This is a genomic window from Cupriavidus sp. FW305-26, from assembly GCF_058787975.1.
The window spans coordinates 47,455-103,605 of record NZ_JBYTAH010000006.1 but is presented as its reverse complement, the minus strand read 5'-3'; the positions used below and the strand labels follow the sequence as shown (position 1 = coordinate 103,605).

47 protein-coding genes and 1 tRNA gene (1 of these 48 only partly in view) are annotated in these 56,151 nt (G+C 67.3%); 26 read left to right on the top strand and 22 right to left on the bottom strand.

Translation table 11 applies throughout. From position 1 onward, the window contains the following. Positions 1–80, bottom strand: the start of a protein-coding gene (locus tag AC3WQZ_RS06140; RefSeq protein WP_058696653.1) for a pirin family protein. Its footprint begins 619 nt before the window's first position; 80 of the gene's 699 nt are visible here — the first part of the coding sequence; it begins with the start codon at positions 78–80; its stop codon lies off the left edge, out of view. 152 nt (positions 81–232) lie between these two features. On the opposite strand from AC3WQZ_RS06140, the gene AC3WQZ_RS06135 reads away from it, so the two are divergent. Further along, positions 233–1,153: a LysR family transcriptional regulator gene (locus AC3WQZ_RS06135; RefSeq protein ID WP_010813621.1), complete on the top strand. Its 921-nt coding sequence runs from the start codon at positions 233–235 to the stop codon at positions 1,151–1,153. Positions 1,154–1,164: 11 nt separating this feature from the next. Next, complete coding sequence (gene gluQRS, locus AC3WQZ_RS06130; RefSeq protein ID WP_492300169.1) at positions 1,165–2,097, top strand: tRNA glutamyl-Q(34) synthetase GluQRS; 933 nt, start codon at positions 1,165–1,167, stop codon at positions 2,095–2,097. A 62-nt stretch (positions 2,098–2,159) separates the two neighbouring features. On the opposite strand, the gene AC3WQZ_RS06125 is transcribed toward gluQRS, so the two are convergent. Beyond that, positions 2,160–3,662, bottom strand: a complete 1,503-nt coding sequence (locus tag AC3WQZ_RS06125) for a DEAD/DEAH box helicase (protein ID WP_176844223.1) — start codon at positions 3,660–3,662, stop codon at positions 2,160–2,162. 318 nt (positions 3,663–3,980) lie between these two features. On the opposite strand from AC3WQZ_RS06125, the gene AC3WQZ_RS06120 reads away from it, so the two are divergent. Then, on the top strand, positions 3,981–4,154 hold the full coding sequence (locus tag AC3WQZ_RS06120; RefSeq protein WP_492300167.1) for a hypothetical protein: 174 nt from the start codon (positions 3,981–3,983) through the stop codon (positions 4,152–4,154). A gap of 125 nt (positions 4,155–4,279) precedes the next feature. Here AC3WQZ_RS06120 and AC3WQZ_RS06115 read toward each other — a convergent pair whose 3' ends face one another. Beyond that, positions 4,280–5,908, bottom strand: coding sequence for an acyl CoA:acetate/3-ketoacid CoA transferase (locus AC3WQZ_RS06115; RefSeq protein WP_010813625.1), 1,629 nt, complete (start codon positions 5,906–5,908; stop codon positions 4,280–4,282). 180 nt (positions 5,909–6,088) lie between these two features. Here AC3WQZ_RS06115 and AC3WQZ_RS06110 point away from each other — a divergent pair, with 180 nt between their 5' ends. Continuing rightward, complete coding sequence (locus AC3WQZ_RS06110; protein ID WP_454751402.1) at positions 6,089–6,868, top strand: IclR family transcriptional regulator domain-containing protein; 780 nt, start codon at positions 6,089–6,091, stop codon at positions 6,866–6,868. Positions 6,869–7,396: 528 nt separating this feature from the next. Here AC3WQZ_RS06110 and AC3WQZ_RS06105 read toward each other — a convergent pair. Together AC3WQZ_RS06105 and AC3WQZ_RS06100 are read right to left on the bottom strand one after the other, a co-directional pair. After that, the gene (locus AC3WQZ_RS06105) at positions 7,397–7,750 is read right to left on the bottom strand and encodes a DUF1428 domain-containing protein (protein ID WP_010813628.1); all 354 of its coding nucleotides are present in this window, start codon (positions 7,748–7,750) and stop codon (positions 7,397–7,399) included. Between the two features lie 78 nt (positions 7,751–7,828). After that, entirely contained in the window at positions 7,829–8,746 is a 918-nt protein-coding gene (locus AC3WQZ_RS06100) for a LysR family transcriptional regulator (protein WP_439670825.1), read from the bottom strand. Positions 8,747–9,038: 292 nt separating this feature from the next. Here AC3WQZ_RS06100 and AC3WQZ_RS06095 point away from each other — a divergent pair, with 292 nt between their 5' ends. From AC3WQZ_RS06095 to AC3WQZ_RS06085, 3 genes are all read left to right on the top strand, one after another. Beyond that, positions 9,039–9,548: a nucleoside deaminase gene (locus AC3WQZ_RS06095; protein ID WP_011615797.1), complete on the top strand. Its 510-nt coding sequence runs from the start codon at positions 9,039–9,041 to the stop codon at positions 9,546–9,548. A 139-nt stretch (positions 9,549–9,687) separates the two neighbouring features. Beyond that, entirely contained in the window at positions 9,688–9,879 is a 192-nt protein-coding gene (locus AC3WQZ_RS06090; protein ID WP_492300166.1) for a hypothetical protein, read from the top strand. A 32-nt stretch (positions 9,880–9,911) separates the two neighbouring features. Next, a complete protein-coding gene (locus tag AC3WQZ_RS06085) occupies positions 9,912–12,158 on the top strand; it encodes a phosphocholine-specific phospholipase C (RefSeq protein WP_492300165.1) in 2,247 nt (748 codons plus the stop codon). 59 nt (positions 12,159–12,217) lie between these two features. On the opposite strand, the gene AC3WQZ_RS06080 is transcribed toward AC3WQZ_RS06085, so the two are convergent. Both AC3WQZ_RS06080 and rpoD read right to left on the bottom strand, forming a co-directional pair. Then, a tRNA-Ile gene (locus AC3WQZ_RS06080) sits at positions 12,218–12,296 on the bottom strand. 10 nt (positions 12,297–12,306) lie between these two features. Beyond that, positions 12,307–14,583 (bottom strand): RNA polymerase sigma factor RpoD, encoded by a 2,277-nt coding sequence (gene rpoD / locus AC3WQZ_RS06075; protein ID WP_037023603.1) that lies wholly within the window; start codon positions 14,581–14,583, stop codon positions 12,307–12,309. On the opposite strand from rpoD, the gene AC3WQZ_RS06070 reads away from it, so the two are divergent. Beyond that, on the top strand, positions 14,573–14,968 hold the full coding sequence (locus AC3WQZ_RS06070) for a hypothetical protein (RefSeq protein ID WP_231881360.1): 396 nt from the start codon (positions 14,573–14,575) through the stop codon (positions 14,966–14,968). The two genes, rpoD and AC3WQZ_RS06070, sit on opposite strands and share 11 nt — an antisense overlap. A 95-nt stretch (positions 14,969–15,063) precedes the next feature. On the opposite strand, the gene dnaG is transcribed toward AC3WQZ_RS06070, so the two are convergent. From dnaG to AC3WQZ_RS06050, 4 genes are all read right to left on the bottom strand, one after another. Continuing rightward, positions 15,064–16,875: a DNA primase gene (gene dnaG, locus AC3WQZ_RS06065; protein WP_011615801.1), complete on the bottom strand. Its 1,812-nt coding sequence runs from the start codon at positions 16,873–16,875 to the stop codon at positions 15,064–15,066. 201 nt (positions 16,876–17,076) lie between these two features. Continuing rightward, the gene (locus AC3WQZ_RS06060) at positions 17,077–17,526 is read right to left on the bottom strand and encodes a GatB/YqeY domain-containing protein (RefSeq protein WP_010813636.1); all 450 of its coding nucleotides are present in this window, start codon (positions 17,524–17,526) and stop codon (positions 17,077–17,079) included. A gap of 128 nt (positions 17,527–17,654) precedes the next feature. After that, entirely contained in the window at positions 17,655–17,867 is a 213-nt protein-coding gene (gene rpsU, locus AC3WQZ_RS06055) for a 30S ribosomal protein S21 (RefSeq protein WP_010813637.1), read from the bottom strand. Between the two features lie 136 nt (positions 17,868–18,003). Further along, positions 18,004–19,269 (bottom strand): BaiN/RdsA family NAD(P)/FAD-dependent oxidoreductase, encoded by a 1,266-nt coding sequence (locus tag AC3WQZ_RS06050; protein ID WP_010813638.1) that lies wholly within the window; start codon positions 19,267–19,269, stop codon positions 18,004–18,006. Between the two features lie 157 nt (positions 19,270–19,426). On the opposite strand from AC3WQZ_RS06050, the gene tsaD reads away from it, so the two are divergent. Continuing rightward, positions 19,427–20,461, top strand: coding sequence for a tRNA (adenosine(37)-N6)-threonylcarbamoyltransferase complex transferase subunit TsaD (gene tsaD, locus AC3WQZ_RS06045; protein ID WP_010813639.1), 1,035 nt, complete (start codon positions 19,427–19,429; stop codon positions 20,459–20,461). A gap of 59 nt (positions 20,462–20,520) precedes the next feature. Here the strand turns inward: tsaD and folE2 are convergent, their stop codons facing one another. The 4 genes from folE2 to AC3WQZ_RS06025 all read right to left on the bottom strand — a co-directional run bounded on the left by folE2 (position 20,521) and on the right by AC3WQZ_RS06025 (position 24,673). Then, positions 20,521–21,324, bottom strand: a complete 804-nt coding sequence (folE2, locus tag AC3WQZ_RS06040; RefSeq protein WP_010813640.1) for a GTP cyclohydrolase FolE2 — start codon at positions 21,322–21,324, stop codon at positions 20,521–20,523. Between the two features lie 217 nt (positions 21,325–21,541). After that, the gene (dxs, locus tag AC3WQZ_RS06035; RefSeq protein WP_492300163.1) at positions 21,542–23,458 is read right to left on the bottom strand and encodes a 1-deoxy-D-xylulose-5-phosphate synthase; all 1,917 of its coding nucleotides are present in this window, start codon (positions 23,456–23,458) and stop codon (positions 21,542–21,544) included. A gap of 25 nt (positions 23,459–23,483) precedes the next feature. Beyond that, entirely contained in the window at positions 23,484–24,368 is an 885-nt protein-coding gene (locus AC3WQZ_RS06030) for a polyprenyl synthetase family protein (protein ID WP_010813642.1), read from the bottom strand. Then, positions 24,365–24,673, bottom strand: a complete 309-nt coding sequence (locus AC3WQZ_RS06025; protein WP_010813643.1) for an exodeoxyribonuclease VII small subunit — start codon at positions 24,671–24,673, stop codon at positions 24,365–24,367. The genes AC3WQZ_RS06030 and AC3WQZ_RS06025 overlap by 4 nt, the downstream gene beginning before the upstream one ends. Before the next feature lie 380 nt (positions 24,674–25,053). Here AC3WQZ_RS06025 and AC3WQZ_RS06020 point away from each other — a divergent pair, with 380 nt between their 5' ends. The 3 genes from AC3WQZ_RS06020 (at position 25,054) to AC3WQZ_RS06010 (ending at position 28,200) form a co-directional block, all read left to right on the top strand. After that, entirely contained in the window at positions 25,054–26,157 is a 1,104-nt protein-coding gene (locus AC3WQZ_RS06020; RefSeq protein ID WP_035815796.1) for an aromatic ring-hydroxylating oxygenase subunit alpha, read from the top strand. A 212-nt stretch (positions 26,158–26,369) separates the two neighbouring features. Further along, the gene (locus AC3WQZ_RS06015; RefSeq protein ID WP_010813645.1) at positions 26,370–27,293 is read left to right on the top strand and encodes a DMT family transporter; all 924 of its coding nucleotides are present in this window, start codon (positions 26,370–26,372) and stop codon (positions 27,291–27,293) included. Positions 27,294–27,342: 49 nt separating this feature from the next. Then, on the top strand, positions 27,343–28,200 hold the full coding sequence (locus AC3WQZ_RS06010; RefSeq protein WP_010813646.1) for a sulfurtransferase: 858 nt from the start codon (positions 27,343–27,345) through the stop codon (positions 28,198–28,200). Positions 28,201–28,202: 2 nt separating this feature from the next. On the opposite strand, the gene AC3WQZ_RS06005 is transcribed toward AC3WQZ_RS06010, so the two are convergent. The 4 genes from AC3WQZ_RS06005 to polA all read right to left on the bottom strand — a co-directional run bounded on the left by AC3WQZ_RS06005 (position 28,203) and on the right by polA (position 34,551). Further along, positions 28,203–29,093 carry a ZIP family metal transporter gene (locus AC3WQZ_RS06005; RefSeq protein WP_011615804.1) on the bottom strand — a complete coding sequence of 297 codons (891 nt, stop codon included), beginning with the start codon at positions 29,091–29,093 and terminating at the stop codon, positions 28,203–28,205. Between the two features lie 121 nt (positions 29,094–29,214). Further along, complete coding sequence (locus tag AC3WQZ_RS06000; protein ID WP_010813648.1) at positions 29,215–30,093, bottom strand: dienelactone hydrolase family protein; 879 nt, start codon at positions 30,091–30,093, stop codon at positions 29,215–29,217. Between the two features lie 158 nt (positions 30,094–30,251). Further along, positions 30,252–31,577, bottom strand: a complete 1,326-nt coding sequence (locus AC3WQZ_RS05995) for an NAD(P)/FAD-dependent oxidoreductase (protein WP_058696656.1) — start codon at positions 31,575–31,577, stop codon at positions 30,252–30,254. Positions 31,578–31,734: 157 nt separating this feature from the next. Continuing rightward, the gene (gene polA, locus AC3WQZ_RS05990; RefSeq protein WP_492300162.1) at positions 31,735–34,551 is read right to left on the bottom strand and encodes a DNA polymerase I; all 2,817 of its coding nucleotides are present in this window, start codon (positions 34,549–34,551) and stop codon (positions 31,735–31,737) included. Between the two features lie 4 nt (positions 34,552–34,555). On the opposite strand from polA, the gene AC3WQZ_RS05985 reads away from it, so the two are divergent. The 4 genes from AC3WQZ_RS05985 (at position 34,556) to AC3WQZ_RS05970 (ending at position 38,097) form a co-directional block, all read left to right on the top strand. Continuing rightward, on the top strand, positions 34,556–35,503 hold the full coding sequence (locus tag AC3WQZ_RS05985; protein ID WP_011615808.1) for an LOG family protein: 948 nt from the start codon (positions 34,556–34,558) through the stop codon (positions 35,501–35,503). A gap of 220 nt (positions 35,504–35,723) precedes the next feature. Continuing rightward, positions 35,724–36,158, top strand: coding sequence for a membrane protein (locus AC3WQZ_RS05980; protein ID WP_010813652.1), 435 nt, complete (start codon positions 35,724–35,726; stop codon positions 36,156–36,158). 131 nt (positions 36,159–36,289) lie between these two features. Then, the gene (locus tag AC3WQZ_RS05975; RefSeq protein WP_058696658.1) at positions 36,290–37,285 is read left to right on the top strand and encodes a homoserine kinase; all 996 of its coding nucleotides are present in this window, start codon (positions 36,290–36,292) and stop codon (positions 37,283–37,285) included. A gap of 5 nt (positions 37,286–37,290) precedes the next feature. Beyond that, entirely contained in the window at positions 37,291–38,097 is an 807-nt protein-coding gene (locus AC3WQZ_RS05970; RefSeq protein WP_010813654.1) for a BPSS1780 family membrane protein, read from the top strand. 74 nt (positions 38,098–38,171) lie between these two features. Here the strand turns inward: AC3WQZ_RS05970 and AC3WQZ_RS05965 are convergent, their stop codons facing one another. Continuing rightward, a complete protein-coding gene (locus AC3WQZ_RS05965) occupies positions 38,172–38,930 on the bottom strand; it encodes an IclR family transcriptional regulator (RefSeq protein WP_010813655.1) in 759 nt (252 codons plus the stop codon). A 207-nt stretch (positions 38,931–39,137) separates the two neighbouring features. Here AC3WQZ_RS05965 and sauS point away from each other — a divergent pair, with 207 nt between their 5' ends. From sauS to AC3WQZ_RS05950, 3 genes are all read left to right on the top strand, one after another. After that, on the top strand, positions 39,138–40,619 hold the full coding sequence (gene sauS / locus AC3WQZ_RS05960) for an acylating sulfoacetaldehyde dehydrogenase (protein ID WP_058696659.1): 1,482 nt from the start codon (positions 39,138–39,140) through the stop codon (positions 40,617–40,619). Continuing rightward, complete coding sequence (locus tag AC3WQZ_RS05955) at positions 40,616–42,145, top strand: acyl--CoA ligase (protein ID WP_010813657.1); 1,530 nt, start codon at positions 40,616–40,618, stop codon at positions 42,143–42,145. Before sauS ends, AC3WQZ_RS05955 begins: the two co-directional genes overlap by 4 nt. Before the next feature lie 212 nt (positions 42,146–42,357). Further along, entirely contained in the window at positions 42,358–43,650 is a 1,293-nt protein-coding gene (locus AC3WQZ_RS05950) for an MFS transporter (RefSeq protein WP_010813658.1), read from the top strand. Positions 43,651–43,695: 45 nt separating this feature from the next. Here the strand turns inward: AC3WQZ_RS05950 and AC3WQZ_RS05945 are convergent, their stop codons facing one another. Continuing rightward, positions 43,696–46,044 carry a UvrD-helicase domain-containing protein gene (locus tag AC3WQZ_RS05945; RefSeq protein ID WP_010813659.1) on the bottom strand — a complete coding sequence of 783 codons (2,349 nt, stop codon included), beginning with the start codon at positions 46,042–46,044 and terminating at the stop codon, positions 43,696–43,698. Between the two features lie 219 nt (positions 46,045–46,263). Between AC3WQZ_RS05945 and AC3WQZ_RS05940 the strand changes: the two genes are divergently transcribed. Together AC3WQZ_RS05940 and galU are read left to right on the top strand one after the other, a co-directional pair. Further along, positions 46,264–49,131 (top strand): valine--tRNA ligase, encoded by a 2,868-nt coding sequence (locus tag AC3WQZ_RS05940; RefSeq protein WP_058696660.1) that lies wholly within the window; start codon positions 46,264–46,266, stop codon positions 49,129–49,131. A 129-nt stretch (positions 49,132–49,260) separates the two neighbouring features. Continuing rightward, entirely contained in the window at positions 49,261–50,151 is an 891-nt protein-coding gene (gene galU, locus AC3WQZ_RS05935; protein WP_454751398.1) for a UTP--glucose-1-phosphate uridylyltransferase GalU, read from the top strand. A gap of 111 nt (positions 50,152–50,262) precedes the next feature. Here galU and AC3WQZ_RS05930 read toward each other — a convergent pair whose 3' ends face one another. Then, positions 50,263–51,294: a GntR family transcriptional regulator gene (locus AC3WQZ_RS05930; protein WP_010813662.1), complete on the bottom strand. Its 1,032-nt coding sequence runs from the start codon at positions 51,292–51,294 to the stop codon at positions 50,263–50,265. Positions 51,295–51,542: 248 nt separating this feature from the next. Between AC3WQZ_RS05930 and AC3WQZ_RS05925 the strand changes: the two genes are divergently transcribed. The 5 genes from AC3WQZ_RS05925 to AC3WQZ_RS05905 all read left to right on the top strand — a co-directional run bounded on the left by AC3WQZ_RS05925 (position 51,543) and on the right by AC3WQZ_RS05905 (position 56,115). Continuing rightward, positions 51,543–52,226: an amino acid ABC transporter permease gene (locus AC3WQZ_RS05925; RefSeq protein ID WP_010813663.1), complete on the top strand. Its 684-nt coding sequence runs from the start codon at positions 51,543–51,545 to the stop codon at positions 52,224–52,226. Between the two features lie 15 nt (positions 52,227–52,241). After that, the gene (locus AC3WQZ_RS05920; RefSeq protein WP_010813664.1) at positions 52,242–52,892 is read left to right on the top strand and encodes an amino acid ABC transporter permease; all 651 of its coding nucleotides are present in this window, start codon (positions 52,242–52,244) and stop codon (positions 52,890–52,892) included. Between the two features lie 49 nt (positions 52,893–52,941). Next, positions 52,942–53,670 (top strand): amino acid ABC transporter ATP-binding protein, encoded by a 729-nt coding sequence (locus AC3WQZ_RS05915; RefSeq protein WP_269446640.1) that lies wholly within the window; start codon positions 52,942–52,944, stop codon positions 53,668–53,670. A gap of 61 nt (positions 53,671–53,731) precedes the next feature. Further along, complete coding sequence (locus AC3WQZ_RS05910) at positions 53,732–54,526, top strand: transporter substrate-binding domain-containing protein (RefSeq protein ID WP_011615816.1); 795 nt, start codon at positions 53,732–53,734, stop codon at positions 54,524–54,526. 20 nt (positions 54,527–54,546) lie between these two features. Continuing rightward, a complete protein-coding gene (locus tag AC3WQZ_RS05905) occupies positions 54,547–56,115 on the top strand; it encodes a UxaA family hydrolase (protein ID WP_011615817.1) in 1,569 nt (522 codons plus the stop codon). Positions 56,116–56,151 lie beyond the last annotated feature (36 nt).

The window sequence follows — 56,151 nt, the reverse complement described above, 5'->3', positions numbered from 1 at the left end:
GCGAACGAGAACGAATGAAAGGACTTCAGCCAGCCATGATCGGCGTAACCACGCTCTGCAGACTTTCTGATTTCAATCATTTTGATGGCCCTCCTTGAGCCTGTTTGCCCGCAAGCACTGGCTTGGTAACCGTGTCGCGGCATACGTTTTCGCTTTGATGCTAGGAAGTTTAGGGCTTGAGGCGTATATTTACGGGGATCGACTTAGAAGCAGTCATTCAGAATTTCTGAACATGGCCCTCTCGCTAGAATCCCTCGAAGTCCTCGACGCCATCGAACGCAAGGGCAGCTTTGCCGCCGCCGCCCACGAGATGGGCAAGGTCCCTTCCGCGCTGACCTACGTGGTGCGCAAGCTGGAAGAAGACCTGGACGTGCTGCTGTTCGACCGGCGCCGCCACCGCGCCGAGCTGACGCCGGCCGGACGCGCCCTGCTCGATGAGGGCCGCCACCTGCTGCATGCCGCCGATGACCTGGCACGGCGCGTCAAGCGCCTGGCCACCGGCTGGGAGGCTACCCTCACCATCGTGGTCGACGACCTGATCAACTTCCGCGCGCTGCTGCCGGTGATCCACGACTTCTACGCCGAGAACACCGCCACCCGGCTGCGCTTTTCCAAGGAAGTGCTGGGCGGCGCCTGGGATGCGCTGGTCAACAACCGCGCCGACCTGGTGATCGGCGGCGCCTACGATGCGCCCAGCACGCAGGGCTTCCAGATCCGGCCACTGGGCTCGATGCCGTTCGTGTTCGCGGTTGCCGCGCACCATCCGCTGGCCACCGAGGAAGGCCCGCTCACCACCATCCAGATCGCCAGGCACCGCATCGTCGCGGTGGGCGACACCTCGCGCAACCTGCCGGCGCGTACCCATGGCGTGCTGGCCGGGCAAGACGTGCTGGTGGTGCCCACCATGCGCGACAAGCTCGAGGCACAGATCCGTGGGCTGGGCTGCGGCTGGCTGCCGGCGCCGATGGCGCAACCCCATATCGAAAGCGGCGTACTGCAGGCACGCGAGACCGTCGAGGTGCGCGCGCCCGGCAACTTCAAGGTAGCCTGGCGCACCAGCAACCGCGGCAAGGCGCTGCAGTGGTGGGCCAGCAAGCTGGAAGACCCGCGCCTTGCGCAGGCACTGCTGCAGCAACCCGACTTCGCCGGCTGAGGGCAGGTCTCATGGCAGTGACAGCAACGACGGCAGCAACGACGGTTGCCGCGACCGGCTATCGCGGCCGCTTCGCCCCCTCGCCCACCGGGCCGCTGCATATGGGCTCGCTGGTCACCGCGCTGGCGAGCTGGCTGGACGCGCGCGCGCACGGCGGCCAGTGGCTGGTGCGCATCGAGGACATCGACATGCCGCGCTGCGTGCGCGGCGCGGACGACGACATCCTGCTCACGCTGGAACGCCTGGGCATGGCGCCGGACGAGCCGCCGGTATGGCAGAGCCGGCGTGAGCCGTTCTATGCCGATGCGCTGCGCCGCCTCGACGCCGCCGGGCAGCTCTACCCGTGCGGCTGTTCGCGCAAGGAGATCGCCGACTCACTGGTGCACGTGCGCGAGCGGCACCAGACCCTGGGCTATCCCGGCACCTGCCGCCACGGCCTGAACGGCAAGCTGCCGCGCGCCTGGCGCGTGCGCGTGCCGGACGGCCCGGCCGCCACCCTGTGCTTCGACGACCGCTGGCAGGGCCGCCAGTGCCAGGACCTGGAAACCGAGCTGGGCGACTTCGTGCTGCGCCGCGCGGACGGGCTGTGGGCGTATCAACTGGCGGTAGTGGTGGATGACGGCTTGCAGGGCATCACGCATATCGTGCGCGGCGCCGACCTGCTCGACTCCACGCCGCGCCAGATCCACCTGCAGCACCTGCTGGGCCTGCCCACGCCGGCGTACCTGCACGTGCCAGTGGTGGTCAACGAAACCGGCGAGAAGCTGAGCAAGCAAAGCGGTGCGCAGGCAATCGACACCACCGCACCGCTGGACGCGCTGCGCGAAGCCGGCACTCACCTGGGGCTGTCGAACCGCGCGGACAATGTGAAGGACTGGCTTGCGCGCGCCACCGACGGGTGGCGCCAGTTGCTGGCCGATCTGCCGCGACCCCCGCACGGATAGCGCCCCCCCCAAAAGCAAATGGCCCGCGCAGGCGGGCCATTTTCAGCTACGGCAGGATCAGATCAGGACTTGCGCGGCACGCCGCCCAGCAGGGCAGCCACCGGCCGCTTGGGCGCCTGGCGGCCGCGGCTCAGCGCGGCGGCGACTTCATCGGCCGCCTTGGCCTGGGCGACGCTGGCGGCGCTGGGCTCGTACGGGCGCGAGAAGAACGGATCATCCGAGGCACGGAACACCTGGCGGTTGGCGCTGTGCTCGTGGCGGCGCGGACGCTCTTCGCCCTCGCCGTTGCCGCGCGCGCGACGCACGTCGCTACGCTCGCGGCGGCGCTCGGTATCGCCCTGGCGGGCGCGCTCGCCGGTCGGGTCGAAGCCTTCCAGCTTGCCGCGCGGGATGCTGCGCTTGATCAGCTTCTCGATATCGGACAGCAGGCGCTCGTCATTGCCCGGCACGTAGATCGACAGCGCATCGCCGCTGGCGCCGGCCCGGCCGGTACGGCCGATGCGGTGCACATAGTCTTCGGCACTGTACGGCACGTCGAAGTTGACCACGCACGGCATGTCGGGAATATCCAGCCCGCGCGCGGCCACGTCGGTGGCGACCAGCGCGTCGATGGTGCCGCTCTTGAACCCTTCCAGCGTCTGCATGCGCTCGGTCTGGGTCTTGTCGCCGTGGATGGCGGCGGCGTTGATGCCCTCGCGCTCCAAATGGCGCGCCAGGCGCGAGCAGCCGATCTTGCTGTTGACGAAGACGATGCACTGGCGCGACAGCCCCTGCTCGGCGCGCTGCTTGAGCAGGTGCACGACCGCCGCCTGCTTGTGGCCGTCTTCGACCAGGTACACCATCTGGCGCACGTTCTCGTTGGTCGAGTTGCTGCGTGCCACTTCGATCGTGACCGGGTGCTTCAGGTAGCTGGAGGCAAGCCGCTTGATTTCCGGCGAGAACGTAGCCGAGAACAGCAGCGTCTGGCGATGCGCCGGCAGCAGGTTGATGATGCGCTGCAGGTCCGGCAGGAAGCCCATGTCGAGCATGCGGTCGGCTTCGTCCAGCACCAGCATCTGCACCTGCGACAGGTTGACCGACTTCTGCTGCACGTGGTCCAGCAGGCGGCCGGGCGTTGCCACCAGGATCTCCACGCCGCGGCGCAGGGCGTCGGTCTGCGGGTTCATGTCGACGCCGCCGAACACCACGGTGCTGCGCAGGTCGGTGTGCTTGGCGTAGCGCGCGACGTTGTCATAGACCTGGTCGGCCAGTTCGCGCGTGGGGGTCAGCATCAGCGCGCGCACCGGGTGGCGCGCCGGCGAGGCGCTGGCATTGGCCAGCGGCAGCAGGCGCTGGATGATCGGCAGCGCGAAGCCCGCGGTCTTGCCGGTGCCGGTCTGCGCGGCGCCCATCATGTCCTTGCCTATCAGCACGACCGGGATGGCCTGTGCCTGGATCGGGGTGGGCGTGGTGTAGCCCTGCTCGGACAAGGCGCGCAGGATGCGCGCGTCCAGGCCAAAGCTGTCGAATGTCTGCACGGCGGTCTGCCCCGCGGTAGTGGCTTCTGGTGCGTTCGTAGTGGTCATGGGTATCGGTGTCTGGCGGGAGGCGAACCCGGCACAAACGGATACGCGTCTGGAACTCATCTCGCCCTGACTCTCGCCTGGCGCCGGGAGGGTTCCGGCACGGCCATGCTGGCTGCAGCATTTGGCCAAGAGAATCAAAGACTTACATTTTAGCACCTCTGCCAGCACAGTGGGCATTCTGGCAGCGCCGTGCGACTGGCGCGACAGATGGCGGCACAGGCTGGCGGGATTTCAAGAAACTGTCATATCCACCACGCAAGATGCCGGCGGCGCGGCGGCCACGGCCGGACCGCGCCACCCCAACTCACCGAGACCTACATGGACTTCGAGCTTTTCCGCCAGACCTGCCAGCAGTTCCTGCGCACCTCCAGCCAGTTCCTTGGCCTGGCCGCGGCCGCCTGCCAGCCGGCGCTGCCCTTGCCGGCGCTGCCGGCCAGCCAGCCGCAAGGGCAGCGGCCCGCCAGAGCGCGGCTCAGTGCCGCGCCGGGATGAAGCGACAGCGGTTCAGTAATGTCATGACAGATCGTGGCGAGCCTCCTCGCGAACCGGTCATGGCCGGCCCGTCTGACTGATGCATATGGCGGCGGTGCTTGCCCGGCCGGCCGCGAATGACAGGATTACAGGTGCAGGGGCCCGGCCTGGAACAGCCGCGCATCCATTTCGCGCAGGTCCTGCGCCACGGCGATGGGCGTCGAGCACTGGTCGAGCACGTCGCGCTGCAGGTCCACGCCGGGGGCGATCTCGACCAGCGTGAGGCGGGCTTCGCCGTCTGCGCCAGCGCGCATCTCGAACACCGCGCGCTCGGTGATGTACAGCACCGGGATGCCGAGCGACGCCACATAGGGTCCGTTGAAGCTCAGGTGCGACACCTCAGGCACGATCTTCTTCACGCGGCCTTCGCGCACGATCTGCAGGCCGCCGTCGCCGGCGCGGACTTCCAGCCCGCCCGCCGTCAGCGTGCCCATGAACACCACCGCGCGCGCGCTCTGCGTGATGTTGATAAAGCCGCCGACGCCGGCAATCGATGCGCCCTCGCCTTCGCCGAACTTGCTGACATTGACGTTGCCGTGGCCATCCAGCTCGGCCAGGCCGAGGATGGCTAGGTCGATGCCGCCGCCCTCGTAGAAATCGAACTGCGCGGGCTGATCCACCACCGCCTCCGGGTAGGCCGAGGCACCGAAGCTGAGGCCATCCGCGGGCGTGCCGCCGATGGGGCCGGCCTCGACGGTCAGCGTGAAGCCGTCCAGCCCGGCCTGGTGCGCCAGCATGCCGACCGCTGCCGGCATGCCCACGCCCAGGTTGACCACGCGCGGCGCACGGCGCGCCAGTTCCATCACCGCACGGCGCTGCACGATGGTGCGCGCGTCGAGCGGGCCGGCAGCCACCGGTGCCGCTTCCGCTTCGGCCACCGCTGCCTCGCCCTGCCATGGCGTCACGTAGGCCGGGTTGTAGGATTCGGCAAACGTCATCTGGTGGTTGGCGGGGTTGTCGCAGACCACCACGTAGTCGACCAGGATGCCGGGCACGTGGATGGCCTGCAGGATCTCGTGGTGGTCGACCAGGCTTTCCACCTGCGCGATCACGATGCCGCCCGAGTTGTGGGCCGCCTGCGCCATCGCCAGCAGCTCATGGTGGAAGGCTTCGCGATGGGTGCTGAGGTTGCCGCGGGCGTCGGCCGCGGTGCAGCGGATCAGCGCGCAGTGGATCGGGAAGCTCGGGTAGAACAGGTATTCGTCGCCGCGGAAGTCGACCGCATCGACCCAGCATGCCTTGCCCTCGGCAATGGCCTGGCGCGCGCGCTCGTTGACGGCGCCGCCGTGGTAGCGCGCATCCTGCGCGGTGCGCGGGTCGACGAAGGTGTGCAGGCCGATCTTGGTCATCACGCCGGGCTTGCCGCCGGCGATGGCGCGGTATAGGTGCGTCAGCACGCCCTGCGGCAGGTTGTAGCCCTCGCACTGCTCGGCCATGGCCAGCGTGGCCAGCCGCGTGGCCGAGCGCCAGTGGCCGCCGACGATGCTGGCGGTCATGCCGGCATTGCCGAAGTGGTTCACGCCGCGCGCGCCGCGGTCGCCCTGCCCGGCCGAGTACACCAGCGTCAGGTCGCGCGGCAGCCCGCTCTGCAGGAAGCGCTGCTCCAGCGCCTCGGTCACGGCCTCGGCATGGCCGGCGCCGACAAAGCCCGCGCTGGCCACGGTCCAGCCGTCCTGCACCAGTGCCGCCGCTTCGCGTGCGGTGATCACCTTCATTGCTGTCTCCGGTTTCGTTGTGCCGTCCCGCATCGGTGGCGGCACGTTTTTCCGTGAATTTTGTTTTGCGAACATTTGTTCGGAAAACGCTATCATACGGACATGCCGGCCGCTGGCGCAAGTCCGGCGCGGCATGGAGAACCATATGATCTCCCCTCCATTTCCCCGTATTAAGCCGAAATGCCGCAAGCCGAAGCCGCCAAGAAAGACGAACTGCTGGAATCGCTGAGCAAGGGCCTGGCGCTGCTGCGCCTGTTCGCCGGCGGCGCGGAACGCCTGACCATGCAGGACGTCGCCGAGCAGCTCGACGTGACCCGCGCCGCCGCGCGCCGGCTGCTGCTGACCCTGGAGCACAACGGCTACGTGGCGCAGGACGGCCGCCACTTTGCGCTGACGCCGCGGGTGATGGAGCTCGGCTATGCCTACTTTGCCTCGATGAGCCTGCCGCAGGTGGCGCGGCCCTACCTGCAGGGGCTGTGCGAGTCCCTGGGCGAAAGCTGCTCGGTGGGCGTGCTCGATGCGGAATCCGTGGTGCTGGTGGCGCGCGAGGAGCCGCGCCAGCTGCTGCGCGTGGACATGGCGCTGGGACGGCGCATGCCGGCCTATGCGCATTCGCTTGGCCGCGTGCTGCTGGCCGGCCTGGACGATGACGCGCTCGAGGCCTACCTGGCAGGCGCCACGCTGCGCAAGCTGACGCCGTTCACGGTCAGCTCGCGCACGGCGCTGGCGCGCACGCTGCGGCAGGTGCGCACCGACGGCTACTGTGTGCTGGTGAGCGAGCTGGTGGACGGCTACGCCGGGATCTCGGTGCCGTTGCGCGACCAGGCCGGCAAGGCGGTGGCCGGGCTGGGCTTCAGCATGGTGCTGGGCAGCCGCGACCAGGCCCAGCTGGAGACGCGCTTCCTGGGGCCGCTGCGCGAGGCCGCCGCCCGCATCGAAACCATCCTGCAGGCGCGCTGAGGCGCCCGCGGCCCATGTAGAAAAGCCCCGCATGCCGGGGAGGCAGCGGGGCTCAAATGGTAGCGGGGCAATCTGCTCGACCACCCACGCCTTGATCCTGGCGCATCGCGCCACGGCGGACATCCCCCAAATGTGGGCCATTGCCATGCCGCGTTGCCGGCAGGCCGCAAACGCGCCCTGCGAAGCCTGTCAATCATGGCCCTGTCACATTCCTGAAGGAATCCGGGTTTTCGCCGAGCGGGTTTTCGCCAGCTTCCGGCCAGCGTCCGGATGCGGTCTACTGGACTCACATCGACGGCCTGGCACCGCAAACGCCGGATCGCCGCAGCCGATGGTGCCTCAGAACAAGTCCAATGACCGGGAGACAGACCATGGTGACGAAGAAAGAAGACGCTTTCGTACTGAAGAACCTTCTCGCCCTCGCAGCAGTGGAAACCCTGGGTGGCGCGATTGCCCTGGGCATGGTCTTCCACCTGATCTGAACTCGCTTGCTGCGCGCCGGCGCTGCCACGCCGGCGCCCGGCGCGCTTACTCGTCGACAATCACCTCGAAGCCGCCAAAGATCATCCGCTGGCCGTCGAACGGCATCGGATCCATGCCTTCCTTCAGGCGCGGGTCGGCCATCGCCGCCTTCATGCCAGTGTCGCGCTTCTCGCGTGACGGCCACAGGATCCACGAGAACACCACCGCCTCATCCTCCTTGCGCTGCACCGCCATCGTAAAGGACGTGACCTTGCCTTCCGGCACATCGTCACCCCAGCATTCCACCACCTTCAGCGCGCCGTGCTCCTTGAACACCGCGGCTGCCTTCTGCGCCACCTGGCGATAGGTCTCGCGAGTGGCCTGGGGAACGGCCAGTACAAATCCGTCGATATAGGACATGGGCTTCACTCCTGGTCAGATTGAATCGTGCGAATCGGATCAAACGCGCGATGACTACCATAGTCCATCGCCGCGCCCTCAGCGGGTGGTCCGCTGCCCGCGCCGGTCGACCTCGAACACCATGTTTTCCCGGAAGCGCTGCCGTAGCCACTGCTCGGCCCGGCCCTGCGGCCGGCCCGACTTCGCCCAGATCAGGTCGACGCTGACCAGCCAGTCCGTGTACGGATAGGCCGCCAGGTCCAGTTCCACCAGTTCGCCGCGCTCCAGCGCCGCGCGCACCAGTTGCCGCGGCAGTGTGGCCCAGCCCAGCCCGCTTTTCACCATTTCGACCAGCGCCAGGTAGCTTTCGGCGCGCCACACCCGCGCCGCGCGCAGGTATTCGCTGGTGGGCAGCTTGTCGGCATGCGCGCTGAAGGCCAGGCGCCGATAGGCGTGCAGGTCGGCAAACGAGACCTGTTCGCGCCCGGCCAGCGGGTGTCCCGGGTGCACCACATGCACCATGATCAGCTTGCCCAACTGCACGAAGGCCAGTTCCGGCGCGTAGTGCGGCTGCGCGAAGGCGATGCCGAGCTCGGCCTCGCCCTGCAGCACCAGTTCGCTGACATCGCCGTAGACCGGATTGCGAATGGTCAGGTCGACATACGGAAACTCCCGCTCGAATTCGGCCAGCACCGGCATCACCGCGTGGTACGGGATTTCGATCGCCAGCGTCAGCCCGGGCGGGTTGGCATCGGCCAGGCTGGCGGCATGGGCCTGCAGCGACAGGCAACGCTCCAGCACGGCTTCGGCCTCGGTCAGCAGCTTGCGGCCGGCCCCGGTCAGCGCCGGATTGCGGCTGCTGCGGTCGAACAGCGGCACGCCGAGGTCGATCTCCAGGTTGGCCACCGCCGCACTGACCGTGGACTGGGTCTTGCCCAGGCGCCGCGCGGCAGCGGAAAAGGAGCCTGTCTCAACCACCAGTGCGAATACCTGCAACTGGTCCAGCGAAAAACGCATGGCCACCCTCCCGCGACCCATCGACTGGATCGATAGGTATTGATTTGTTGTACCGATGAAGTTGCGGAGATGATGCCGCAACGGCCGAGGGATCACAAATCCCGGCAATCCCGGCCGGCGCTGCCCAATCCGCCCTGCCAGAGGCGGAAGCGGCTTCCATCGAAAAAGGAGACAAGCCCATGAAGACCCCGACACCGGTACACCCGGTCGATGAAATCCTGCCGCTGCGCCAGCTGGCGAGCTTCGGCCTGCAGCACGCCCTGATCCCTTTCCCCAACCGGAGACCCCAAGCATGACCCGAATCACAGACCCGTCCGGCGCTGAACTGTCGCCGCTCGACCTGGAACTGCTGCGCCAGTCGATCGCGCTGTCCGATGCATCCAGGGCTCGCGGCCGCCATCCGTTCGCCGCGCTGGTGGCCGACCAGGCCGGCAACATCATCGCCAGCGCCGGCAACAACTCGATGCCGCCGGAGGGCGACCCGACCCAGCACGCCGAACTGGTCGCCGCCGCGCAGGCCGCGCGTGCGCTGCCGCCGGAGCAACTGGCCGACTGCACCCTCTACACCAGCGCGGAGCCATGCTGCATGTGCGCCGGCGCGATCTACTGGACCGGCATCGGGCGCGTGGTCTATGCGCTGTCAGAACACAAGCTGCTGGGCCTGACCGGCGACCACCCGGAGAACCCCACCCTCTCGCTGCCTTGCCGCGAAGTGTTCGCGCGCGGGCAGCGCCAGGTGGATGTGGTCGGGCCGGTGCTCGAGGACGAAGCCGCGGCACCGCACGCGGGCTTCTGGAAGTAGCCATCCTGCCTGCCGTCCGCCCGACGGTCGGCACCGATAGGCGTTGGACATTCTGTCATCGACACGTCACCCCGCCTTCCTACACTCGCCTGGCTCCGGCTCCCAGCAGCCGCCACACCCACCCAGCCAGGCGAACCCGATGCTCCCCTGCAAACTTCCAAGAACCCTGGCCACGACCCTGATCGCGGCGGCATTGCTCACCGCATGCGGTGGCGATGACGGCGGCGGCAACCTGTCGCCGAGTGCGACTGTCACGCCGAACGCACAACCGGAACAGCCCGGCAAGAAGCCGGACCAGCGGCCCGACCCCGTGATTCGCTGCGCCCCCTGACAACGCAAGTCCCGACGCCATCCGACAAGACCATGGTCTCTCGCCGCAACTTCCTGCAAGCCGCAGCCGGCACCGGCTTCGCCGCCGCCGCACTGGCCGCGTTCCCGCCCAGCATCCGCAAGGCCCTGGCCATCCCGGCCAACAATGCCACCGGCACCATCAAGGATGTCGAGCATGTGGTGATCCTGATGCAGGAGAACCGTTCCTTCGACCACTACTTCGGCACGCTCAAGGGTGTGCGCGGGTTCGGCGACCGCTTCACCATCCCGCTGCCCAATGCGCGCAAGGTATGGCAGCAACAGCGCTCCAACGGCGCCGTGCTGACCCCGTATCACCTGGATGGCACCAACAACAACGCGCAGCGCGCGGCCGGCACGCCGCATGCCTGGGTGGACAGCCAGCAGGCCTGGGACCACGGCCGCATGGCCAGTTGGCCGACGTACAAGACCAATACCTCGATGGGCTACTTCAAGGAGAAGGAGATCCCGTTCCAGTTCGCACTGGCCAATGCGTTTACGCTGTGCGACGCGTACCACTGCTCGATGCATACGGGCACTGACGCGAACCGTTCATTCCACCTGACCGGCACCAACGGCCCGACCGCAGCCAACGTCGCCTTCGTCAACAATGAGTGGGACGCGATCGACGGCCTGCCCGCCTCGGCCAACACCGGCTACACCTGGAAGACCTATGCCGAGCGGCTGGAAGCAGCCGGCATCAGCTGGATCTGCTACCAGAACATGCCGGACGAATGGGGCGACAACATGCTGGGCGCGTTCCAGCAGTTCCGCAAGGCCAACCTGGCCTCGGGCTTTCCGGTATCCAGCGGCGGCGCGCCGGGCGCGCCCTATGCCAACACCGGCCAGCCACTGCCGTACCACGCCTACGATGCGGCCACCGACAATGCCGCCAATCCGCTGTACAAGGGCGTGGCCAACACCCTGCCCGGCACCAGACCCGAGGAATACCTCGACGCCTTCCGCCGCGACATCAAGGAAGGCAGGCTGCCGCAGGTATCGTGGATCAATGCGCCGTCGATCTACTGCGAGCATCCCGGCCCGTCCAGCCCGGTTCAGGGCGCGTGGTTCCTGCAGGAAGTGCTGGACGCGCTGACCGCCGTGCCCGAGGTCTGGAGCAAGACCGTGCTGCTGGTCAACTTCGACGAGAACGACGGCTACTTCGACCACGTCCCCTCCCCCTCGGCGCCGTCGGTGAACCCCGACAAGACGCTGGCCGGCAAGGCGACGCTGAGCGATGCCGAGATGCAGGCCGAATACTTCAACCATCCGCCGCCACCGGGCAGCCGGACCCAGCCCGCTGCTGACGGCCGCGTCTACGGTCCCGGGCCGCGCGTGCCGCTTTACGCGATCTCGCCGTGGAGCCGCGGCGGCTGGATCAATTCCCAGGTGTTCGACCACACCTCCGTGCTGCGCTTCCTGGAAGCGCGGTTCGGCGTGGCCGAACCCAACATCAGCCCGTTCCGCCGTGCCGTCTGCGGCGACCTGACCAGCGCGTTCAACTTCAAGACGCCCAACTCGGAAGCCCTGCCCACGCTGAGTGGCCGCACCACGCGCAGCAGCGCCGACCAGCTGCGCCAGGCCCAGCAGGCACTGCCCGCGGTGCCGCTGCCGGTCGACATGCAATTGCCGCTGCAAGCCACCGGCACCCGCCCGTCACGCGCGCTGCCGTACGAGCTGCACACCAGCGCGCGCTGCAGCGCCGTGGGGCAGGTCGAACTGGTATTCGCCAACACCGGCACGCAAGCCGCGGTGTTCCACGTCTACGACCGCCACCAGCTGGGCCGCATTCCGCGCCGCTATGTCGTGGAAGCCCGCAAGTCCCTGAGCGACACCTGGAACGTGTTCCAGGACAACGCCGGGCAATACGACCTGTGGGTACTGGGCCCCAACGGCTTCCACCGCCATTTCCGCGGCGATACCAACCGCATCGGCGACACCGGCATCGCACCGGAGATCCGCGTCTGCTACGACATTGCCAATGGCGACGTCTATGTCGACCTGATCAACGCCGGCCGCAAGGCCTGCCACTTCAGCATCCAGGCGCTCGCGTACCGAACCGATGGCCCGTGGCCGGTCACTGTCGGCGCCAATGACAGCAAGTCCGTGCATTGGTCGCTGGAGGAAAGCGGGCAGTGGTATGACTTCGCGGTGACGTGCGACAGCGACCCGGCGTTCTATCGCCGCTTTGCGGGGCGGGTGGAGAACGGCAGGCATACGGTTAGCGATCCGGCGATGGGGATGGTGACGGCGCAGGATTGAGCAGTAGTTCGAGGCAAAAAAAAGGACTGCAGGTATCAACCTGCAGTCCTTTTTCACATTGGTGGGCCTCCCGTGAGTCGAACACGGCACCAACGGATTATGAGTCCGCTGCTCTAACCAGGCATGAGCTAGAGGCCCTTGGAAGCGTTTAGTTGCCTTCCAGGAAGCTCTTCAGCTTGTCCGAGCGGCTCGGGTGGCGCAGCTTGCGCAGTGCCTTGGCCTCGATCTGGCGGATCCGTTCACGCGTGACGTCGAACTGCTTGCCGACCTCTTCCAGCGTGTGGTCGGTGCTCATTTCGATGCCGAAGCGCATGCGCAGCACCTTGGCTTCGCGCGGCGTGAGCGAGTCCAGCACGTCCTTGACGACGTCGCGCATGGAGCCGTGCAGCGCGGCTTCGGCCGGGGCCAGCGTGTTGGTGTCCTCGATGAAGTCGCCCAGATGGGAGTCGTCGTCGTCACCGATCGGCGTTTCCATGGAGATCGGCTCTTTGGCGATCTTCATGATCTTGCGGATCTTGTCTTCCGGCATCTCCATCTTCTCGGCCAGCGTTGCCGGATCCGGCTCGTTGCCGGTTTCCTGCAGGATCTGGCGCGAGATGCGGTTCATCTTGTTGATGGTCTCGATCATGTGCACCGGGATACGGATGGTGCGCGCCTGGTCGGCGATCGAGCGCGTGATGGCCTGGCGGATCCACCACGTGGCGTAGGTCGAGAACTTGTAGCCGCGGCGGTATTCGAACTTGTCCACCGCCTTCATCAGGCCGATGTTGCCTTCCTGGATCAGGTCGAGGAACTGCAGGCCGCGGTTCGTGTACTTCTTGGCGATCGAAATCACCAGACGCAGGTTGGCCTCGGTCATCTCGCGCTTGGCTTCGCGGGCACGACGCTCGCCCTCGGCCATCTTGCGGTTGACGCCCTTCAGTTCCTTCAGCGGCAGCACCACGCGCGACTGCAGGTCGATCAGCTTCTGCTGCAGCTCATGCACGGCCGGCACGTTGCGCTCGACGATGGTGCTGTAGCCCTTGCCGTCGGCGACGATGGTGTGGACCCACTCGAGGTTGGTCTCGTTGCCCGGGAAGCGGGCGACGAATTCCGAGCGCGGCATGCCGCACTTGTCGACCACGATGTTCAGGATCGAGCGTTCGAGCTTGCGCACTTCGTCGACCTGGCCGCGCAGCGTGTCGCACAGGCGCTCGACATTGCGGGCGGTGAAGCGGATGCCCATCAGCTCGGCCTGGATGGCTTCCTGCGCCTTGACGTAGGGCTTGGAGTTGTAGCCTTCCTTTTCGAACGCGCGGCGCATCTTGTCGAACTGCTCGGCGATCACGCGGAATTTCTCCAGCGCGTTCTGCTTCAGTTCTTCCAGCTGGCGCGCGGAGGCACCGGCGCCGGCGCCGCCTTCGTCGTCATCGTCCTCGTCGCCTTCCTCTTCGTCGTCGGACTCGATATCCTCGTCGTCGGCCGCTGCAGCCGGGGCTGCGGGCGCTTCCGGGGCTTCGTCGGCGTTCGGGTCGATCAGGCCGTCGACGAATTCGTCGATCTTGATCTCGTCGTTGGCCACGCGCTCGGCATGGGCCAGGATCTCGGAGATGGTGACCGGGCAAGCCGAAATCGCCATCACCATGTCCTTCAGGCCGGCCTCGATGCGCTTGGCGATCTCGATTTCGCCTTCGCGCGTGAGCAGCTCGACCGTGCCCATTTCGCGCATGTACATGCGCACCGGGTCGGTGGTGCGGCCGAACTCGGAGTCCACCGTGGACAGGGCCGCTTCGGCCTCTTCCTCGGCTTCTTCCTCGCTGGTGGCGGACGGGGCGTTGTCGTTGAGCAGCAGCGTCTCGGCATCCGGCGCCTGTTCGTAGACAGCGATGCCGATGTCGTTCAGCGTGGCGACCAGCGTGTCGATCGTTTCCGAATCGACCATGTCGTCCGGCAGGTGATCGTTGATTTCCGCGTAGGTCAGGTAGCCGCGCGACTTGCCCAGCTTGATCAGCGCCTTGAGTTTCTGGCGACGCAGCTCAAGCTCTTCCTCGGTACCCTGCTGGGTCGAGGCGAACTCCTTGAGCAGGGCCTTTTCCTTGGCCTTGCGGTCCTTGGCTTTCTGCTTTTCGGTCTTCGGCGCCGCGGCCGGGGTTGCCGCCGGGCGCGCATCGTTCTCGTAAAACTCTTCAGTCACGTCGTCTGTTGTGCTGTCGTCGTGCTGCATCTCGGCCTTGGGCTTGCGGCCACGCTTTTTCGGCTCCGGCTTGATTGCCGGCGCAGCGGGACGCTCGGATGCAACGGATGCAGGTGTCGCGGCACGCGCCTTGGTTGCCGTAGTGGTGGTGCCAGCCTTGGCTTCCCCACTCTTGGCGCCGGCGGCTGCCGCTCGCTTGCTCTCGACTTCGGTATTCTGCTGTTTCGCCACGGTGATACTCTTGCCTTTCACTGGTGCAGATGCGGCGACCTTGCCGCTCGTACTGGCGCTCTTGCCGCTCTCGCGTGCCGAAGTCGAGGCCTTTGTCTTTTCGGATGTGCGAGTCCTGGCGGGAGTCGTCACGGCGGGCGCTTGCGCGCTACGCACGGACTTTGATGGCGCAGACCGGGCTGGTGTCTTGACTGACGCGGTCGATGTCTTCGCCGCCGTTGTTTTCACAGACGCCTTGCCGCTCCCTGATTGGGGAGCTTTAGAGGTAACCCTTTCGGTTGCTTTGGCCTTTGCCATTGGCACGCTCACTTTCACCAGAACTGGAGAGAAAGATTTCGCAATCCAAACCGGCTATTGTAGCACGCCACGCATAGCCGGCTCCCTATCAGGTGAGGTTTTCACCTGAAAAATCAAGGCTTAAGCTCGGCGGGGCCGGGCCCAGTCCCTTATCCAACGCTTACTGCCACCTCCTGGTTGATGACCAGGGCGCACACAGACACCTCAGCCAAGTTGGCGCCGCCGGTGGATTTCGCCCACCAGCCAGCGCATGCGCTGCTTGGCCGCTTCATCGGCCGTGCCGGCCACTACCTCCGCCTGCAGGCCGTCGAGCTCGCGCCGCAGCGGCTCGGCCAGCAGCTTGGTAATGGCCGCATCGAAATCCTGTATTGCGGGTGCCTCTTCGATCTCTTCTCGCAGCACCGCGGCACGCGCCACGGCATACACCTCGGCATAGGGCGACTGGGCCAGGTGTTCGCTGAAGGCCGCAAAATTGACCTCGCCCTGCACGCTGTCGCACGCCTCCACCAGGTGCGCCAGCACTTCACTGTCGCTGCTCTCGCCGCCCAGCAGCAGCGCGCGCGCATCCTCGTCCAGCCTCGCCGACAGTGCCGGATAGCACATCAGCAGCTGGATCACCCGCTGCTCCAGCCCGGTCGGGGCCTGGCGGCGCGTGCGCGGGCGCGGCTGGGCGAAGCGGCCGACGCGGGCCGGGTCGCTGCGCAGGCCGCAGATGGCTTCGATCTCCGCGGGTGTCGTTCCCGTGGCATCGGCAAGTTCGCGCACAATCTGTAGCCTCAGGCCGCCGGCGGGCATGGCCTGCAGCAGCGGCTTGGCCTCGTACTGGGCCCGGGCGCGGCCCTCGGGCTGGCGCAGGTCCAGGTCTTCGGTGACCGACTGCAGCAGGAAGCGCGACAGCGGCATGGCGTTGCGCACCTGGGTGGCAAAGGCCTCGGTGCCCTCTTCGCGCACATAGCTGTCCGGATCGTGCTCGGCCGGCAGGAACAGGAAGCGGATGGTCTTGTTGTCCGCCACATGCGGCAGGCAGGCTTCCAGCGCGCGCCGGGCCGCGCGGCGCCCGGCAGAGTCGCCGTCGAACGAGAACACCACGGCGTCGGTCTGGCGCAGCAGCTTCTGCACGTGCACAGGGGTGCACGCCGTGCCCAGGGTGGCAACGGCATTGGCAAAACCGAGCTGGGCCAGCGCCACGACGTCCATATACCCTTCGACCACCAGCACGTAGCCGGTTTCCCGGATTGCGTGACGGGCCTCGAACAGCCCGTACAGCTCCGTGCCCTTGCTGAACAGCGGAGTCTCGGGCGAGTTCAGGTACTTGGGCTCGCCCTGCCCCATCACGCGCCCGCCGAAGCCGATCACGGCCCCCTTGGTGTTGCGGATAGGGAACATGATGCGGTCGCGGAAGCGGTCGTAGCGGCGCGGCTTGCCGTCCGCATCGCGCTTGTCGCTTTCGATCAGCAGGCCGCACTCGACCAGCGGCGCCGACACGTTGTCATCACGATAGCTGCCGAATACGGCCTCCAGGCCCTGCCAGTCATCGGGCGCGTAGCCCAGGCCAAAGTTCGCGGCGATCTCGCCGGTCAGGCCACGGCCCTTCAGGTACTGGATCGCCTGCGGCGCGCTTCGCAGCTGGCGGCGGTAGAAATCGGTGGCGCGGGTCATGGCGTCGGACAGCGCCACCGAACGGGCCTGCTGCTCCGCGCGCTGCCCGGGCGGCAGCCGGTCGCGCTCTTCCGGCACGCTCATGCCGACCGACTGGGCCAGCTCGCGCACCGCTTCCGGGTAGGACTGGCCGGAAAACTCCATCAGGAAGCCGATGGCCGAGCCGTGGGCGCCACATCCGAAGCAGTGGTAGAACTGCTTGGTCGGCGACACCGTGAATGACGGCGATTTCTCGTTATGGAAGGGGCACAGCCCCATGAAATTGGCGCCGCCCTTCTTCAGCTGCACATACTTGCCCACCACATCGACAATGTCGACACGGTTGAGCAGGTCCTGAATAAAGGATTGCGGAATCACCCGACTGACCGTCCTGAGGCATGGCCGTCCCGCGGCGGGCGGCTTCTTTTAGGAATGCGTGACCGGTGCGGCGCCCGGCTGCTATCGGAATATTGTAGTGCAGCGTGATAGGGCCGCCCGGACTACGTGACATCTCCGTGCAACTGCACCGAACCACGCAGATCCGGTGCTTATCTTGCCAGCAACCGATTAAATCAGTATTTACTTTGCTGCAAGTGCCGCCTTGACCAGGGCCGATACGGCGGTCATGTCGGCACGGCCGGCCAGCTTGCCCTTGAGCACGCCCATGACCTTGCCCATGTCCTGCGGACCGGCGGCACCAGTGGCGGCAACGGCCTGCTGGACCTCGGCGGCGACTTCCTCGTCCGACAGCGCGGCGGGCATGTAGGCCTGCAGCACTTCGACTTCCGCCGACTCCTTGTCTGCCAGGTCATTGCGGCCCGCCTGCCGGAACTGCGAGATCGAATCCTTGCGCTGCTTGATCAGCTTCTCGACCACGGCCAGCACGGCGGTATCGTCCAGTTCCACGCGCTCATCGACCTCGCGCTGCTTGATGGCGGCCAGCAGCAGGCGGATGGTGCCGAGGCGCTCCGTTTCGCGCGCGCGCATGGCGGTCTTCATGTCTTCGCTGATACGGGCTTTGAGGGACATCGTGATCTTCCAGAAAGTGGGTGGACACTCACAGGTGGCGGCGGTGACCGCCCGCTGCAAGGCCCAGAATGCAAAAACCCGCCGAAGCGTAGGCCACAGCGGGTCGGATACAAGCGGGAGCGCCGGGGTCAGTACAGTTTCTTCGGCAGCATCTGGCTGCGGATGCGCTTGTAATGGCGCTTTTCGGCGGCTGCCTTCCTGCGCTTGCGCGCGGCGGTGGGCTTTTCGTAAAACTCGCGTGCCCGCAATTCCGGGAGCAGCCCGTTCTTCTCGATGGTGCGCTTGAAACGGCGCATGGCAACTTCAAAAGGCTCGTTTTCCTTGAGACGGATCGTGGTCATTTGGCCAGAAAATGAGAATTTTCGGGATAAGCGGCTCTACGAAGTTCTGGATTGTAGCACCAACAATCGAACGCGGAAGTGGCGTGCAACGGACACTTGCCGAGTGCCGCCCACCGCCCTTCCAGCTCTCGCCAGTCTACCCTTGGGCTACCGATTGCCCTGCCGAAGCGGTGCGCGATGCCTCAGCCGCGGCCTGCCCCGCCGCCACCGCGGACGCCCACGCCCACTGGAAGTTGTAGCCGCCCAGCCAGCCGGTCACGTCCACCACCTCGCCGATGAAATACAGGCCCGGCACCTCGCGCGCCATCATGGTGGTTGACGACAGCGCCCGCGTGTCGACCCCGCCAAGCGTGACCTCGGCCTTGCGGTAGCCCTCGGTGCCCGACGGCACGATGCGCCAGCCGTTGAGCGTGGCGCCAAGCTTGCGCAGGGCCTTGTCGGTCACATCATGCAGCGGCATGGCGGCATCCACGCCCGAGGCCGCGCACCAGGCATCGGCCAGCCGCGCCGGCAATCGTTGCGCCAGCAGGTTGCCCAGGTGCTTGCGGCTGCCGGCCTTCTGCTCGAGCAGCCAGGCGGCGGCATCCTCGCCATCAAAGAGGTCGATGGCGATCGGCGTGCCGGGACGCCAGTAGCTGGAAATCTGCAGCACGGCGGGTCCGGACAGGCCGCGATGGGTCCACAGCAGGTCTTCGCGGAAGGCTCCGGCCGCCTTGCCGTTGCCGGTGGCGATATCCACTTCCAGCGACACGCCGGCCAGCGGCGCGAACGGCACCCAGTCCTTGCCATCGAAGGTCAGCGGCACCAGCGCCGGCCGGGTTTCGACGATGCCCAGCCCGAACTGCCGGGCGATGCGATAGCCAAAGTCGGTGGCACCGATCTTGGGGATCGACAGGCCGCCGGTGGCCACCACCAGCGCCCCGGCCCGCACCGTGCCGGTAGCGGTGAGCAGCAGGAAGTCGTCGCCCTCGCGCCGGACCTCGGCCACGCTGCAGCCGGTGTGCCAGCGCACATGGCCGGTGTCGCATTCGGCGCGCAGCATGGCGATCACGTCTTCGGCGCTGTCGTTGCAGAACAGCTGGCCACGATGTTTCTCGTGCCAGTCGATGCCGTAGCGGCGCATCAGGCCAAGGAAATCCTGCGGCGTGTAGCGCGCCAGCGCCGAGCGGCAGAAGTGCGGATTGGACGACAGGTAGTTGGCGGGCCCGGCCTGCAGGTTGGTGAAATTGCAGCGCCCGCCGCCCGAGATGCGGATCTTCTCGGCAAGCTTGGTGGCATGGTCGATCAGCACCACGCGCGCGCCGTTCTGGCCGGCCACGGCGGCACACATCATGCCGGCCGCGCCCGCACCCAGCACGGCCACGTCATACCGGCCCGTCCGGGCCGATGTTGCCCCGCTCATTGCACGCCTCGCGCATCCATGTGTATTGCCACCGCCAGAGAAAGGGCAGATTGTAGCGAAAAGCACGCCGCGCGCTGCTGTGCTACCCTGCGCGCTTCCTGCAACCTGTTGTTTCGACAGCCGTTTCCCTGACAGGAGGCGGCCCTATGCGCTCCCCATGCTTGTCCTCGGCATCGAATCCTCCTGCGACGAAACCGGCCTCGCCCTCTATGACACCGGCGCCGGCCTGCTCGCGCACGCGCTGCACTCGCAGATCGCCATGCACCGCGACTACGGCGGCGTGGTGCCGGAACTGGCGTCGCGCGACCATATCCGCCGCGTGCTGCCGCTGCTGGAGCAGGTGCTGGCCGATGCCGGCCGTACCCGCCAGGACATCGACGCCATCGCCTTCACCCAGGGCCCCGGGCTGGCCGGCGCACTGCTGGTGGGCGCCTCGGTGGCCAATGCACTGGGCTTTGCGCTGAACGTGCCGATGGTGGGCGTGCACCACCTGGAAGGCCACCTGCTGTCGCCGCTGCTGACGCGCGAGCCGCCGCCCTTCCCGTTCGTGGCGCTGCTGGTGTCGGGCGGGCATACGCAGTTGATGGAAGTGCGCGGCATCGGCGACTACACGCTGCTGGGCGAAACCCTGGACGACGCCGCCGGCGAAGCCTTCGACAAGACCGCCAAGCTGCTGGGCCTGGGCTATCCGGGCGGCCCCGAAGTGTCGCGGCTGGCCGAATTCGGTATCCCCGGCGCCTTTGCGCTGCCGCGGCCGATGCTGCATTCGGGCAACCTGGATTTCTCCTTCGCCGGACTGAAGACCGCGGTACTGACGCAAACACGCAAGCTCGCCAACACCTGCGAGCAGGATCGCGCCAACCTGGCGCGCGCCTTTGTCGATGCCATTGTCGACGTGCTGGCCGCCAAGTCGATGGCAGCGCTCAAGCAGACCGGCCACAAGCGGCTGGTGGTGGCGGGAGGCGTGGGTGCCAACCGCCAGTTGCGCGAGCGGCTGGACCAGATGGGCAAGCAGCGCAAGATCGACGTGTATTACCCGGATTTGGCGTTCTGCACCGACAACGGCGCGATGATCGCGTTTGCCGGCGCCATGCGGCTGCAGGCAGCGCCCGAACTGGCGCGGCACGAGTATGGCTACGGCGTGACGCCGCGCTGGGACCTGGCGGATATCCGCCTGCCTTCGGCGGCCTGAACCGGACCAAAAAATAGCCACCGCATGCGGTGGCTATTTCTATTGCAGCGACAACGCGGTCAGTCGACCCGCTTGTCCCGCTCGATCACCGCATACGCGCTGTGGTTGTGGATCGACTCAAAGTTCTCCGCCTCCAGCACATAGGCCACGATGCGATCATCCGCATTCAGGCGCATGGCGATATCGCGCACCAGGTCCTCGACGAACTTGGGGTTCTCATAGGCGCGCTCGGTGACGAACTTCTCGTCGGGGCGCTTGAGCAGGCCCCACAGCTCGCACGAGGCCTCTTCCTCGGCCATGCGCACCAGCGCTTCCACCGGCAGCTCGCCGGCCAGTTCCACGTTCATGGTGATATGCGAACGCTGGTTGTGCGCGCCGTACTGCGAGATCTTCTTCGAGCACGGGCACAGGCTGGTCACCGGCACCAGCGCCTTCAGGAACACGCGCGCGGCGCCGTCGCGCACTTCGCCGGTCAGCGTGACCTCGTAGTCCAGCAGCGACTCCACGCCCGACACAGGCGCGGTCTTGCTGATGAAGTACGGGAAGGTGACCTCGATGCGGCCGGCCTCGGCTTCCAGCTTTTCCAGCATCTTGTCCAGCATCAGCCGGAAGCTGGACAGCTCCAGCGGTGCGCGCTCTTCTTCCAGCAGCGCGACGAAGCGCGACATATGCGTGCCCTTCTGGTCCGCCGGCAGGTGCACGTCGAGATTGAAGGTGCCCACGCTCGGCATGATGCCGGCCGGGGTCTTCAGGGTCACGGGGTAACGCACGCCTTTGACACCGACACGCTGGATGGGGATCTGGCGGGTGTCGGGGCTCGACTGGACGTCGGGCATGACGAAGGCGGGATTGATGTCATTCATCTACGGTTTCCTCCAGGGTCGCGCCCAAGGGGGACGGCACGAGCCCTTACGGTCGCGGCAATTTCGCAGTCCATCCATGCCGCGCAACGAGTGTGAAACCACGGGATCCGGCAAGTGGCACGCCGGCCCGCAGCTGCGAACACAAAAAAGGGGAGTTTAAGGGAATTCGGACGCACTCGTGGTGCGAGGGCCGAATCCCCTTCGGGACAGCAGGTGATCAGGCCACGCGCGAGGCGACCGTGACCTTGGGCTGGTCCAGCCCGAAGCGCTCGCGCACCGAGCGCTCGATGCCGACCGCATCCAGGCCGCATTGCTGCAGCAGATAGGCCGGGTCGCCGTGGTCGACGAAGCGGTCGGGCAGGCCCAGCGTCAGCACCGGCTTGTCGATGCCGGCCTCGGCCAGTGCCTCCAGCACGGCGCTGCCGGCGCCGCCCATCACGCTGCCCTCTTCCACGGTCACCAGGTAGTCGTTCTCCGCGGCCAGGCGCTTGACCAGCTCCACGTCGAGCGGCTTGACGAAACGCATGTCGGCGACCGCGGCATCCAGCGCCTCGGCGGCACCCAGGGCCGGGTGCACCATCGAGCCGAACGCCAGGAAGCCCACGCGATGCCCCGCGCGCGCACCTCCCTCGCGGCGCATCACGCCCTTGCCGACCGGCACGGTGGTGAGCTCAGCGGCAATGGCCGCGCCCGGGCCGGAGCCGCGCGGATAGCGCACGGCGCTCGGGCACGCCTGGTGGAACGCCGTGGTCAGCAGCTGACGGCACTCGTTCTCGTCGGACGGCGTCATCACCATCATGTTTGGGATGCAGCGCAGGTAGGCGATATCGTAGGCACCCGCGTGCGTGGCGCCGTCGGCGCCGACCAGGCCGGCACGGTCCAGCGCGAACACCACCGGCAGGTTCTGCAGCGCCACGTCGTGGATCAGCTGGTCGTAGCCGCGCTGCAGGAAGGTCGAGTAGATCGCCACCACCGGCTTGAGACCCTCGCAGGCCAGGCCGCCGGCAAAGGTCACGGCGTGCTGCTCGGCGATGCCCACGTCGTAGTAGCGGTCCGGGAAGCGCCGCTCGAACTCGACCATGCCCGAGCCCTCGCGCATCGCCGGCGTAATGCCGACCAGGCGCTTGTCGGCTGCGGCCATGTCGCACAGCCAGTCGCCGAACACCTGCGTGTAGGTCTTGCGCGCCGGCTTGGCCGCCGGGCGGATGCCCTCGGCCGGGTTGAACTTGCCCGGGCCGTGGTAGAGGATCGGGTCGGCCTCGGCCAGCTTGTAGCCCTGGCCCTTCTTGGTCACCACGTGCAGGAACTGCGGGCCGGCGCCCTCGAGCGCGCGCTCGCGGATATTCTGCAGCGTCGGCACCAGCGAGTTCAGGTCGTGGCCGTCGATCGGGCCGATGTAGTTGAAGCCGAATTCCTCGAACAGCGTGGCCGGCACCATCATGCCCTTGGCATGTTCCTCGAAGCGCTTGGCGAACTCCAGCACCGGCGGCGCCACCGACAGGACCTTCTCGATGCCCTTCTTGGTGGCCGCGTAGAACTGGCCGCTCAAGAGCCGCGCCAGGTGGCGGTTGAGCGCGCCCACCGGCGGCGAGATCGACATGTCGTTGTCGTTGAGCACCACCACCAACGGCAGGTCCTTGTAGACGCCGGCGTTGTTCAGGGCCTCGAAGGCCATGCCCGCGGTCATGGCGCCGTCGCCGATCACCGCCACCGAGACGCGCTTCTCGCCCAGCGTGCGCGCACCGAGCGCCATGCCCAGCGCGGCCGAGATCGAGGTCGACGAATGCGCCGTGCCGAAGGTGTCGTATTCGCTCTCGCTGCGGCGCGGGAAGCCAGAGATGCCGCCCCACTGGCGCAGCGTGCCCATGCGCTCGCGGCGTCCGGTCAGGATCTTGTGCGGGTAGCTCTGGTGGCCCACGTCCCACACCAGCCGGTCGTCCGGGGTGTTGAAGACGTAGTGCAGCGCGATGGTCAACTCGACCGTGCCCAGGTTGGACGACAGGTGGCCGCCGGTCTGCGAGACCGACTCCAGCACATAGGCGCGCAGTTCGTCCGCCAGGGTCCGGAGCTCACGCCGGTCGAGCTTGCGCAGGTCTGCGGGGGCGTCAATCTTGTTGAGGAGTGCGTAGGTCATGATGTCCGTTCGGCCGGCTCTCTGTTTAGTGTGTGCGCAGCACGATCAGGTCCGCCAGGTCCCGCAGGCGGTCCGCGCGCTCGCCAAAGCCGGCCAGCGCCTCGTGTGCGTCGGCGCGCAGCGTCCCGGCCAGTGCGCGTGCCGGGTCAAGCCCCATCAGCGACACATAGGTCGGCTTGTCATGGGCGGCGTCCTTGCCGGCGGTCTTGCCCAGCGTGGCGGTATCGGCAGTGACGTCCAGAATATCGTCAACCACCTGGAACGCCAATCCCACTGCCGCCGCATAGCGATCCAGCGCGGCCAGGCCCTCGGCGTCGATTTCACCACATAGCGCACCCATGCGCACACTGGCGCGCAACAGCGCGCCGGTCTTCATGCGATGCATGGCCTCGAGCGCCTCGCGCGTCATGGCGCGGCCCACGTTCTGCAGGTCGATCGCCTGGCCGCCGGCCATTCCGGTCGAGCCCGACGCCAGCGCCAGCTCGGCCACCAGCTGCAGCCGCGCCGCGGGCGCGATCGCCCCGGCACCCGCCAGCACGATAAAGGCCTGGGTCTGCAGCGCGTCGCCAACCAGCAATGCGGTGGCCTCGTCATAGGCCTTGTGCACGGTGGGCCGGCCGCGGCGCAGGTCGTCGTCGTCCATGCAGGGCATGTCGTCGTGCACCAGCGAATAGGCGTGGATCATCTCCACCGCACATGCCGCCGCGTCGCAGGCGGCCGGAGCCGCCCCGCTGACCTCGCCGGCGGCATGCACCAGCAGCGGCCGCACGCGCTTGCCGCCGCTCAGTGCAGCATAGCGCATGGCTTCGTGCAGCGTATGCGGCACGGTCTCGGCAGCGGGCAGCGCCGCCTGCAGGGCGGCCTCGGTGCGGGCGCCCTGGGCCTGCATCCATTGGGCAAAGTCACTCATGCCTCGTCCGCCCCCAGTGCACCGTTGGCGCCATTGCCCTCGCCGGCCAGCGGCTTGAGCACGTCACCTTCCAGCACGCGGACCTGCTGCTCGACCCGCTCCAGCTTCTGCTGGCAGTAGCGCACCAGCTCGGCGCCGCGGCGGTAGGCCGCCAGCGATGCCTCCAGCGGCAGTTCGCCGCTTTCCATGCTGGCCACCAGCGTTTCCAGCTCGGCCATCGCCGCTTCGTAGGAAGCGGGCGGCGCCGATGCGCTGGTGTCGGCGGTGTTGTCGGTCTGGACCGGAGCGGTCGTCGTTTTTGGCATATCAGGACCTGGAATCAAGGACCCCGGGGGAAACCCGGATGGGGAAGCCCGGATTTTACGCCAAAGCGGGAGCTTGCCCCATCCTTGCGCACGGTCGGCGTGGACCTATCGGGGTGCACAAACCACAGAAGTGACTTGTGCGCTCGGGTCGTCTTTCCGAATGCGCCCGGTACGGCACCCCGATGACGACCCGGGTCGACTTTTTCGCTAAAAAGGCAAAAAAATCAGTCCCTTAACTTTTTGGGTCGGGTACAATCTCCCCCTCGCCGCCAGGGGGCTACCGGACCTTGCCGACCTGGCGGAAGTCTTTCCCAAATCGATTCAATTTTCGATGGTTGGGTTGTTCACTGCTTTCACCTGTTCATCTGGGAGTGGGGATAATGTCCAATCTCAGCACCGCGCTCAACCTGGCGCCGGCTGATTCGCAACTGCCCGTCGGCGTCTATTTCGACGAAGCGCTGCATCAACAAGAACTCGAACTGCTGTTCAGGAATGGCCCGGGCTATATCGGCCACGAGCTGATGGTTCCGGAAGTCGGCGACTACCACACGCTCAGGGCAGAGGACGAAGGCCGCATGCTGGTACGCAACGCCGCCGGCATCGAACTGATGTCCAACGTCTGCCGCCACCGCCAGGCCATCATGCTCAACGGCCGCGGCAATGCGCAGAACATCGTCTGCCCCCTGCACCGCTGGACCTACGACCTGAAGGGCGAGCTGCTCGGCGCGCCGCATTTCGACAAGCAACCCTGCCTGCACCTGAAGCGCTCGCCGCTGCAGAACTGGAACGGGCTGCTGTTCGACGGCAAGCGCGACGTGCGCGCCGACCTGGCCAGGCTGGGCGTGGCCCAGGACCTGAACTTCGACGGCTACATGCTGGACCACGTCGAGGTGCACGAGTGCGACTACAACTGGAAGACCTTTATCGAGGTCTACCTGGAGGACTACCACGTCGTGCCGTTCCACCCGGGGCTGGGCAGCTTCGTCTCGTGCGACGACCTCAAGTGGGAGTTCGGCGAGTGGCACAGCGTGCAGACCGTGGGCCTGCATGCCGGCCTGAAGCGCCCCGGCAGCCCGACCTACCAGAAATGGCACGACGCGGTGCTGCGCTTCAACGACGGCGTGCTGCCCAAGCACGGCGCGATCTGGCTGACCTACTACCCCAACATCATGGTGGAGTGGTACCCCAACGTGCTGGTGATCTCGACGCTGCACCCGGTCGGCCCGCGCAAGACGCGCAATGTGGTGGAGTTCTACTACCCCGAGGAAATCGCGCTGTTCGAGCGCGAGTTCGTCGAGGCCGAGCGCGCCGCCTACATGGAAACCTGCATCGAGGACGACGAGATCGCCGAACGCATGGATGCCGGCCGGCTGGCGCTGCTCAAGCGCGGCACCAGCGAAGTCGGGCCGTACCAGTCGCCGATGGAAGACGGCATGCAGCATTTCCATGAGTGGTATCGCCGCGCCATGGCTTACGCCGGCTAGTCCGGCGGACTAGTGCGATAACCGCACAACGCACGCAAGAACGGACCGCCCCTGGCGGTCCGTTTCCCTTTGGGACGCGAAGTGCGCTGCTAGAATCATTGTCCGGTGCCGGCAGCCACACCGCTTGCGCGACGCGAGGCCAGACACGAAGCCCGCCCGCGCGCCGGACGCCTCTCCTTCCCGCTTCGTTTCGCTTCACCGCGCCCCTCGCCATGCAATCGCTCTGGATGCTGTTCGCCGCCTTCGCCTTCTCGTTGATGGGGGTTGGCGTCAAGCTGGCATCCGATCTCTACACCACCGGCGAGATCGTCTTCTACCGCGGCCTGATCAGCGTGGTCATCATGTGGGTGCTGCTGTCCTCGCGCGGGATCCCGGTGCGCACGCCCTACATGCTGTCGCACATCAAGCGCAGCGTGTTCGGCGTGACCGCGCTGATGCTGTGGTTCACCTCGATCTCGCTGCTGCCGCTGGCCACCGCGATGACGCTGAACTACATGTCGCCGGTGTGGATCGCGCTGATCCTGGGCGCCGGCGCGGCGCTGGCCGGCACCGGCGGCAATGCCGACCGGCGCCTGGTGCTGGCGATCCTGCTGTCCTTTGCCGGCGTGATCTGCCTGCTGCAGCCTTCGGTCGGCAAGGACCAGCTGACCGGCGGCCTGGTCGGACTGATCTCGGGCATGTTCACGGCGCTGGCCTATGTCGAGGTGCGCCAGCTCGGCCAGCTGGGCGAGCCCGAGGGCCGCATCGTGTTCTATTTCTCGCTGGTCGGCATGATCGCCGGGCTGGTGTGGATGCTGCTGGGCGGCGTCAGCGCGCATACCTGGTACGGCGCCGGCCTGCTGCTGGCCATCGGCATCCTGGCCACGCTGGGCCAGACCGCGATGACGCGCGCCTACAAGCGCGGCAACACGCTGCTGACCGCCAACCTGCAATACGCCGGCATCGTCTTTTCCAGCGTGTGGGGCATGCTGATCTGGTCCGACCGGCTGAACTGGCTGTCGTGGCTGGGCATGGGGCTGATCATCGCCAGCGGCATCGCCACCACGCTGATGCGCGCGCGCCAGGGCACCGATGCCAAGCCCACGCCGGCCACGCCGGTCAAGTCGCCGGAGGCGGAAGTCCATCCCGAGGTGTAGCATCCCCTGGTGAACTAGACCCCTTTCCATCGATCGCAACAGGATTCCCATGCAGAAACCGCTGATTTCCGTCACCGCGCTGCAATCGCTGCTGGCCACCCCCGGCGGCTGCGTCGTGATCGACTGCAGCTTCGACCTGGCCGACCCGGCCGCCGGCCGCGAGGCCTACCGCACCGGCCACCTGCCCGGCGCCTTCTACCTGCACCTGGACAACGAGCTGTCCGGCCCCAAGACCGGCAGCAACGGCCGCCACCCCCTGCCCGACGCCGACGACCTGGTGGCGCGCCTGCAGGCGCTGGGCGTGGACGACGACACCCCGGTAGTGGCCTACGATGCGCAGGGCGGCATGTTCGCCGCGCGGCTGTGGTGGCTGTTGCGCTGGCTCGGCCACGATGCCGTGGCCGTGCTCGACGGCGGCAAGGACGCCTGGGTCAAGGCCGGCCTGCCGCTCGAACACGATGCCACGGAAGAGCCGGAATTGCCCGGCAAGTTCCAACGCCGCAAGTCGCTGGCGCCGACCGTCGACGCCGCCGCGCTGGTGGACAACCTCGAGCGCGCCTCGCTGCTGGTGGTGGATGCGCGCGCGCCCGACCGCTTCCGCGGCGAGAACGAGACGCTGGACCCGGTTGGCGGCCATATCCCCGGCGCGGTCAACCGCTTCTTCAAGGACAACCTGGGCGCGGACGGCCGCTTCAAGCCGGCCGAGACCCTGCGCGCGGAATTCGGCGCAGTGCTGGGTGCGCGCGCCCCGGCGCAGGCAGTGATGCAGTGCGGCTCCGGTGTCACGGCCTGCCACAACCTGCTGGCGCTGGAAGCGGCCGGCCTGGGCGGCGCGGCGCTGTACCCGGGATCATGGAGCGAATGGTGCGCCGATCCGGCGCGCCCGGTCGCTACCGGGGCCGCCTGAGGTCAGCGTGACGAGGCAATGGGCGCGGCGGGCGCAATATGGCCGTGCCCGCCGTGGCTGTGGCTCTCGTGCACGCCGTTGGTGATGAAGACGATCGCCGAGATGCCCGCGGCCACCAGCACCACCTGGATCGCCGACTCGCGCCAGCGCGGCTTGCGCTGCATCTGGGGCATCAGGTCGCTGACCGCGATATAGAGGAAGCTGCTGGCGGCAATCACCAGCACGTACGGAATCCAGCCGCTCAGCTGGTCGAGCAGGAAATACCCGACCACGCCGCCGGCGATGGCCGCCAGGCTCGACAGCAGGTTGAAGGCAAAGGCACGGGCCTTGGAGAAGCCGGCATTGAGCAGCACGATGAAGTCGCCGACTTCCTGCGGGATCTCGTGCGCCGCGATTGCCAGCGCGGTGACCACGCCGATATGCGGATCGGCCAGGAAGGCCGCCGCGATCACGATGCCGTCGGCAAAATTGTGGAAGGTGTCGCCGACCAGGATGGTCAGGCCGCTGCGCCCCGCTTCCTCGCGGTCATGGCCGTGGTGGTGGTGGTGCCCGTCGCCCTCGTGGTGGTGCGAGTGACGCAGCAGCGAGATCTTTTCCAGCAGGAAGAAGCCGAGCAGCCCCGCCAGCAGCGTGCCGAACAGCGCGCGCGGGTCGGCGCCGGACTCGAACGCCTCGGGCAGCGAATGCAGCAGCGCGGTGGCCAGCAGCACGCCCACTGAAAAGCTCACCATGCGCTCGACCACGCGGGACGCCACCGTCAGCGACAGCAGCGCCGCCCCGAAGATGCTGCCCACCCCCGAGATCGTGGCGGCGAGCAGGATATACAAAAGCGTCGAATGGATGATGGGCTCCCGGGGTGGCGGTACCGGGCGGCCCCGCCGTTCCGCCCGCATCGCGCCGGGCGGCTAACGCAACAATGTTGCAATAACTCAAAGGCCGCATTGTACGTATCCGCCGGGACTTTGCAATCCTGCTGTCGGGCGAGAGGCGCCTCGCGGCGCCGGGACGGCCGGATCAGGCCACGCCGTGCTGCCTGAACCAGTCCAGGCACTTCTGCCAGCCATCCCTGGCATCGGCTTCACGGTAGCTGGGCCGGTAATCGGCATGGAAGGCATGGCCGGACTCGGGATAGACGATAAAGCGCGAGGCCTTGGCGTCCGGGTCGGACGACGCCGCCAGCGCGGACTTCATCCTCTCCACCTGCTCCTGCGGGATGCCGGTGTCCTTGCCGCCATACAGGCCGAGTACCGGGGCATGGAGCTGGCCGACCAGGTCGATGGGATTCTTCGGCTTGAGCGGGGTCGGCTCGGGCGCCAGCTGGCCATACCAGGCCACGCCGGCCTTCAGGCGCTTGCTGTGCGCTGCATAGAGCCAGGTCATGCGCCCGCCCCAGCAGAAGCCGGTGATGGCCAGGCGCGACACGTCGCCGCCGTTGGCACCGGCCCAGGCCACCGCGGCGTCCAGGTCGCCCATCACCTGCGCGTCAGGCACCTTGGCAATCACCTCGCGCTGCAGCTCCTGGATGGTGCCGAAGCTCTGCGGATCGCCCTGGCGCGCGAACAGTTCCGGCCCGATCGCCAGGTAGCCCAGCTTGGCAAAGCGCCGGCACACGTCGGCGATATGCTCGTGCACGCCGAAGATCTCGCTGACCACCAGCACCACCGGCAGGTTCTTCTTGCCTTCGGGCTGGGCGCGGTAGGCCGGCATGCTGAAGCCGCCCGAGGGGATGGTGACCTCGCCGGCGCTCAGGCCGGCAAAGTCGGTCTTGATGGCCTGCTGGGCCATCACCGGCAGCGCGGCCGCCGCAAAGGCGGAACCCAGCGCCGTCTTGACAAAGCCGCGGCGGTCGAACGTCTGGCCGGGGACGAGGCTATCCACTTCCGGTTTGAGCATGCGTGTCTCCAGGATCGTTGGTGGCTGGGCCGGGATGCGGCGCCAGCGGCAGATTTTAAGCAGACATGGAGAAAACATGGGGCGGCCTTGCAGCCACCCCCGCACGCCACCAGCCCGCGCGGCATGGTGCAGCGCGGGAAGCCCCGGCCCGGCGCGCGTCAGTGCAGCTTGACGCGCGGGCTGGTCTTGCGGCGCAGCCAGTGCGAAACCGTGTCCAGCGCCATGCCCACGGCGCCGTGCAACGCCATCACATGCATCCGGTACAGCGACGTGTACATGACGCGCGCCATCAGCCCTTCGATGAACATCGAGCCGCCGATCAGCCCGCCCATCAGGCTGCCCACTGCGCTGAAATGCCCCAGCGACACCAGCGAGCCGAGATCCTTGAAGGCGAACGACGGCAGCGGGCGCCCGTCCAGCCGCGCGCGCAGCGCGCTGTAGAGGAAGGTGGCCTGCTGGTGCGCGGCCTGTGCGCGCGGCGGCACCGTGGTCTGCTTCTCGGCCCACGGGCAGCTGGCGCAGTCGCCGAAGGCGAAGATGTCCGGGTCGCCCTCGCTCTGCAGCGTCGGGCCGACCACGATCTGGCCCTGGCGGCTGACCGGCAGCCCCAGTGTGGCCAGCACCGGCGGCGCGGTGATGCCCGCCGCCCATACCGTCAGGTCGGCATCGATATGCTTGCCGCTGGCGGTCAGCACCGCCTGCGGCGTGACCTCGGTCACGCGCTCGCTGGTCAGGACATCGACGTCGAGCTTCTTCAGCAGCTTGGCGGTCTCGACCGAGACCCGCTCGGACAGCGCCGGCAGGATGCGCGGGCCGGCCTCGATCACGTGGATATGCACATCGCGGCGCGGATCAAGCTGGTGCAGGCCGTAGGCGCTGAGCACGTGCGCGGTGTTGCGCAGTTCGGCCGACAGCTCCACGCCGGTGGCGCCCGCGCCAATGATGGCCACGTCAACGCGCGGCCGGCCGTCCGCGCCCACGCGCCCGCGCCCGTTCTGGGCCCGCACGCAGGCCGCGATCAGGCGCTTGCGGAAGCGCTCGGCCTGCGCCACGACGTCCAGTGCGATGGCATTCTCGGCCGCGCCGGGCACGCCGAAGAAATGCGTGACGCAGCCGATCGCCAGCACCAGCGTGTCATAGGGCAGCTCGCGCGCCGGCAGCAGTTCGGCGCCGTCCTCGTCGAAGCTGGCCGACACCGAGATGGTCTTGCGGATGCGGTCGATGCCGGTCAGCTCGCCCAGCTGGAACTCGAAGTGATGCCAGCGCGCCTGCGCCGCGTATTCCAGCTGGTGCGTGTTGGGGTCCATGCTGCCGGCTGCCACTTCATGCAGCAGCGGCTTCCAGATGTGGGTGGGCAGGCGGTCCACCAGCACCACCTGCGCCTGCCCCTTGCGGCCGAGCTTGTCGCCCAGCTTCGTTACCAGTTCCAGCCCCCCTGCTCCCCCACCGACGACAACGATGCGAGGCGTCCTTGTTTCTGTCATGGTCTACCTGATGCGTTTTTGTAAATTCTTGCCTGAGGCGTTTGCCACAGTCTGCTGCATTGCAGCATAACTGGCAAGCCGGTAAGCCTGACTCGGCAGTCGCTTCATTCGATACCACAACGCATGGGCGGCGCAGGCTGGCTGACAGGCGGCCTCGTCAGTGCGCTTCTTCCCAGTTGGCGCCGCTGCCCACTTCGGCCACCAGCGGCACGCGCAGCTGCGCCACCGAGCACATCAGCTCCGGCAGCCGCACCTTGACCAGCTCCAGCTCATGCTCCGGCACCTCCAACACCAGTTCATCGTGCACCTGCATGATCTGGCGCGTCTGCAGCCCGTCGCGCTCCAGCCAGCCCTGCACCGCGATCATCGACAGCTTGATCAGGTCGGCGGCGGTGCCCTGCATCGGCGCGTTGATGGCGGCGCGCTCGGCGGCCTGCCGGCGCGGGCCGCTGCCGCCGTTGATGTCGGGCAGCCACAGCCGGCGGCCGAACACGGTCTCGACATAGCCTTGCTCGCGCGCGGTCTGCCGGGTCTCTTCCATGTAGTGGGCCACGCCCGGGTAGCGCATGAAATAGCGGTCGATGTAGTGCTTTGCGGCCTCGCGCTCGATACCCAGGTTGCCGGCCAGGCCGAACGCGCTCATGCCGTAGATCAGGCCGAAGTTGATCACCTTGGCGTAGCGGCGCTGCTCGCTGCTGACGGCCTCGCGCTCCACGCCGAAGATCTCGCCGGCCGTGGCGCGGTGGATGTCCTCGCCGTTGGCAAAGGCGCGCAGCAGGTTCTCGTCGCCCGAGATATGGGCCATGATGCGCAGCTCGATCTGCGAGTAGTCGGCCGACACGATCACGCTGCCGGGCTCGGCGATAAAGGCTTCGCGGATGCGGCGGCCCTCCTCGGTGCGCACCGGGATGTTCTGCAGGTTGGGCTCGGTCGACGCCAGCCGGCCGGTCACCGCGGTGGCCTGGCCGTAGCTGGTGTGCACGCGGCCGGTCTGCGGGTTGACCATCTTGGGCAGCTTGTCGGTATAGGTGGACTTGAGCTTGGCCAGGCCGCGGTAGTCCAGCAGCAGCTTGGGCAGCGGGTAGTCCTCGGCCAGCTTCTGCAGCACCTCTTCGTCGGTCGAGGGCGCGCCGCTGGCGGTCTTCTTCACCACCGGCAGCTTCATCTGGCTGAACAGGATCTCGCCGATCTGCTTGGGCGAGCCCAGGTTGAAGGGCTGGCCGGCGGCCTCGTAGGCGGCCTGCTCCAGCGCCAGCATGCGCTGGCCCAACTCGGCGCTCTGCGCGGCCAGGCGTTCGGCATCGATCAGCACGCCGTTGCGCTCGACCTTCTGCAGCACCACCGAGACCGGCATCTCGATCTCTTCATACACGCGGCGCAGGCCCGCCGCGGCTTCCACCTGCGGGAACATCTTGCGGTGCAGGCGCAGGGTCACGTCAGCGTCTTCGGCAGCGTATTCGGTGGCGCGCGCCAGGTCGATCTGGTCGAAGCCGATCTGGCTGGCGCCCTTGCCGCACACCTCTTCATAGGTGATGGTCTTCAGGCTCAGCAGGCGCTCGGCCAGGCTGTCCATGCCATGGTTGCGATGCGAGGCCAGCACGTAGCTCTGCAGCATGGTGTCGTGCGCCACGCCGCGCAGCTTCACGCCATGGTTGGCAAAGACATGGACGTCGTACTTGAGGTTCTGGCCCAGCTTCGGGCGGCTGGCATCTTCCAGCCATGCGCGCATGCGCCCCAGCACGAACTCGCGCGACAGCTGGCCGTGGTCGGGCAGCCCGGCCACGTCCGGGCCACGGTGCGCCACCGGGATATAGCAGGCTACGCCCGGCTCGACCGACAGCGAGATGCCGACCAGCTGCGCCTGCATCGGGTCCAGCGAGGTGGTCTCGGTGTCGATGGCCACCAGCGGCGCGGCCTCGATGCGCCGCATCCAGTCTTCCAGCTGGGCTTCGGTGCTGACCGTGTCGTAGCGGATCTCGGTCGGCGCGACCTGGTCCGCTGCCGGTGCCTCGGCTGCGCCGGCCGTGGCCGGCACATCGAACAGGCCGCCTTGCGCCGGCGCGGCGGCCGCGCGGGCGCGGGCCTGGGCGCGGGCATCGGGCAGGCTTTCGCCGGTCGCTTCGCGCAGCCAGGTCTTGAAGCCGTAGCGCGAGAAAAACGCTACCAGCTTGTCCTTGTCCTCGCCCGTTTCGCGCAGCGCGTGGAAGTCCGCCACCGCGGCGGAGAGGTCGCAGTCGGTCTTGACCGTGACCAGCTGGCGCGCCATCGGCAGCCAGTCCAGCGTATTGCGCAGGTTCTCGCCGACCACGCCCTTGATACCGGGGGCGGCGGCGATCACGCCGTCGAGCGAGCCATGCTCGGCCAGCCATTTGACCGCGGTCTTGGGGCCCACCTTGGGCACGCCCGGCACGTTGTCGACCGCATCACCGATCAGCGACAGGTAGTCGATGATGCGCTCGGGCGGCACGCCGAACTTGGCAACCACGCCAGGGGGATCGAGCACCTCGCCGCTCATGGTGTTGACCAGCGTGACCTGGTCGTTGACCAGCTGCGCCAGGTCCTTGTCGCCGGTGGACACCACCGTGCGCACGCCCTGCTCCGTGGCCTGGCGCGACAGCGTGCCGATCACGTCGTCGGCCTCCACGCCATCAACCACCACGATCGGCCAGCCCATGGCGCGCACGGCCTCATGGATCGGCTCGATCTGGCGCGCCAGGTCTTCCGGCATCGACGGGCGATGTTCCTTGTAGGCCGGATACATGTCGTCGCGGAAGGTCTTGCCCTTGGCGTCGAACACGCAGGCGCTATACTCTGCCGGGTAGTCGTTGCGCAACTTGCGCAGCATGTTGATCATGCCGTAGATTGCCCCTGTGGGCAGACCCTCCCCATTCCTCAGGTCCGGCAGAGCGTGATAAGCGCGATACAGATAGCTCGATCCATCGACGAGCAAGAGTGTTTTTGGACTATCCGACATTCCCATGGACTCAAAATTGACTGGTGCCGCTGCAGGCGGTGCCTCGACCGCCCCCCTTGCTGACCCGGATGTTTCCGACATTTCCGGCGATACCGTACAACCCCCGCCGGAGGCTGCTTCCGAGCACGCCGCGGCCATCGCCGCGGCGGCCGATGCTGCTGCCGCGGGCAATCCGCCCGAAGTTGCTGCTGAAAAGGCCGCTGCTGCGGCCGCGCGCGCCAATCCGCGCAAGATGATCCCCAGCCTGCGTGCGCTGGCCGACGAAGACCGCGCTACCGCAAAGAAGGCGCGCGCCTCGTGGCAAATGTTCACGATTATGGCAGAGTTCATCGAGGCCACCGAGTACCTCTCCGAGATCCGCCCGGCCGTGTCGATCTACGGCAGCGCGCGCCTGCGCGAGGATTCGCCGTACTACCAGCGCACCATCGAGATCGCCCGGCTGTTTTCGGACGCCGGCTTTGCCGTGATCTCCGGCGGCGGCCCCGGCATCATGGAAGCGGCCAACAAGGGCGCGCATGCCGGCAAGTCCGCCAGCGTCGGCCTGAACATCGAACTGCCGCACGAGCAGCAGGGCAATCCGTACCAGGACATTGCCATGCGCTTTCGCCACTTCTTCACGCGCAAGGTCACCTTCGTCAAGAATTCGGACGCCTTTATCGTGATGCCGGGCGGCTTCGGCACGCTCGACGAGCTGGCCGAGGTGCTGACGCTGGTGCAGACCGGCAAGTCGCGCTCGGTGCCGGTGATCATGTTCGGCAGCCGCTTCTGGAAGGGCCTGCTGGACTGGTTCCGCTTCACGCTGCTGCCGATGGGCCTGATCGCCGAGCACGACCTGGACCTGATGAAGATCGTCGACGAACCGCACGAAGTGCTGGAAGCGGTCTACGACTACTACGAGCAGCGCGGCGGCGACAAGCCGATTCCGCCCAAGGAAGAGATGTTTTACCTGTAAGGCATGGACGCCGGGGCGCGCGGCGCCAAGCCACGTACCCGGCACCCGGCGCCCGTTGCGCAGGTGCCCCCCGGGGCACGGCAGCGGCCTGCGCACGGCAGGAATTGCTAGAATGGAACCTGTCCGTCTGCCAAGCCCGGCGCCGCCGGGTTGCAGTCCAACCGCTGCATGCCGCGGGGTTGCGCGCAAGCTGCGCCGCAGCCCCGCACAGGAGCACCTGATGACCTCCCCCTCCACCGCCCGCTCGGTCCGGCCCACGCGGTCTTCCGCCGTGGCCGGCGAGCCTGAATCGCCTGCCAGGCGGTCCGTGTCCAGCCTCGCCGCCGTGGCCGCCGCCGCGCTGGCGCTGGCTTCCGGCTGGGCCGTCGCGCAGGAAAGCAATGCGCTGACGCAGCAGGAGCTGAACCAGATCAACAACCAGCCGATCGCCCCGACGGCCAAGTCGCAACTGAACCAGCCGCGCCAGCCGAGCTTCCAGCTCAATGAACGCGATGGCACCCAGGTGCGCGAGTACCGCGACAAGGGACGGGCCACCGATATCCAGGTCAGGTCGGGTTTCGGCACTAAATACGAGATGAGCAAGCCGGAAGACAGCTCGCCCAAGATCCGCGAGCACGATGTCAACCGCGTGCCTTCGGTCAACCTGAAGTTCTGAGTTCGCTTGCCCACGGCCTGGCGTAAGCCCCAGGCCGCGCCGGCCCTCCGGCAGTGTCATGCCGCGGCGGCGGCCCGGACTTTGTCCGGAACCGGTGCCCGCCGCTTTCCGATTCGCTTCACACAACGAGTATGGCCGTATTCACCACGGTCTCGCAGGACGAGATCGCCCGCTGGCTGCTGGATTTCAACCTTGGCGAAGTGCGCGAGCTGCGCGGCATCGCCTCGGGCATCGAGAACAGCAATTTCTTCCTCACCACGGAGCACGATGGCCAGACGCGCCAGTATGTGCTGACCATTTTCGAGCGGCTCACGTTCGCGCAGCTGCCGTACTACCTGCACCTGATGGCGCACCTGGCCGAGCGCGGCATCCGCGTGCCCGCGCCGATCCCGGCACGCGACGGCGAGATCCTGCGCCCGCTCAAGGGCAAGCCCGCCACCATCGTCACGCGCCTGCCGGGCGCATCGCAACTGGCGCCCGACGCGCAGCACTGCGCTGAAGTGGGCGACATGCTGGCACGCATGCACCTGGCCGGCCAGGACTATCCGCGCCAGCAGCCCAACCTGCGCAGCCTGCCCTGGTGGCGGCAGACCGAGCCTGAGATCCTGCCCTTCCTGGATGCCGGCCAGCGCGCGCTGCTGCAGCAGGAGATCGCCCACCAGGCCGCCTTCTTCGCCAGCACGGACTACGCCGGCCTGGGCTCGGGCCCGTGCCACTGCGACCTGTTCCGCGACAACGCGCTGTTCGAGGAAGACGGCAGCGGACGCCACCGCCTGGGCGGCTTTTTCGACTTCTACTTCGCCGGCAACGACAAGTGGCTGTTCGATGTGGCAGTCACCGTCAACGACTGGTGCATCGACCTGGCCAGCGGCGAACTCGACCCCGCGCGCACGCAGGCCCTGCTGCGGGCTTATCATGCCGTGAGGCCGCTGACCGCCACCGAGGCCGCGCGCTGGCAGGACATGCTGCGCGCGGGTGCGCTGCGCTTCTGGGTATCGCGACTGTGGGACTTCTACCTGCCGCGCGAGGCCGACATGCTGCAACCGCACGACCCGACCCATTTCGAACGCATCCTGCGCCGGCGCATCGGCGCGGACCCTGCAAGCGCCCCGCTCCCCTGGATCTGATCCGTATGCAACTACTGGAAGTCCCTGCCAAGGAAGGCTACACCTGGTTCCGCCAGGGCATCTGGCTGTTCCGCAAGAACCCGCTGACCTTCCTGATGCTGCTGTTCGTCTACCTGATCGCCGCGCAGCTGGCCATCGTGGTGCCGCTGATCGGCATCATCGCGCTGCTGGTGGTCACCCCCGGCCTGTCGGTCGGCGTGATGACCGCATGCCGCGACGTGATCCAGAACAAGCGGGTGATGCCCACCGTGCTGCTGGCGGGTTTCCGCGCCAACGGCAAGGAAGCCACGCGCAACCTGCTGGTGCTGGGCGGCATCTACGCCGGGCTGGTGTTCATGCTGGGGCTGATCGCCGGCTCGGTGGTCGACATGAGCGCGCTGGTGCCGATCGTGCTGAAGGAAGAAGCGCCGACCGCCGAAGCGGTGCGCCAGCTGTACTACGCCATGCTGATCGGCGCGCTGCTGTACACGCCGATCGCGATGATGTTCTGGTTCGCGCCGCTGCTGGCAGCCTGGCACGGCGTGCCGCCGGTCAAGGCACTGTTCTTCAGCTGGACCGCGTGCTGGCGCAACCGCGGCGCCTTCCTCACCTACGCGGTGCTGTTCGCGATGCTGCTGGTGGCGATCCCGTTCTTCCTGGAGGCGGTGTTCAGCGCCTTCGGCGCGGAGACGGTGCTGTCGTTCCTGGTCACGCCATATTCGCTGCTGATGCTGGCGATCCTGTACTGCTCGTTCTATGCGACGTACCGGGGCTGCTTCAACGTGACGCCGCCGGGGGTAGATCCGACCGCGCCGGCAACTCCCGGGGCCTGAACAACGGGCGCTCGCTGCGCGATCGTGTGCTCCCTCTCCCGCTTGCGGGAGAGGGAGCACACCGCCCTCACGGCCTATTCGCAGAACGTCTTCACCATCTCGTCCGCTGCCAGGCGCAGGTCCGGCACGAATCCCATCAGCTGGTCCATCGTCATGCGCGCCATCGGCACCTGCACGGCAATCGCCGCGCAGGCGCGGCTCCGGTTGCGCATCACCGGCACCGCGACCGCGATCATGCCTTCCAGGTTTTCCTGATTGTTGACCCCCAGGCGCCGCTGCCGTGTCTCGGCCAGTTCCGCGTGCAAGGCCTCGGCATTGGTAATGGTGTGCGCCGAATGCGCGCGCAGCGGCAGGCTGGCGACCAGGCGCTGGCGCTGCGCGCTCGGCAGGAACGCCAGCAGCAGCTTGCCGCTGGCGGTGCAGTGCAGCGGCACCCGCGAGCCCGGCTGCAGGTGCATGCGCAGCGGCCATTGCGTTTCCACGCGGTCCAGGTAGACCACGTCGTCGCCGGACAGCATGGTCAGGTTGCAGGTCTCACCGATCTTGTCGACCAGCTGCTGCAGGATCGCATGGCGCGCCGCCGCCGGACCTGCCTGCATCAGCACATTGACGGCCAGCTGCCGCACGCGCGACGAGCACTCGTAGTGGCGGTTGCCGGCAGTGCGCGACACCAGCCAAGTGCTTTCAAGCTGCTTGAGGATGCGGTGGACGGTCTGCTTCGGCAGCTCGATCGCCTGCACGATGGCCGCCAGCGACAGCGGTCCGTCGGCCGCGGACAGGATCTCGAGAATGCGGAAGGCGCGCACGGCGGCGGCATTCGAATGATTGCTCATGGATCAAATTTAAAGGATTCCGGGACGCATGGCCGTCCCGAAAACTGAATTCTCGATCGCACCCCGGCTGCGCGCTCGCGAAAGCGCACAAATTGGGACGGCCTGTCTGCCCCGCTTCACTAGATTCGATCCAGGGCCGCCGACGGTGCCGCGAAGTGCACGACAAAGCGCGGCGGCCCTAACCGTCCAAACCGCGGAGTCGAATCCATGAGTGTGCAAATACTGCATCGCCGGCAGTCCAACAATTCCGATTTGCCCCTACCGACGGCATCCCTGCCCGTGCAGCCAGCGCAAGCCGCGGCTGAAGCCGTCACTGCGGTCGTGGCCCGGGCCAGGCAGGCGCAGCGCGAGTTCGCGCGTGCCGACCAGGCCACCGTCGACACGGCAGTCGCCGCTGCCGCGTGGGCCATCATGGAGCCCGCGCGCAACCGCCAGTTGGCCGAGCGTGCCGTCGCCGACACCGGGCTGGGCAATGTCGACGACAAGATCCGCAAGAACCACCGCAAGACGCTGGGCCTGCTGCGCGACCTGCATGGCCGCAGGACGGTGGGCGTGATCGCGCAGGATGCGGCAGCCGGCATCACCGAGATCGCGCGGCCCGTGGGCGTGGTGGCGGCCATTACGCCTTCGACCAATCCTGCGGCCACGCCGGCCAACAAGATCATCAACGCGCTCAAGTGCGGCAACAGCGTGATCTTGGCGCCGTCGCCGAAGGGGCAGGACACCTGCGCGCTGCTGCTGTCGTTCATCCACGCCGAGTTTGCGCGCGCCGGCCTGCCCGCCGACCTGGTCCAGATGCTGCCCGCGCCGGTCTCGAAGACCGCGACGGCGGAGCTCATGCGGCAGGCCGACCTGGTGGTCGCGACCGGCTCGCAGGCCAACGTGCGCATGGCCTACACCTGCGGCACGCCGGCCTTCGGCGTGGGCGCCGGCAATGTGGCATCGATCATCGACGCCAGCGCCACGCTGGATGACGCGGCAGCCAAGGTGGCGCGCTCCAAGACCTTCGACAATGCCACCAGTTGCTCTTCGGAGAACAGCCTGGTCGTAGTCGACGCGGTCTACACGCCCATGCTCGACGCCTTGGCGGCGGTCGGCGGCGTGCTGCTCACGGCTTCGGAGAAAGCGCGGCTGCAGGCGCTGATGTGGCGCGACGCCAAGCTCGCCGGCAGCTTCACGGGACAGAGCGCGACCCGCATTGCCGAGCTCGCCGGGCTGGAACGCGTGCGCGCGCTGCAGCCCGCGATGCTGCTGGTGGAGGAAACCGGTGTCGGCAGCGACTACCCCTTCTCCGGCGAGAAGCTCTCGCCCGTGCTGACGCTCTACCGCGCGACCGACTTCGCGGCGGCGGTCGAGCGCGTGGCGAGCCTGTACGCCTATATGGGCGCCGGGCATTCGGTCAGCCTGCATTCGTCCAACCCGCGCCATGCGCTGCAGCTTGGACAAGAGCTGCCGGTGGCGCGCGTGATCGTGAACCAGGCGCACTGCTTCGCCACCGGCGGGAATTTCGACAACGGCCTGCCGTTCTCGTTGTCGATGGGCTGCGGCACCTGGGGCGGCAACAACTTCTCGGACAACCTCGGCTGGCGCCAATACCTGAATATCACCCGCATCGCCGTGCCCATCGCCGAGCACGTGCCCGATGAAGCGGACCTGCTGGGCGACTACTTCGCGAGGGTCGGCAAATGAACGCGCGCACGGAACCCGAAGTGTTCGACACGCTTGCCGCGCTGATTGCCGTGCGCGCCGCGCAGTGGCCCGACAAGCCCTACCTGTTGTCCCCGGACAGCGGCCATGCGCTCACTTTCGGCGCGCTGGCGACGGACGCCGGCACGCTCGGCCGCAGCTATGCGGCAGCCGGCCTGGGCAGCGGCCAGACGGTGTCGGTGTACCTGCCCAACGGCGAGCAGACCGCGCGGCTCCTGCTCGGCACCATGGCCTGCGGGCTGGTGGTCAATCCGATCAACCTGCTGTGCCAGCCGGCGCAGCTGCGCTACATCCTGGCGCACTCGGATACGCGGCTGGTCTTCACCTGGCCCGACGGAGAAGCCGCCATCCGCGAGGCCCTGCGCGAGGCCGGACTGGACGTGCCGGTGCTCGTCACCGCGCCCGATGCCAACAGCCTGCCGGCACTGCCTGCCACGCATGATGCTGCGTCGCCACTGCCCCCACCGCAGCCTGACGCGCCCGCGCTGCTCATGTACACGTCCGGCACCACCGGCACGCCCAAAGGCGTGCTGCTGACGCAGCGCAACCTGGTGGCCAACGGCACCAACGTCAGCCGCGAGCACTGCCTCGGGCCGGCCGACCGGGTGCTGGCAACGCTGCCGCTGTATCACATCAACGGCCTGGTCGTGACCGCGATCGCGCCGCTGGTGCACGGCGGCTCGGTGGTGATGCCGATGCGCTTTTCCGCCAGCGCGTTCTGGCAGGACAGCGCGCGCCACGGATGCACCTGGCTGAACGTGGTGCCGACCATCATCGCCTACCTGCTGAACGATCCGCACGGCCAGGCCCCGGCCGGCGTGCGCTTCTGCCGCTCGGCCTCGGCCGCGCTGCCGCCCGAGCATCACCGCGCCTTCGAGGCGCGCTTCGGCATCGGCGTGATCGAGACCATGGGCATGACCGAGACTGCCGCACCGGCGTTCAGCAATCCGCTCGACCCGGGCCAGCGGCGCATCGGCAGCATCGGCAGGCCATCTGGCACGCGCGCACGCGTGCTCGGGCGCGACGGCAAGCCGGCTCCTGACGGACAGGTCGGCGAGATCGTGCTGCAGGGCGAGAGCGTGATGGCGGGCTACTACAAGGCGCCGGACATCACGCGCGAGGCCTTTACGCACGATGGCTGGCTGCGCACGGGCGATCTCGGCTACCGCGACGCCGATGGCTATTTCTACATCAGCGGGCGCGCCAAGGAACTGATCATCAAGGGCGGCGAGAACATCGCCCCGCGCGAGATCGACGAGGCGCTGCTGCGCCATCCGGGCGTGCTCGAAGCCGCGGCGGTAGGCGTGCCGGACCCGGCCTACGGGCAGGAGATCGTTGCCTACGTGGTCATGCGCGAGGCCGCGCGCTGCGATGACGCGGCGCTGCGCGCGCATTGCCTGCGCGAGCTGGGCCGCTACAAGACGCCGAAGGAGTTCCGCTTTATCGCCGAGCTGCCGCGCGGCCCGTCCGGCAAGGTGCAGCGGCTGAAGCTGCTCGACCACGCCTGAACCTTCCCCCTTCCACAACCCTCGCCAAGGAGCCTGCCCGACCGGAATCCACCAGACCAGGAGACACGACTCAAGACTGCAGACAGATTGCTCAAGGACGGGGCAGCGCGGCCGGCGCCGCGCCCCCGGCGCGCCGCAAGCGCATGGCTACGGACCGTGTGCCGGCCGCCGCCCCGTCAACACCACGCGCGCGCCGCGCATAGGAGGTGGTTATGAAGCAACGTATCAAGACCCGGCACATGATCCTGGGCGTCATGTGCCTGATGTATTTCATCGCCTATATCGACCGCGTCAACATTTCGGTCGCCGCCCCCCTGATCCGCGAGGAAATGGGACTGACCACATCGCAGCTGGGGCTGGTGTTCTCGGCCTTTGCCTACCCCTATGCCGCCATGCAGATTCTCGGCGGCTGGATGGCTGACAAGTTCGGGCCCAAGAAGGTGCTGATTGTCCTCTCGCTGATCTGGGGCGTGGCCACCGTGCTGACCGGCTTCGCGGGCAGCGTGCTGATGCTGGTGGTGCTGCGCTTCGTGCTGGGCATCGGCGAAGGCGGTGCGTTCCCGACCGCGACGCGCGCCTTCACCTACTGGATGCCAGTGGCGGAGCGCGGCTTCGCGCAGGGCATCACCCACAGCTTCGCGCGGCTGGGCGGTGCGATCACGCCGCCGGTCGTGCTGGTCATCGTGGCCGCCGCCGGCTGGCGCGAAGCCTTTATCGTGCTGGGCGCGGTCAGCCTCGGCTGGACCTTGCTGTACGCCTTCTTTTTCAAGGATTCGCCCGACAAGCACAGCCGCGTGACCGCGCAGGAGCTGCAGGAGATCGGCTACCGGCACGGCGACAGCCGGCAGGCCGCCAAGGCGGCCACGCCGTGGCGGCGCCTGTTCCGGCGCATGTGGCTGGTGACCTTCGTCGACTTCTGCTACGGCTGGTCGCTGTGGGTCTACCTGACGTGGCTGCCCTCGTACCTGAAGGAGGCGCGCGGCTTCGACCTGAAGCAGCTGGCGCTGTTCACCGCGCTGCCGCTGATGGCCGGCGTGGTCGGCGATACGCTCGGCGGCGTGCTGTCGGACCGCATCTACAAGCGCACCGGCAACCTGCGCCTGGCGCGCGGCGCGGTCCTGTTCGTGGGGCTGGCCGGCTCGCTGATGTTCATCGCGCCGATGACCTTCACGGCCGATGCCGTCAACGCGGTGATCCTGCTGTCGCTGTCGTTCTTCTTCCTGGAGCTGACCAACGCGGTGCTGTGGAGCCTGCCGCTGGACATCGCCGGCAAGTACGCCGGCACCGCGGGCGGCATGATGAACACCGGCTTCGGCGTGGCCGGCATGGTGTCGCCGGTGGTGTTCGGCTACCTGATCGAGCGCACCGGCAGCTATGACCTGCCGTTCATGATCTCGGGGGCGCTGCTCGGGGTTGGCGCGCTGGCCTCGCTGTTCATCAATCCGCTGCTGACGGTGGACAGCCCCGACGAAAAGGCTGGCGAGGTCCGCCACGCCCTGCCCTGAGCCGCCCGGGTCGCGGCATGGCGCGCGCAGCGAAGCCGGACTCGTTCAGTCGATCGCGTCCAGCTTCGCCACCGACAGCGCCAGCCACTTGGCGCCGTTGCGCTTGAAGTTGATATTGGCGCGTGCGTCGGTGCCCTCGCCTTCCAGCGCGGTGATCACACCTTCGCCAAACTTGTTGTGGAACACCGACTGCCCCACCCGGAAGCCGGTGCCGGCCTCGCGCTTGGCATCGGCATAGCCGTTGCCGTTGTCCATGCCGCCGGTGGGGCGCGTGCCGGTATAGGGCACGTCCTCGGGCTTGCGGAACCAGTCGCGGCCCCAGGCGCTGTCGCGCTCCTGGCGGCGCACGCCGCCGTAGCCCTGCGCCGGCGGCGTCAGCCACTTGAGCGAGGCCTCGGGCAGTTCCTCGAAGAAGCGCGAGCGCACGTGGTAGCGGGTCTGGCCGTGCAGCATGCGGCTTTGCGCGAACGACATGTAGAGCCGCTTGCGCGCACGCGTGATCGCCACGTACATCAGGCGGCGCTCTTCCTCCACGCCGTCCGGGTCCATCATGCTGTTCTCGTGCGGGAACAGGCCCTCTTCCATCCCGGTGATGAAGACCACGTCGAATTCCAGCCCCTTGGCCGCATGCACGGTCATCATCTGCACCGCGTCCTGGCCGGCCTGGGCCTGGTTGTCGCCGGCTTCCAGCGAGGCATGGGTCAGGAACGCGACCAGCGGCGTCATCACCACCGGCAGCGCTTCCGGATCCAGCACCTGCTGGGCCTGGTCGCCGTCGGCCAGTGCCGGGGCGGCGGGGCTGCGGTCAACCGGGATCACCGCGGCCAGCGCTTCCAGGCCGTAGCCTTCCTCGACCACGAAGGCCTGCGCGGCGGTCACCAGTTCCTGCAAGTTCTCGATGCGGTCCTGGCCTTCCTTCTCGCCCTGGTAGTGGGTGATCAGGCCGCTGTGGTTGATCACGTACTCGACGGTCTCGGCCAGCGTCATGCGGCGCGTGTCCTCGCGCATCTTCTCGATCAGGCGTGTAAACGCCGCCAGCTTGCTGCCGGCCGCGCCGGGCACGTAGGCCACCGCCTCGGCCAGCGCGCAGTCATACTGGCGCGCCATGTCCTGCAGCACTTCCAGCGAGCGCGCGCCGATGCCGCGCGCCGGGAAGTTGACCACGCGGCCAAAGGCTGCATCGTTGCGCGGGTTCTCCAGCAGCTGCATATAGGCCAGCGCGTGCTTGATTTCGGCGCGCTCGAAGAAGCGCAGGCCGCCATAGACGCGATACGCGATGCCGGCCGAGAACAGCGCATGCTCGATCACGCGCGACTGCGCGTTGCTGCGGTACAGGATGGCAATCTCGGCGCGGCTGGCGCCCTGCGCGATCTGGTCGCGGATCTCCTCGATGATCCAGGCGGCTTCCTGGCCGTCGGAGCCGCCCTGGAACACTCGCACCGGCTCGCCGTGGCCGGCGTCGGTGCGCAGGTTCTTGCCCAGGCGGCGCGCGTTGTGCGAGATCAGGTGGTTGGCCGAATCCAGGATATGCCCGTGCGAGCGGTAGTTCTGCTCCAGCTTGATCAGCCGGCGCACGCGGAACTCGTGCTCGAAGTCGCGCATATTGCCGACGTTGGCGCCGCGGAACGCATAGATGCTCTGGTCGTCGTCGCCCACGGCAAAGACCGCGGCCGGGTTCTGCGTGCCGTAGCCGGCCAGCAGCTTGAGCCACTGGTACTGCAGCACGTTGGTGTCCTGGAACTCGTCGACCAGCACGTGGCGGAAGCGGTGCTGGTAGTGCTGGCGGATGGCGTCGTTGTAGCGCAGCAGCTCGTAGCAGCGCAGCAGCAGCTCGGCGAAGTCGACCACGCCTTCGCGCTGGCACTGCAGGTCGTAGGCGGCGTAGAGGTCGACAAAGCGCTTGTTGAAGTCGTCGTTGGCCTCGACGTCGGCCGGGCGCAGGCCCTGCTCCTTGGCGTTGTTGATGAAGTACTGCAGGTTCTTGGCCGGGTACTTCTCATCGTCGACGTTGAGCGACTTGAGCAGCCGCTTGAGCGCCGAGAGCTGGTCCTGGCTGTCCAGGATGGCAAAGGTCTGGGGCAGCCCGGCGTCGCGGAAATGCGCGCGCAGCATGCGGTTGCACAGGCCGTGGAAGGTGCCGATCCACATGCCGCGGGTGTTGATCGGCAGCATCGACGACAGCCGCGTCTGCATTTCCTTGGCGGCCTTGTTGGTAAAGGTCACCGCCAGGATGCCCGCCGGCGAGACCCGGCCGTTCTGGATCAGCCAGGCGATGCGCGTGGTCAGCACGCGGGTCTTGCCGCTGCCCGCGCCCGCCAGGATCAGCGCCGGTTCGTCAGGCAGGGTGACGGCGGCTAGTTGTTCGGCGTTCAGGTTGGCAAGCAGGTCGGACATCGGATCAGCCTTGTGGATTGACGGCAATTATACCGGCGGGCCCTGTCCTGCAAGTCACATCCGGCGGGGCCGGATGGCCGGGAAATAGGCACCAGCCTGCCACCCCCGTATAATTTAACGTTTTACTGGCGCAATGCCGGCCGCCGACGGCCGCCGCCTCGCCAGGCGCAGGCCGAAGCACCCTGCGACGACCCCCGACGCCAATATCGACATCCCAGCATGACCGCCCAAGACCAGTCCCTCGCCAAAAGCTTCGAACCCACCGCCATCGAGGCGAAATGGGGCCCCGAGTGGGAGAAGCGCGGCATTGCCAAGCCGACCTTCGACCCTGCCCGCCCGGACTTTGCGATCCAGCTGCCGCCGCCCAATGTGACCGGCACGCTGCATATGGGCCACGCTTTCAACCAGACCATCATGGACGGCCTGGCGCGCCATGCGCGCATGAGCGGCGCCAATACGCTGTGGGTGCCGGGCACCGACCACGCCGGCATCGCCACCCAGATCGTGGTGGAGCGCCAGCTCGAGTCGCAGGGCGTGTCGCGCCATGACCTGGGCCGCGAGAAGTTCACCGAGAAGGTGTGGGCCTGGAAGGAAGAGTCGGGCTCGACCATCACCCGCCAGGTGCGGCGCATGGGCGCTTCGATCGACTGGAGCCGCGAGTACTTCACGATGTCGCCCGAGATGTCGAAGGCGGTCACCGAAGCTTTCGTGCGCCTGCACGAACAGGGCCTGATCTACCGCGGCAAGCGCCTGGTCAACTGGGACCCGGTGCTGGGCACCGCGGTGTCGGACCTGGAAGTCGACAGCGTCGAGGAAGAAGGCTCGCTGTGGCATATCCACTATCCGCTGGTCGAGGCTGATGCCAAGGGCGGCCTGACCCACCTGACCGTGGCCACCACCCGCCCCGAAACCATGCTGGGCGACGTGGCCGTGATGGTCCACCCGGAAGACGAGCGCTATGCGCATCTGATCGGCAAGTTCGTGCAGCTGCCGCTGACCGAGCGCCAGATCCCGGTGATTGCCGACGAGTACGTCGACCGCGAGTTCGGCACCGGCGTGGTCAAGGTGACCCCCGGCCATGACTTCAACGACTATGCCGTGGGCCAGCGCCACAACCTGCCGCAGCTGTCGATCCTGACGCTGGACGCGAAGATCGTTGCCGACGCCCCCGCCGCCTACGCCGGCCTGGACCGCTTCGACGCGCGCCGCGCCATCGTCGAGGACCTGGACAAGCGCGGCCTGCTGGCCGAGGTCAAGAAGCACAAGCTGATGACCCCGCGCAGCGAGCGCACCGGCAGCGCGATCGAGCCGATGCTGACCGACCAGTGGTTCGTCGCCATGAGCAAGCCGGCGCCGGAAGGCACCTTCTACCCGGGCCGCTCGATCGCCGAGGTGGCGCTGGAAGCCGTGCAGAGCGGCGAGATCAAGCTGGTGCCGGAAAACTGGATCAGCACCTACAACCAGTGGCTGGGCAATATCCAGGACTGGTGCATCTCGCGCCAGCTGTGGTGGGGCCACCAGATCCCGGCGTGGTATGACGATGCCGGCAACTGCTTTGTCGGCCGCACCGAAGAAGAAGCGCTGGCAAAGGCAAAGGCCGCCGGCAGCACCGGCAGCCTGCGCCGCGAGGAAGACGTGCTCGACACCTGGTTCTCGTCGGCGCTGGTGCCCTTCTCCTCGCTGGGCTGGCCGGGAGAAACGCCCGAGATGCATCACTTCCTGCCGTCGTCGGTGCTGGTGACCGGCTACGACATCATCTTCTTCTGGGTGGCGCGCATGGTCATGATGACCAAGCACTTCATCGGCAAGGTGCCCTTCCATACCGTCTACGTGCACGGCCTGGTGCGCGATTCGGAAGGCAAGAAGATGAGCAAGTCCGAGGGCAACACGCTGGACCCGGTGGACCTGATCGACGGCATCGACCTCGACACGCTGCTGCAGAAGCGCACCACCGGCCTGCGCCGCCCCAAGGACGCGCCCAAGATCGAGAAGAAGACGAAAAAGGAATTCCCCGAGGGCATTCCCGCATTCGGCGCCGACGCGCTGCGCTTCACCTTCGCGTCGCTGGCCACGCTGGGCCGCAACGTCAACTTCGATACCGGCCGCTGCGAGGGCTACCGCAACTTCTGCAACAAGCTGTGGAACGCGACCCGCTTCGTGCTGATGAACACCGAAGGCCATGACTGCGGCATGGGCCCGTGCAACAACGACTGCGGCCCGGACGGCTACCTGGATTTCTCGCAGGCCGACCGCTGGATCGTGTCGCTGCTGCAGCGCGTGGAAGCCGAGGTCGAGAAGGGCTTTGCCGAATACCGCTTCGACAATATCGCCAACGCCATCTACAAGTTCGTCTGGGACGAATACTGCGACTGGTACCTGGAACTGGCCAAGGTGCAGATCCAGAACGGCACCGAGGCCCAGCAGCGCGCCACGCGGCGCACGCTGCTGCGCGTGCTCGAGACCGTGCTGCGCCTGGCGCATCCGATCATCCCCTTCATCACCGAAGAGCTGTGGCAGAAGGTGGCCCCGCTGGCCGGCCGCGCCAAGGGTGACGGCTCCGAGACCATCGCGCTGCAGCCCTACCCGCTGCCTGCGGTCGCCAAGATCGACGAGCAAGCCGAGCAATGGGTTGCGCGCCTGAAGGAAGTGATCGATGCCTGCCGCAACCTGCGCGGCGAGATGAACATCTCGCCGGCCCAGCGCATCCCGCTCTATGCTGAGGGTGACAGCACCTTCCTGAAGGCGGCGAGCGCACATATCCAGGCACTGGCGAAACTTTCCGAGGTACGCGTCTTCGAAGATGAAGCTGCCCTGCAGGCTGAAGGCGCCGGCGCGCCGGTCGCCATTGCCGGGGGCAACCACCTGCTGCTGAAGATCGAGATCGATGTCGGCGCCGAGCGCGCGCGCCTGTCGAAGGAAGTCGAGCGCATCGGTGGCGAAATCGGCAAGTGCCGCGCCAAGCTCTCCAACGAGAGCTTTGTCGCCAAGGCACCGCCTGCCGTGGTGGCGCAAGAGACGCAGCGCCTGGCCGATTTCGAGCAGACGCTGGCCAAGCTGCAGGGCCAGCTGCAGCGGCTGCCGGCCTGACGGCACGGCGGCCGCATTCACGCCCCTGCCTGCCGGGGGTTCTGTCCGGCTTCGTCGGACAGAACCGGACAGACGACGCCCGCAATGGCTGGCAGGGTTATGGACTGGAATCTGAGAGGTACACCTGATATGGAAAATCGCGTCACCAAGGCTGTGTTCCCGGTTGCGGGCCTGGGCACTCGCTTCCTGCCGGCCACCAAGGCCAGCCCCAAGGAAATGCTTCCGGTGGTGGACAAGCCGCTGATCCAGTACGCCGTGGAAGAAGCCATGGCCGCCGGCATTACCGAGATGATCTTTGTCACCGGCCGCTCCAAGCGCGCCATCGAGGACCATTTCGACAAGGCCTTCGAGCTGGAAGTGGAGCTTGAGGCCAAGAACAAGCAGGCGCTGCTGGACGTGGTGCGCTCGATCAAGCCCGCCAACGTGGAATGCTTCTACGTGCGCCAGCCCGAAGCGCTGGGCCTGGGGCATGCGGTGCTGTGCGCGGCCAAGCTGGTCGGCGACACGCCGTTCGCAGTGATGCTGGCCGATGACCTGATCGACGGCAACCCGCCGGTGATGAAGCAGATGGTGGATACCTTCAACCACTACAACTGCTCGGTGCTGGGGGTCGAGGAGATCACGCCGGAGCAAAGCCGCTCCTACGGCGTGATCGACGGCCGCGAATGGGATGCGGACGTGATCAAGGTCTCCGGCATCATCGAGAAGCCGGCGCCGGAAGACGCGCCGTCCAACCTGGGCGTGGTCGGCCGCTACATCCTGACCCCGCGCATCTTCGAACACCTGCGTGACCTGAAGCCGGGCGCCGGCGGCGAGCTGCAGCTGACCGACGCGATCCAGTCGCTGCTGGGCCAGGAGCAGGTGCTGGCCTACCGCTACCAGGGCCGCCGCTATGACTGCGGCAGCAAGCTGGGCTACCTGAAGGCAACCGTTGAATTTGCCTTGAAGCACCCGGAAGTCGGGACTGAATTCAGCGCCTACCTGGAATCGCGCGAGCACCTGACCAGCATCGGCAGCTGATCGCGCCCTGCCCTGCGGACAGGAAAGGAAGTTCCTGGACGTCTGCAGCCGTGAGAGGCCGCAACCATTCCGGCAAATGCCGGGAGGGTTGCGGCCTCTCCTTATTTGCGCTCAGGCGATGTAGGACACCGTCGGCAGCGCGAACGTTTCGCGCACCAGCCCGGCCCGCTGCGTGACCTTCGCGCACGACAGCTCCAGGTGTTCCCGCAACAGCTCAGCGGCCTTGCGCGGCGCGCCTGCGGCGGCGGCCTGCAGCACGGCCATGTGCTCGGAGAGGAAGGGATCTTCCTGCGGCATCGGCGCCGACGCTCCCAGTACATGCTTGCTCAGGGTCAGGATGCAGCGCGTGCGCTGCAGGCTGCCCAGCAGCTCCTTGTTCGGGCACAGCGACAGCAGGCGCACGTGCAGGTCATGCTCCAGCTTGTCCATGGCGGTGCGCGACACCTTCGGGTAGACACGCTGCACCTTGTGCAGGTCTTCCATCATGGCAGCCAGCTCGGCCGCGTCCGCATGGACGATGGCGCCGCGCAGCGCGGCCGGCTCCACCAGTGAGCGCAGCTCGTAGAGATCGTGGATGCGCTGCGCATCCAGCGGGATGATGACCCAGCGCTGGCGCTCGTCCTTCTCCAGGATGCCCAGGCTTTCCAGGCGCAGCAGCACATCGCGCACCACGGTGCGCCCCACGTTGAAATAGCGCGCCAGCTCGACTTCGTTGACACGGTAGCGCCCGAACACCGACAGGTGGACCAGGTTGCGCTCCACCTCGTCGTAGATGACCTCCCAGCCCAGCGTCTTGCGTGCCACGTCCGGCGCGCTGTCCACGCCCAGCATGGCCGCGTCCAGCGGCACGCGCCTGGGCTCGGTGCCGGCCGGGCCGGCGACATAGCCGCGCCCGTCGAAGCGGCTGACCAGGCCTTCGGCCTCCAGCTCGCGCAAGGCCTGCCGCACCGGCGACCGGGTGGCGCGCAGAATCTCCGCGACCGGCCCTTCCAGCAGCACGGTGCCCTGCTCCAGCGTCCCGTCCAGCATCGCCTTGCGCAGCACCTGGTGGATCAACGCGTAGATCGGCGCATGGCGGCTGGCTTCCTCCGCTTCCAGGCTGGCAGCAAGGGGGGCGACGCGATTTCGGTCTCGTGTCGTCATCGATGGGCTCGGCACTTTGTCTCCAGAACGTGGCGGTCGGTCAGTGTAGCCATGGCGGCACGCCAGGGCATCTCATCGCATTCCATCATACACGGGTATCCACGGATATTGACCATTGCCGGCAATGGTCATATATTTCATCCCACCACGGCGCGTGTCGCACGCCGCAAGCACGACAACGAAGCCACAACAAGAGACAGGGCGCGCGCCGGCCGCGGCGGCGCCACGAGAAGGAGGAACCCGCGCCGATGGACTACCAGTTTGATTTCAGTTTCCTGTCCACGGGCTGGCGGGACTTGCTCGACGGCGTGTGGCTGACCTTGCGCATGTCGGTCGCCACCATCGTGTTCGGCTTCGTGCTGGGCACGGCGCTGGCCGTGGTGCGCACGCAAGGCCCCGCGTGGGCGCGCCGCTGCGTCACGGTGTATGTGGACGTGATTCGCAATACGCCGCTGGTGATCCAGGCCTTCTGGCTCTTCTTCGGGCTGGCGGCGGTGCAGGTGCGGGTGCCGGCCATGGCGGCGGCAGTGGTGGCGCTGGTCGTGAACGTGTCGGCCTATACCACCGAAATCGTGCGCGCCGGCATCGAGTCGGTGCCGCGCGGCCAGCTCGAGGCCGCTTCCTGCCTGGGGCTGTCGCGCTGGCAGATGCTGCGCCTGGTGGTGTTGCCGCAAGCGGTGGAGCGCATGTATCCGGCGCTGATCAGCCAGTTCGTGCTGATGATGCTGGCCACTTCGATCATGTCGCAGATCTCGGCCGAGGAACTCACAGCGGTGGGCTACCGCATCCAGTCGGAGACCTTCCGCGGCTTCGAGATCTACCTGGTGATCGCGCTCGTCTACCTGCTGCTGTCCTGGCTGCTGCGCCTGTCGATGGCAGGCATCGGCGCCCTGGCCTTTACGCGCCGCCGGCGCCTGCAAACCCCTCTCTGAACCGGAGCGCGCCTCATGCACGGAATTTCTTTCGATCAAGTGTTGTTCATCCTGCGCGGCGCAGGCTGGACCTTGCTGCTGGCAGGCATGGGCTTTGCCGGCGGCGCGCTGGTGGGCGTACCGCTGGCGCTGGCGCGCAGCCGCGGCGGGCGCGTGCTGCGCACGCTCACGGGCGCCTACGTGCAGCTGGTACAGGGCGTGCCGCTGCCGGTGATCATGTTCGTGGTGTATTTCGGCATCAGCGTGGGCGGCTTCGAGCTGCCGGCGCTGGTCGCCGCGGGGATCGCGATGACGGCGTATTCCAGCGCCTACCTCGGCGAGATCTGGAAGGGCTGCATCCAGGCCGTGCCGCGCACGCAGTGGGAGGCCGCCGAATGCCTGGCGCTCACGCCGCTGCAGCGGGCGGTGTACGTGATCCTGCCGCAGGCCGCCCGCATTGCCATTGCGCCCACGGTGAGCTTCCTGGTGCAGATCGTGAAGAACTCGTCGTACGCGGTGGTGATCGGCTTCTTCGACCTGACCTATTCGGCGCGGGTGGTCAACAACTCCACCTTCAAGCCCTTTCTGGTGTTCACCATCGCCGCGGCGCTGTATTTCGCCATCTGCTATCCGCTCTCATCGCTCTCGTACCGCCTGGAGCGCCGCTTCAACAAGGCACGCGCCTGAGCCTGACAGCGCCAAAACCCGACAACAAAGGAACGTCATGGAGACAAGCGTGGACGAAGTGGTCCGCTTCGACAAGGTAAGCAAGTCCTTCGGACAAGTGGAAATCCTCAAGGGCGTGAGCTTCTCGGTGCGCCGCGGCGAGGTGGTGGCCCTGATCGGCCGCAGCGGCTCGGGCAAGAGCACGGCCCTGCGCTGCATCAACGGGCTGGAGCGCGTGAGCGGCGGGGCCCTGCATGTGTGCGGCCATGCCATGCACGAAGACGCCGTTGACCTGGGCGCGCTGCGCAAGGAAGTCGGCATCGTGTTCCAGAGCTACAACCTGTTCCCGCACCTGACCGTGGCCGAGAACGTCATGCTGGCACCGCGCAAGGTCAAGGGCATGGGGCGCAAGGAAGCGGGCGAACTGGCCCGCCACGTGCTGCGGCAAGTCGGCATGGAAGAGCGCGCCGACTACTACCCGGAACAGCTCTCCGGCGGCCAGCAGCAGCGCGTCGCCATCGCGCGCTCGCTGGCCATGCAGCCGCGCCTGATGCTGTTCGACGAAGTCACTTCCGCGCTCGATCCCGAGCTTACCGGCGAGGTGCTGCGGGTCATTGAAAAACTGGCCGAAGACGGCATGACCATGGTGCTGGTCACGCACGAGATGTCGTTCGCGCGCTCGGTGGCGGACCAGATCATGTTCATGCACCAGGGCATCGTCTGGGAATGCGGCAGTGGCAGGCTGCTTGACGAACCTGCCACGCCGGAACTGCGCCAGTTCGTCAGCAACGGCCTGTAAGCGCGGCAGCGCCCGCTCAGCAAGAACCCGTTTCGATATCCAACAATACGGAGACAACCTCATGAACTATCGCCGCTATCTCTTTGCCCCACTCGCCGCCCTGCTGCTGGCCGGCACCTCCGCCGCCTCGGCCGACACGCTCGACACCATCAAGCAGCGCAAGAAGATCCTGGTGGCGGTCGATATCAGCGCGCCTCCCTACGGCATGCTGGATACACAAGCCAGGCAGAGCGGCTCCGACATCGAGACCGCGCGCCTGCTCGCCAAGGACCTGGGCGTCGACCTTGAGATCGTTCCGGTCACGGGCCCCAACCGCGTGCCCTTCCTCCTCACCCGCAAGGCGGACGTGGTGCTGGCCTCCTTTTCCGTGACGGACGCGCGCAAGAAGGTCATCGATTTCTCCGAGCCGTATGGCGTGATCCCCGTGGTGGTGGGCGGCCCGACCAAGGCCCAGGTCAAGTCCTTCGCCGACCTGTCGGGCAAGACCGTCGCGGTCACGCGCGGCACCACCAGCGACCAGGAACTGAGCCGGGGCGCCAAGGCCGTGGCAGCGGTGAATATCGTGCGCTACGAGGATGACGCGACCACCAATACCGCGGTCTCCACCGGCCAGCAGGACTACCTGGCCGCGGCCATCAGCGTGATTCCGGAGGTCAGGCGCAGCAATCCGTCGCGCGACCTGGAAATCAAGTTCGTGATGCAGACCTTTCCCTATGCGATCGGCCTGCGCAAGGGCGATACCGCCCTCAAGGACTGGCTGGACGGCTGGGTCAGGACCAACCTGAAGAACGGCAGGATCAACGACATCTACAAGCGCTATTTCGGCCTGTCGCTGCCGGCCGAGATGCTGAAATAAGGAACGAGGGAGCTCATCGCATGAACGCACCTGCCAACCCCGGCAAGGCAGCACAGCTGCACGCCGCCTTGCGCGTGATCCGGCTGCACCCGGAAGACGACGTCGTCATTGCCCGCGACCAGCTCGTGGCAGGCACCACGCTCGACGAAGAAGACGTGACTGTGCTCGGCCTGGTCCCGCCCGGCCACAAGGTGGCAACGCGCGCCATCGGCGCCGGCGAGGCGGTGCGCCGCTACGGGCAGATCATCGGCTTCGCCAGCCAGGACATCCGCCCCGGCCAGCACGTGCACACCCACAACCTGGCCATGGGCGACTTCACGCGCGACTATGCCTATGGCGCCGATGCGCGCGCGCCGGAGCCGGTGCCGGCGCCGGCCACCTTCGCGGGCATCGTGCGGGCCGATGGCCGCGTGGCCACGCGCAACTACATCGGCATCCTGACCTCGGTGAACTGCTCGGCCACGGTGGCGCGCGCCATTGCCGACCACTTCCGCCGCGACATCCATCCCGAGGCGCTGGCCGCCTATCCCAACGTCGACGGCGTGGTGGCGCTCACGCACGGCGTCGGTTGCGCGGTGGACCCGCAGGGGGAAGGGCTGGCGCTGCTGCAGCGCACGCTGGGCGGCTATGCCTGCCATCCCAACTTCGCCAGCGTGCTGGTGATCGGGCTGGGCTGCGAGACCAACCAGATTTCGGCGCTGCTTGCCACCCAGGGGCTGGCCCACGACGACCGCCTGCAGACCTTCACCATCCAGGACAGCGGCGGCACCACCAGGACCATCGCACGCGGCATTGCCATGATCCAGGAGATGCTGCCCGCCGCGAATGCCGTGCAGCGCCAGCCGGTGCCTGCCAGCCACCTGGTGGTGGGCCTGCAGTGCGGCGGCTCCGACGGCTACTCGGGCATCTCGGCGAACCCGGTGCTGGGCGCGGCGGTAGACCTGCTGGTGCGCCACGGCGGCACTGCCATCCTCTCCGAGACGCCCGAGATCTACGGCGCCGAGCACCTGCTCACGCGCCGCGCACAGACACCGGAAATCGGCCGCAAGCTGGTGGCGCGCATCCGCTGGTGGGAGGACTATTGCGCGCGCCACGGTGCCAGCATGGACAACAACCCGTCGGCAGGCAACAAGGCGGGCGGGCTGACCACCGTGCTGGAAAAATCCCTGGGCGGCATCGCCAAGGGCGGTTCGGCCAACCTGGCCGAGGTCTATGAGTACGCGCAGCCGGTGCGCGCGCGCGGCCTGGTGTTCATGGACACGCCGGGCTACGACCCCATCTCCGCGACCGGCCAGGTCGCGGGGGGTGCCAACCTGATCTGCTTCACCACGGGGCGCGGCTCGGCCTACGGCTGTGCGCCCTCGCCCTCGGTCAAGCTGGCGACCAATACCGCGCTGTGGCAACGCCAGTCCGATGACATGGACCTGAACTGCGGCGCCGTGCTGGACGGCAGCGCCACCATTGGCGGGCTCGGTGAGGAACTGTTCCGGCTGATGCTGGACACCGCCTCCGGCAAACGTTCACGCAGCGAGCTGCACGGCTACGGGCAGAACGAGTTCGTACCCTGGCAGCTGAGCGCGATCACCTGAAGCCCGCCGGCGCGCAGCCGGCGACGGGGGGGGGGG

What these genes read in the sequence shown, in the direction of transcription:
- AC3WQZ_RS06135 (WP_010813621.1), top strand. Translation starts at nt 233, where the DNA reads ATGGCCCTCTCGCTAGAATCCCTCGAAGTCCTCGACGCCATCGAACGC.
- gluQRS (WP_492300169.1), top strand. Translation starts at nt 1,165, where the DNA reads ATGGCAGTGACAGCAACGACGGCAGCAACGACGGTTGCCGCGACCGGC.
- AC3WQZ_RS06125 (WP_176844223.1), bottom strand. Translation starts at nt 3,662, where the DNA reads ATGACCACTACGAACGCACCAGAAGCCACTACCGCGGGGCAGACCGCC.
- AC3WQZ_RS06120 (WP_492300167.1), top strand. Translation starts at nt 3,981, where the DNA reads ATGGACTTCGAGCTTTTCCGCCAGACCTGCCAGCAGTTCCTGCGCACC.
- AC3WQZ_RS06115 (WP_010813625.1), bottom strand. Translation starts at nt 5,908, where the DNA reads ATGAAGGTGATCACCGCACGCGAAGCGGCGGCACTGGTGCAGGACGGC.
- AC3WQZ_RS06110 (WP_454751402.1), top strand. Translation starts at nt 6,089, where the DNA reads ATGCCGCAAGCCGAAGCCGCCAAGAAAGACGAACTGCTGGAATCGCTG.
- AC3WQZ_RS06105 (WP_010813628.1), bottom strand. Translation starts at nt 7,750, where the DNA reads ATGTCCTATATCGACGGATTTGTACTGGCCGTTCCCCAGGCCACTCGC.
- AC3WQZ_RS06100 (WP_439670825.1), bottom strand. Translation starts at nt 8,746, where the DNA reads ATGCGTTTTTCGCTGGACCAGTTGCAGGTATTCGCACTGGTGGTTGAG.
- AC3WQZ_RS06095 (WP_011615797.1), top strand. Translation starts at nt 9,039, where the DNA reads ATGACCCGAATCACAGACCCGTCCGGCGCTGAACTGTCGCCGCTCGAC.
- AC3WQZ_RS06090 (WP_492300166.1), top strand. Translation starts at nt 9,688, where the DNA reads ATGCTCCCCTGCAAACTTCCAAGAACCCTGGCCACGACCCTGATCGCG.
- AC3WQZ_RS06085 (WP_492300165.1), top strand. Translation starts at nt 9,912, where the DNA reads ATGGTCTCTCGCCGCAACTTCCTGCAAGCCGCAGCCGGCACCGGCTTC.
- AC3WQZ_RS06060 (WP_010813636.1), bottom strand. Translation starts at nt 17,526, where the DNA reads ATGTCCCTCAAAGCCCGTATCAGCGAAGACATGAAGACCGCCATGCGC.
- rpsU (WP_010813637.1), bottom strand. Translation starts at nt 17,867, where the DNA reads ATGACCACGATCCGTCTCAAGGAAAACGAGCCTTTTGAAGTTGCCATG.
- AC3WQZ_RS06050 (WP_010813638.1), bottom strand. Translation starts at nt 19,269, where the DNA reads ATGAGCGGGGCAACATCGGCCCGGACGGGCCGGTATGACGTGGCCGTG.
- tsaD (WP_010813639.1), top strand. Translation starts at nt 19,427, where the DNA reads ATGCTTGTCCTCGGCATCGAATCCTCCTGCGACGAAACCGGCCTCGCC.
- folE2 (WP_010813640.1), bottom strand. Translation starts at nt 21,324, where the DNA reads ATGAATGACATCAATCCCGCCTTCGTCATGCCCGACGTCCAGTCGAGC.
- dxs (WP_492300163.1), bottom strand. Translation starts at nt 23,458, where the DNA reads ATGACCTACGCACTCCTCAACAAGATTGACGCCCCCGCAGACCTGCGC.
- AC3WQZ_RS06030 (WP_010813642.1), bottom strand. Translation starts at nt 24,368, where the DNA reads ATGAGTGACTTTGCCCAATGGATGCAGGCCCAGGGCGCCCGCACCGAG.
- AC3WQZ_RS06025 (WP_010813643.1), bottom strand. Translation starts at nt 24,673, where the DNA reads ATGCCAAAAACGACGACCGCTCCGGTCCAGACCGACAACACCGCCGAC.
- AC3WQZ_RS06020 (WP_035815796.1), top strand. Translation starts at nt 25,054, where the DNA reads ATGTCCAATCTCAGCACCGCGCTCAACCTGGCGCCGGCTGATTCGCAA.
- AC3WQZ_RS06015 (WP_010813645.1), top strand. Translation starts at nt 26,370, where the DNA reads ATGCAATCGCTCTGGATGCTGTTCGCCGCCTTCGCCTTCTCGTTGATG.
- AC3WQZ_RS06010 (WP_010813646.1), top strand. Translation starts at nt 27,343, where the DNA reads ATGCAGAAACCGCTGATTTCCGTCACCGCGCTGCAATCGCTGCTGGCC.
- AC3WQZ_RS06005 (WP_011615804.1), bottom strand. Translation starts at nt 29,093, where the DNA reads ATGCGGGCGGAACGGCGGGGCCGCCCGGTACCGCCACCCCGGGAGCCC.
- AC3WQZ_RS06000 (WP_010813648.1), bottom strand. Translation starts at nt 30,093, where the DNA reads ATGCTCAAACCGGAAGTGGATAGCCTCGTCCCCGGCCAGACGTTCGAC.
- AC3WQZ_RS05995 (WP_058696656.1), bottom strand. Translation starts at nt 31,577, where the DNA reads ATGACAGAAACAAGGACGCCTCGCATCGTTGTCGTCGGTGGGGGAGCA.
- polA (WP_492300162.1), bottom strand. Translation starts at nt 34,551, where the DNA reads ATGTCGGATAGTCCAAAAACACTCTTGCTCGTCGATGGATCGAGCTAT.
- AC3WQZ_RS05985 (WP_011615808.1), top strand. Translation starts at nt 34,556, where the DNA reads ATGGACTCAAAATTGACTGGTGCCGCTGCAGGCGGTGCCTCGACCGCC.
- AC3WQZ_RS05980 (WP_010813652.1), top strand. Translation starts at nt 35,724, where the DNA reads ATGACCTCCCCCTCCACCGCCCGCTCGGTCCGGCCCACGCGGTCTTCC.
- AC3WQZ_RS05975 (WP_058696658.1), top strand. Translation starts at nt 36,290, where the DNA reads ATGGCCGTATTCACCACGGTCTCGCAGGACGAGATCGCCCGCTGGCTG.
- AC3WQZ_RS05970 (WP_010813654.1), top strand. Translation starts at nt 37,291, where the DNA reads ATGCAACTACTGGAAGTCCCTGCCAAGGAAGGCTACACCTGGTTCCGC.
- AC3WQZ_RS05965 (WP_010813655.1), bottom strand. Translation starts at nt 38,930, where the DNA reads ATGAGCAATCATTCGAATGCCGCCGCCGTGCGCGCCTTCCGCATTCTC.
- sauS (WP_058696659.1), top strand. Translation starts at nt 39,138, where the DNA reads ATGAGTGTGCAAATACTGCATCGCCGGCAGTCCAACAATTCCGATTTG.
- AC3WQZ_RS05955 (WP_010813657.1), top strand. Translation starts at nt 40,616, where the DNA reads ATGAACGCGCGCACGGAACCCGAAGTGTTCGACACGCTTGCCGCGCTG.
- AC3WQZ_RS05950 (WP_010813658.1), top strand. Translation starts at nt 42,358, where the DNA reads ATGAAGCAACGTATCAAGACCCGGCACATGATCCTGGGCGTCATGTGC.
- AC3WQZ_RS05945 (WP_010813659.1), bottom strand. Translation starts at nt 46,044, where the DNA reads ATGTCCGACCTGCTTGCCAACCTGAACGCCGAACAACTAGCCGCCGTC.
- AC3WQZ_RS05940 (WP_058696660.1), top strand. Translation starts at nt 46,264, where the DNA reads ATGACCGCCCAAGACCAGTCCCTCGCCAAAAGCTTCGAACCCACCGCC.
- galU (WP_454751398.1), top strand. Translation starts at nt 49,261, where the DNA reads ATGGAAAATCGCGTCACCAAGGCTGTGTTCCCGGTTGCGGGCCTGGGC.
- AC3WQZ_RS05930 (WP_010813662.1), bottom strand. Translation starts at nt 51,294, where the DNA reads ATGACGACACGAGACCGAAATCGCGTCGCCCCCCTTGCTGCCAGCCTG.
- AC3WQZ_RS05925 (WP_010813663.1), top strand. Translation starts at nt 51,543, where the DNA reads ATGGACTACCAGTTTGATTTCAGTTTCCTGTCCACGGGCTGGCGGGAC.
- AC3WQZ_RS05920 (WP_010813664.1), top strand. Translation starts at nt 52,242, where the DNA reads ATGCACGGAATTTCTTTCGATCAAGTGTTGTTCATCCTGCGCGGCGCA.
- AC3WQZ_RS05910 (WP_011615816.1), top strand. Translation starts at nt 53,732, where the DNA reads ATGAACTATCGCCGCTATCTCTTTGCCCCACTCGCCGCCCTGCTGCTG.
- AC3WQZ_RS05905 (WP_011615817.1), top strand. Translation starts at nt 54,547, where the DNA reads ATGAACGCACCTGCCAACCCCGGCAAGGCAGCACAGCTGCACGCCGCC.